Annotated in this window: 49 protein-coding genes, 1 tRNA gene and 1 riboswitch (1 of these 51 cut by a window edge); of the genes, 20 read left to right on the top strand and 30 right to left on the bottom strand. The window is 46.4% G+C overall.

Features of this window, described 5'->3' with window-relative positions; all coding sequences use genetic code 11:
* Positions 1–34 precede the first annotated feature (34 nt).
* A complete protein-coding gene (locus tag GO493_RS02170) occupies positions 35–3,346 on the bottom strand; it encodes a DEAD/DEAH box helicase (protein ID WP_157304417.1) in 3,312 nt (1,103 codons plus the stop codon).
* 48 nt (positions 3,347–3,394) lie between these two features.
* The gene (locus GO493_RS02165; protein ID WP_157304416.1) at positions 3,395–3,907 is read right to left on the bottom strand and encodes a thermonuclease family protein; all 513 of its coding nucleotides are present in this window, start codon (positions 3,905–3,907) and stop codon (positions 3,395–3,397) included.
* Positions 3,908–3,982: 75 nt separating this feature from the next.
* On the opposite strand from GO493_RS02165, the gene proC reads away from it, so the two are divergent.
* A complete protein-coding gene (gene proC, locus GO493_RS02160) occupies positions 3,983–4,783 on the top strand; it encodes a pyrroline-5-carboxylate reductase (RefSeq protein WP_157304415.1) in 801 nt (266 codons plus the stop codon).
* A gap of 2 nt (positions 4,784–4,785) precedes the next feature.
* Here the strand turns inward: proC and GO493_RS02155 are convergent, their stop codons facing one another.
* From GO493_RS02155 to GO493_RS02130, 6 genes are all read right to left on the bottom strand, one after another.
* A complete protein-coding gene (locus tag GO493_RS02155) occupies positions 4,786–5,286 on the bottom strand; it encodes a SixA phosphatase family protein (RefSeq protein WP_317165395.1) in 501 nt (166 codons plus the stop codon).
* Between the two features lie 157 nt (positions 5,287–5,443).
* On the bottom strand, positions 5,444–7,291 hold the full coding sequence (locus GO493_RS02150) for an amidophosphoribosyltransferase (protein WP_157304414.1): 1,848 nt from the start codon (positions 7,289–7,291) through the stop codon (positions 5,444–5,446).
* A 132-nt stretch (positions 7,292–7,423) separates the two neighbouring features.
* Positions 7,424–8,803: a peptidylprolyl isomerase gene (locus tag GO493_RS02145; protein ID WP_157304413.1), complete on the bottom strand. Its 1,380-nt coding sequence runs from the start codon at positions 8,801–8,803 to the stop codon at positions 7,424–7,426.
* Positions 8,804–8,891: 88 nt separating this feature from the next.
* The gene (gene infB / locus GO493_RS02140; RefSeq protein ID WP_157304412.1) at positions 8,892–12,431 is read right to left on the bottom strand and encodes a translation initiation factor IF-2; all 3,540 of its coding nucleotides are present in this window, start codon (positions 12,429–12,431) and stop codon (positions 8,892–8,894) included.
* 124 nt (positions 12,432–12,555) lie between these two features.
* Positions 12,556–13,803 (bottom strand): transcription termination factor NusA, encoded by a 1,248-nt coding sequence (gene nusA / locus GO493_RS02135; protein ID WP_157304411.1) that lies wholly within the window; start codon positions 13,801–13,803, stop codon positions 12,556–12,558.
* 18 nt (positions 13,804–13,821) lie between these two features.
* Entirely contained in the window at positions 13,822–14,289 is a 468-nt protein-coding gene (locus tag GO493_RS02130) for a ribosome maturation factor RimP (protein WP_157304410.1), read from the bottom strand.
* Between the two features lie 183 nt (positions 14,290–14,472).
* On the opposite strand from GO493_RS02130, the gene GO493_RS02125 reads away from it, so the two are divergent.
* The 3 genes from GO493_RS02125 to GO493_RS02115 all read left to right on the top strand — a co-directional run bounded on the left by GO493_RS02125 (position 14,473) and on the right by GO493_RS02115 (position 15,461).
* Entirely contained in the window at positions 14,473–14,772 is a 300-nt protein-coding gene (locus GO493_RS02125) for a DUF2752 domain-containing protein (protein WP_157304409.1), read from the top strand.
* On the top strand, positions 14,769–15,122 hold the full coding sequence (locus GO493_RS02120; RefSeq protein WP_157304408.1) for a TM2 domain-containing protein: 354 nt from the start codon (positions 14,769–14,771) through the stop codon (positions 15,120–15,122). Before GO493_RS02125 ends, GO493_RS02120 begins: the two co-directional genes overlap by 4 nt.
* A 90-nt stretch (positions 15,123–15,212) precedes the next feature.
* A complete protein-coding gene (locus GO493_RS02115) occupies positions 15,213–15,461 on the top strand; it encodes a DUF4834 family protein (RefSeq protein ID WP_157304407.1) in 249 nt (82 codons plus the stop codon).
* A 4-nt stretch (positions 15,462–15,465) separates the two neighbouring features.
* On the opposite strand, the gene GO493_RS02110 is transcribed toward GO493_RS02115, so the two are convergent.
* Positions 15,466–16,080: an HAD family hydrolase gene (locus GO493_RS02110; RefSeq protein WP_232538719.1), complete on the bottom strand. Its 615-nt coding sequence runs from the start codon at positions 16,078–16,080 to the stop codon at positions 15,466–15,468.
* 285 nt (positions 16,081–16,365) lie between these two features.
* On the opposite strand from GO493_RS02110, the gene GO493_RS02105 reads away from it, so the two are divergent.
* From GO493_RS02105 to tmk, 5 genes are all read left to right on the top strand, one after another.
* Positions 16,366–16,439 (top strand) — tRNA-Ile (locus tag GO493_RS02105).
* Positions 16,440–16,532: 93 nt separating this feature from the next.
* Positions 16,533–17,642 (top strand): helix-turn-helix domain-containing protein, encoded by a 1,110-nt coding sequence (locus tag GO493_RS02100; protein ID WP_157304405.1) that lies wholly within the window; start codon positions 16,533–16,535, stop codon positions 17,640–17,642.
* Positions 17,643–17,670: 28 nt separating this feature from the next.
* A complete protein-coding gene (locus GO493_RS02095; RefSeq protein ID WP_157304404.1) occupies positions 17,671–20,577 on the top strand; it encodes a M1 family aminopeptidase in 2,907 nt (968 codons plus the stop codon).
* A gap of 35 nt (positions 20,578–20,612) precedes the next feature.
* Positions 20,613–21,044 carry an HD domain-containing protein gene (locus GO493_RS02090; RefSeq protein WP_157304403.1) on the top strand — a complete coding sequence of 144 codons (432 nt, stop codon included), beginning with the start codon at positions 20,613–20,615 and terminating at the stop codon, positions 21,042–21,044.
* 95 nt (positions 21,045–21,139) lie between these two features.
* Positions 21,140–21,835 (top strand): dTMP kinase, encoded by a 696-nt coding sequence (gene tmk / locus GO493_RS02085; RefSeq protein ID WP_157304402.1) that lies wholly within the window; start codon positions 21,140–21,142, stop codon positions 21,833–21,835.
* A 54-nt stretch (positions 21,836–21,889) separates the two neighbouring features.
* Here the strand turns inward: tmk and GO493_RS02080 are convergent, their stop codons facing one another.
* The 4 genes from GO493_RS02080 to GO493_RS02065 all read right to left on the bottom strand — a co-directional run bounded on the left by GO493_RS02080 (position 21,890) and on the right by GO493_RS02065 (position 28,576).
* Positions 21,890–23,455 (bottom strand): RagB/SusD family nutrient uptake outer membrane protein, encoded by a 1,566-nt coding sequence (locus GO493_RS02080; RefSeq protein ID WP_157304401.1) that lies wholly within the window; start codon positions 23,453–23,455, stop codon positions 21,890–21,892.
* Positions 23,456–23,545: 90 nt separating this feature from the next.
* Positions 23,546–26,701 carry a SusC/RagA family TonB-linked outer membrane protein gene (locus GO493_RS02075; RefSeq protein ID WP_157304400.1) on the bottom strand — a complete coding sequence of 1,052 codons (3,156 nt, stop codon included), beginning with the start codon at positions 26,699–26,701 and terminating at the stop codon, positions 23,546–23,548.
* A 548-nt stretch (positions 26,702–27,249) separates the two neighbouring features.
* Entirely contained in the window at positions 27,250–28,368 is a 1,119-nt protein-coding gene (locus tag GO493_RS02070; RefSeq protein ID WP_157304399.1) for an esterase-like activity of phytase family protein, read from the bottom strand.
* A gap of 55 nt (positions 28,369–28,423) precedes the next feature.
* Positions 28,424–28,576, bottom strand: a complete 153-nt coding sequence (locus tag GO493_RS02065) for a lmo0937 family membrane protein (RefSeq protein WP_157304398.1) — start codon at positions 28,574–28,576, stop codon at positions 28,424–28,426.
* Between the two features lie 322 nt (positions 28,577–28,898).
* On the opposite strand from GO493_RS02065, the gene GO493_RS02060 reads away from it, so the two are divergent.
* Positions 28,899–29,360, top strand: coding sequence for a ferritin-like domain-containing protein (locus tag GO493_RS02060; protein WP_157304397.1), 462 nt, complete (start codon positions 28,899–28,901; stop codon positions 29,358–29,360).
* 178 nt (positions 29,361–29,538) lie between these two features.
* Here GO493_RS02060 and thiH read toward each other — a convergent pair whose 3' ends face one another.
* The 7 genes from thiH to thiS all read right to left on the bottom strand — a co-directional run bounded on the left by thiH (position 29,539) and on the right by thiS (position 35,584).
* Positions 29,539–30,648 (bottom strand): 2-iminoacetate synthase ThiH, encoded by a 1,110-nt coding sequence (gene thiH / locus GO493_RS02055; RefSeq protein WP_157304396.1) that lies wholly within the window; start codon positions 30,646–30,648, stop codon positions 29,539–29,541.
* An 11-nt stretch (positions 30,649–30,659) separates the two neighbouring features.
* Positions 30,660–31,433 (bottom strand): thiazole synthase, encoded by a 774-nt coding sequence (locus GO493_RS02050; protein WP_157304395.1) that lies wholly within the window; start codon positions 31,431–31,433, stop codon positions 30,660–30,662.
* The gene (locus tag GO493_RS02045) at positions 31,430–32,044 is read right to left on the bottom strand and encodes a thiamine phosphate synthase (RefSeq protein WP_157304394.1); all 615 of its coding nucleotides are present in this window, start codon (positions 32,042–32,044) and stop codon (positions 31,430–31,432) included. Before GO493_RS02045 ends, GO493_RS02050 begins: the two co-directional genes overlap by 4 nt.
* Positions 32,041–32,805, bottom strand: coding sequence for a hydroxymethylpyrimidine/phosphomethylpyrimidine kinase (locus GO493_RS02040; protein WP_157304393.1), 765 nt, complete (start codon positions 32,803–32,805; stop codon positions 32,041–32,043). Before GO493_RS02040 ends, GO493_RS02045 begins: the two co-directional genes overlap by 4 nt.
* Positions 32,766–33,392: a thiamine phosphate synthase gene (locus GO493_RS02035; RefSeq protein WP_157304392.1), complete on the bottom strand. Its 627-nt coding sequence runs from the start codon at positions 33,390–33,392 to the stop codon at positions 32,766–32,768. Before GO493_RS02035 ends, GO493_RS02040 begins: the two co-directional genes overlap by 40 nt.
* Positions 33,393–33,397: 5 nt before the next feature.
* Positions 33,398–35,233: a phosphomethylpyrimidine synthase ThiC gene (thiC, locus tag GO493_RS02030; protein WP_157304391.1), complete on the bottom strand. Its 1,836-nt coding sequence runs from the start codon at positions 35,231–35,233 to the stop codon at positions 33,398–33,400.
* Positions 35,234–35,380: 147 nt separating this feature from the next.
* Positions 35,381–35,584, bottom strand: a complete 204-nt coding sequence (gene thiS / locus GO493_RS02025) for a sulfur carrier protein ThiS (RefSeq protein WP_157304390.1) — start codon at positions 35,582–35,584, stop codon at positions 35,381–35,383.
* Between the two features lie 53 nt (positions 35,585–35,637).
* Positions 35,638–35,745: riboswitch (TPP riboswitch) on the bottom strand.
* A gap of 23 nt (positions 35,746–35,768) precedes the next feature.
* Here thiS and GO493_RS02020 point away from each other — a divergent pair.
* A complete protein-coding gene (locus GO493_RS02020) occupies positions 35,769–36,257 on the top strand; it encodes a lipocalin-like domain-containing protein (RefSeq protein ID WP_157304389.1) in 489 nt (162 codons plus the stop codon).
* Positions 36,258–36,329: 72 nt separating this feature from the next.
* Here the strand turns inward: GO493_RS02020 and GO493_RS02015 are convergent, their stop codons facing one another.
* The 3 genes from GO493_RS02015 to dnaN all read right to left on the bottom strand — a co-directional run bounded on the left by GO493_RS02015 (position 36,330) and on the right by dnaN (position 38,810).
* The gene (locus tag GO493_RS02015; protein WP_157304388.1) at positions 36,330–36,590 is read right to left on the bottom strand and encodes a hypothetical protein; all 261 of its coding nucleotides are present in this window, start codon (positions 36,588–36,590) and stop codon (positions 36,330–36,332) included.
* A 12-nt stretch (positions 36,591–36,602) separates the two neighbouring features.
* Positions 36,603–37,433, bottom strand: coding sequence for a sterol desaturase family protein (locus GO493_RS02010; RefSeq protein WP_157304387.1), 831 nt, complete (start codon positions 37,431–37,433; stop codon positions 36,603–36,605).
* A 258-nt stretch (positions 37,434–37,691) separates the two neighbouring features.
* Positions 37,692–38,810 carry a DNA polymerase III subunit beta gene (dnaN, locus tag GO493_RS02005; protein WP_157304386.1) on the bottom strand — a complete coding sequence of 373 codons (1,119 nt, stop codon included), beginning with the start codon at positions 38,808–38,810 and terminating at the stop codon, positions 37,692–37,694.
* Positions 38,811–39,198: 388 nt separating this feature from the next.
* Between dnaN and GO493_RS02000 the strand changes: the two genes are divergently transcribed.
* Positions 39,199–40,458 carry a pyridoxal phosphate-dependent aminotransferase gene (locus GO493_RS02000; RefSeq protein ID WP_157304385.1) on the top strand — a complete coding sequence of 420 codons (1,260 nt, stop codon included), beginning with the start codon at positions 39,199–39,201 and terminating at the stop codon, positions 40,456–40,458.
* An 88-nt stretch (positions 40,459–40,546) separates the two neighbouring features.
* Here GO493_RS02000 and GO493_RS01995 read toward each other — a convergent pair whose 3' ends face one another.
* Positions 40,547–41,041, bottom strand: a complete 495-nt coding sequence (locus tag GO493_RS01995) for a hypothetical protein (protein ID WP_157304384.1) — start codon at positions 41,039–41,041, stop codon at positions 40,547–40,549.
* 329 nt (positions 41,042–41,370) lie between these two features.
* Between GO493_RS01995 and GO493_RS01990 the strand changes: the two genes are divergently transcribed.
* The 6 genes from GO493_RS01990 to GO493_RS01965 all read left to right on the top strand — a co-directional run bounded on the left by GO493_RS01990 (position 41,371) and on the right by GO493_RS01965 (position 49,465).
* Positions 41,371–41,982, top strand: a complete 612-nt coding sequence (locus GO493_RS01990; protein ID WP_157304383.1) for a TetR/AcrR family transcriptional regulator — start codon at positions 41,371–41,373, stop codon at positions 41,980–41,982.
* A 9-nt stretch (positions 41,983–41,991) separates the two neighbouring features.
* Complete coding sequence (locus GO493_RS01985) at positions 41,992–42,603, top strand: TetR/AcrR family transcriptional regulator (RefSeq protein WP_157304382.1); 612 nt, start codon at positions 41,992–41,994, stop codon at positions 42,601–42,603.
* 93 nt (positions 42,604–42,696) lie between these two features.
* Positions 42,697–44,058, top strand: coding sequence for a TolC family protein (locus GO493_RS01980; RefSeq protein WP_157304381.1), 1,362 nt, complete (start codon positions 42,697–42,699; stop codon positions 44,056–44,058).
* A gap of 83 nt (positions 44,059–44,141) precedes the next feature.
* A complete protein-coding gene (locus tag GO493_RS01975) occupies positions 44,142–45,203 on the top strand; it encodes an efflux RND transporter periplasmic adaptor subunit (RefSeq protein WP_157304380.1) in 1,062 nt (353 codons plus the stop codon).
* A 6-nt stretch (positions 45,204–45,209) separates the two neighbouring features.
* A complete protein-coding gene (locus GO493_RS01970; RefSeq protein ID WP_157304379.1) occupies positions 45,210–48,389 on the top strand; it encodes an efflux RND transporter permease subunit in 3,180 nt (1,059 codons plus the stop codon).
* A 155-nt stretch (positions 48,390–48,544) separates the two neighbouring features.
* The gene (locus GO493_RS01965; RefSeq protein WP_157304378.1) at positions 48,545–49,465 is read left to right on the top strand and encodes a hypothetical protein; all 921 of its coding nucleotides are present in this window, start codon (positions 48,545–48,547) and stop codon (positions 49,463–49,465) included.
* A 127-nt stretch (positions 49,466–49,592) separates the two neighbouring features.
* Here GO493_RS01965 and GO493_RS01960 read toward each other — a convergent pair whose 3' ends face one another.
* The 6 genes from GO493_RS01960 to GO493_RS01935 form a co-directional block, all read right to left on the bottom strand.
* Complete coding sequence (locus tag GO493_RS01960) at positions 49,593–51,008, bottom strand: nicotinate phosphoribosyltransferase (RefSeq protein WP_157304377.1); 1,416 nt, start codon at positions 51,006–51,008, stop codon at positions 49,593–49,595.
* A gap of 11 nt (positions 51,009–51,019) precedes the next feature.
* Positions 51,020–51,931 (bottom strand): NUDIX domain-containing protein, encoded by a 912-nt coding sequence (locus GO493_RS01955; RefSeq protein ID WP_157304376.1) that lies wholly within the window; start codon positions 51,929–51,931, stop codon positions 51,020–51,022.
* A gap of 403 nt (positions 51,932–52,334) precedes the next feature.
* Positions 52,335–53,111, bottom strand: coding sequence for an alpha/beta fold hydrolase (locus GO493_RS01950; RefSeq protein WP_232538718.1), 777 nt, complete (start codon positions 53,109–53,111; stop codon positions 52,335–52,337).
* Positions 53,112–53,259: 148 nt separating this feature from the next.
* Entirely contained in the window at positions 53,260–53,946 is a 687-nt protein-coding gene (locus tag GO493_RS01945; RefSeq protein ID WP_157304374.1) for an NUDIX hydrolase, read from the bottom strand.
* A 21-nt stretch (positions 53,947–53,967) separates the two neighbouring features.
* The gene (locus tag GO493_RS01940; protein WP_157304373.1) at positions 53,968–54,378 is read right to left on the bottom strand and encodes a hypothetical protein; all 411 of its coding nucleotides are present in this window, start codon (positions 54,376–54,378) and stop codon (positions 53,968–53,970) included.
* Between the two features lie 38 nt (positions 54,379–54,416).
* Positions 54,417–56,033 (bottom strand): M20/M25/M40 family metallo-hydrolase, encoded by a 1,617-nt coding sequence (locus GO493_RS01935; protein WP_232538759.1) that lies wholly within the window; start codon positions 56,031–56,033, stop codon positions 54,417–54,419.
* 207 nt (positions 56,034–56,240) lie between these two features.
* Between GO493_RS01935 and gcvT the strand changes: the two genes are divergently transcribed.
* A complete protein-coding gene (gene gcvT / locus GO493_RS01930) occupies positions 56,241–57,329 on the top strand; it encodes a glycine cleavage system aminomethyltransferase GcvT (RefSeq protein ID WP_157304371.1) in 1,089 nt (362 codons plus the stop codon).
* Between the two features lie 35 nt (positions 57,330–57,364).
* Positions 57,365–57,671, top strand: partial view of an SRPBCC family protein gene (locus tag GO493_RS01925; RefSeq protein ID WP_157304370.1) — the 5' portion only. The gene runs 167 nt beyond the window's last position; 307 of the gene's 474 nt are visible here — the first part of the coding sequence; the start codon lies at positions 57,365–57,367; its stop codon lies off the right edge, out of view.

Here is a 57,671-nt window from a genome sequence, read left to right as displayed (position 1 = left end):
GCCATCTGCCGTAAAGCAGATGGCTTTTTTTATTTCAGCAGCAGATCATACCATCCAGTATTCCGGCATAATGCGGGCTTGCCCTTAATGCCGGCTCATACCCCATAATGATCAGCTGCTGCCTGGCCCGGGACAGTGTAACCAGCAACTTACGGTCTACCTCTACCGTGTGTGCATTCCAGTGGAAAATACCCAGGTTCTGCAACATGCCCAGCTGCACGGGATGGTAAATAGCAAGAGATACGATAATAATATCATTTTCGGCACCCTGGAAGCGTTCTGCGGTGTCAATATTCACTTCCTGCAGCTGCTCATCATTCCCTATCAGTTCCCTGATCAGGCTTATCTGGGTACGCCAGGGCGTTACCACTCCTACGGTTTCGCTGCTGAACTGTTCTCTATATTTTTCTTTCAGGTATTGCAACAGGGATACTACCTGTTGAGCCTCTGTCCTGTTCATTTTGGAGGTTGGCTCATGGGGGCTGGGTATGAACAGCGTGCGGCCTTTGGATAAGAGGTAATCCCATTTGTCGGGTCCTGTACCGGCATGCCTGCTGAAGGGGGCTGACTGGCTGGAATGTCCTGCAGATAATTGTCCGGCATAGTAGGGATTGACCAGTGCTGCAATATCGTTATGCATACGGAAATGCGTTTTCAGCATGCCCCAGGCATGCTGCCAGTTCATGGTCTTGCAACGCTGCAGGAGCCGTTCAAAAAGGGTATACCGCAGGTCGGTAATACCTGCTTTTTCCAGGAGCGGGTGTTGTATCCGGCAGAAATGATCGTCCTGCGCCACAACAGGAGGCAGCTGGTTCTGGTCTCCTATCAGGATAAATTTGCGGAAAGGCACCAGTAACCCCAGCAACTGAGGTTCTGTGAGCTGGGAGGCCTCGTCAGCAATGAGGGTATCTGCCTTAATGCCCAGTTGCAGCAGGAGCTGCAGGCGGGTAGCCATTGTTGCCACTGTGGCCACAAATACTTTCTGGCTGGCAATGAAGTTGCGGGCGGACAGAATATCTCCTTCCATACAGTATTTACGCAGTCGGCTCTCTGCCGCAGAATGACGTCCGCCCAGGCGTAAATAGCCTATCTGCTTATCATCCAGCTTCCTGCATATTTCATCTACTGCCCGGTTGGTAAAAGCCACTATCACTGTTTGTGTATCACCTTTGGTCAGGGTGTCTACCAGGGCTGTCAGCAATGCAGAGGTTTTGCCGGTGCCGGGAGGGCCCTGGATGAGATAGTAATCCTCTGCTTCCAGTGCTGCGTGCAGTATTTCCTGCTGGTTGCTGTTGAACATCTGCGGACAGGGAAACGTAAGTGGTGTAGCAGATGGTTTCCTGTGTCCCAGCAACAACTCCATCCTTTCGGAGAAACGGGGCGATAATACGTGAAAGAGCGTAGTGGCCGCTATCCAGTAATTGGCTTCATAAATATCATGTTCAATTACCCAGAGGTTTTTCTGTGCAAAGAAATCGTGTGTGATCTGGCGGTTGTTGAGGGAGAAGGTGAGCCTGTCTTTTTTCAGCAGGTCTATCCTTCCTTTCAGTATCTGGTCGCTCAACGGGGCCAGGCTGTCATCGACAGAGCGGGAATAGATAATAGCGGTATCCCCTACCCTGAAGTTATGATTGAAGGGCCGTTGAATATCGAAGACCACGGTACTGTTTTCTGCATCAAAATGGCGGAACTGCAGGCCGGGTATAATATTGAACCGCGCCAGCTTTTCGGCTTCGGGCAATTGCCAGAGGGCGGCGAATCCGTCGGCATCTTCTTCTCTTTCTGCTGTAGCATACATGCCGCATTTGGCCAGCAGGTATTCACGGAGCAGGAAGGAAAGAAACTGTTGGTAGTAGGCCCTGTACAAAGGAGGCGCCTGCTGCCAGGCTTTTTCAAATGTGCTGAAATGTACAGCGCTGAACGCCGGCAAGCCTTCTGCGGCAGCTTCTGTGATCCTGTCAAGAACATCATACTCGCCCGCCGCCAGCCGGAGTAACTGGGATACTACTTCGTTGCGAAGGGCTAACAGGTCACTCTCTGCTGAAGGGGTACTGTTAACGTTCCTCAGCGGGATATTGTCGGCTGCAGAGTAGAGAATGGCCGAGCTGCCGCGGCGCTCATCGCCGAAGGCAGATCTGAGCAGCAGGTTATAACCCACTACCTGCATTTCATGATTACGCCAGGTACCATAGTCCGGCGATTTTCCGCTTTTCAGCTCAAAGATCTCTTTACGCAGCGGGTCCTGTTCGTCTTCTGCCATTATATCCAGGCGTCCCTGCAGTCCGTAGCGGGCAGAAAAGAAGGTAGGCTCTATCCTTACCGGCCGGTGTTTCAGCTCTCCTGCCGCTTCCTGCAGGTTAGGCCAGTGTTTTGTACGGATATCCCCGAACATGCTGTTCAGTTCTTCCCTGCTGTATGCTGCCGCCTGTAAGACGTTCTCCGCCACTGCTTCAACAAAGGAGCTGCGGAGGTCCATGTCCGGATTGCGCAGCATATTGTCCAGCAGGGCGTTCACAACATGTCCTTTAAAGGCGGCAATACCGGTTGACTGAGGCACCAGTTTTTTTACAAGGAAGAGGTATTTGCCTGCGCCGTGGCGGCCAAAGCATTCTGCCAGGTCGCTGATATCTATCAGGAGATCCGGTTCAAGCACTACCTGTGTGTTGGGAACGGCCTCATACAGGCCAGGCGCTTCACTTTTACTGCAGTGCAGCACATGGATAGTATCATATGCCCTTAACTGTTCATGCAGTGCTGTTGCTGATGGCATAACAGCCGCAGAGACCAGCAGCTGGAAATTGCCAAGATCATCATTGCGGCAATCAAGGATAAAGAGAGGCGTTTGCTCTGATCTTTGTTGTAAGGGCCCTACAGCCGTAACCAGGCATTTCAGCAGGGGAATGAGTGCGGGCGATAACTGCGGAGGATGAGTGAGCTGCATATCCTTTACGGGACCGCATAGTTCCTTTATTGTTGAAAGAACAGGAACTTTAAAAAAGTATTGTATGGCGATGGCCAGTGTATGGATACAGATGAGTACCAGTTCGCGGTTAGCTTCCAGTTCTCCGTTCACTGCCTTGTGAGTGACAATGCGCAGCGTGGTAAGCTGTGCCTGCAATGCTGCCGGAACAGGATGTTTGTCAAAGAAGAACTGCATGCGCGCAAACAGGTTACTGAAACTGCGTGCCTCACCTTTTGTGAGATGGTGAAAGAGCTGTTCCAGTAAAGAACGGAGTTGCCGCATGGCAGCTGCCGGCGCAAGATCATTGCCTGCTTCCTGCAGACGTATATAGAACGCCTGCGCTGTAAGCGTCTGGCTGTTAATGTTGGATGTATTCACTGACATATTTCAACCGGGAGGTTAACGATGGCAGCAAATTAAATAAATTATGACTTAAGCTGCTTTGCGTTGTTTTGTTTTAGCGGGAGATTTTCTGTATTCCCATGGCGCTACAGGTTTGCCCTGTGCCCATAAGCCCAGTTTCTTCCGCTTTGCTGTGCTTTCTGCAGCAGCCAGTGGCGCACTTTTGGAATATTTTGTATAGTGCCATGCATAACCATCGGAGATCATTCTACCATTGATGTACTGGCCATCAGCGCTGTACACCTCCCCTATCCATCTTCCATATCTGTCTTTCTTCAGCAATTCTACCGTTACGGTTTTGCTGAAACACAGACTGACCAGGGCCTGTTTACTTTTCTGGTAAAAGTCCTGTCCTTTTTCCGGTGCGTCGATCGCATTTAAACGGACCTTGTAAGTTGTTTTGTTTACCAGTAGTTCGAAGGTGTCTCCATCAATGACGCGAACTACTTTTCCTTTTACTTTCTCTGTAGCGTTGGCTGTTGATATAAGTGTACACAGGCATAGGATAAGGTAAGCAACCACTCTTAAAAAAACTTTCGGCATTACACGGTGGGTTTAGGGATGCGAAGTAACAAATTTTTGTTCTACCTTCCGAGTGATTTAAAGTAATAAGTGAACATGTCTAACAAGAAAATAGCCATCATAGGCGGTGGCAACCTGGGAAGTGCTATAGCACAGGGATTGTTGAAAAGCGGGTTTTCACAACCGTCAGATCTTATCATTACCAAACGTAATACTGCTTCACTTGGAGAGTTGCAGGCATTGGGCGTGCATACAACGTCTGATAATAATGCTGCTATCCGTCAGGCAGAGATCATTGTTGTGGCGCTGAAGCCATACAATGTAAAAGAGGTGCTGACGCAGGTAAAAGATGCATTTGATGCAACAAGGCAGGTATTGATCAGTGTAATAACAGGTGTGTCCATGCATGACCTGGAGCAGATAGCAGGCCCCGGTATGCCTGTTGTACGGGCTATGCCTAATACTGCTATTGCTATACAGGAATCTATGACATGTATCTGTTACAAGAATGTATCAGAACAGCAGATCAATTACATAAAAGACATGTTTGACCAGCTGGGTATCAGCGTGATCATAGATGAAAAACTGATGGATGCAGCAACGGTGCTGGGAGCATGTGGTATTGCATATGCGTTGAGGTTTATCCGCGCCAATATACAGGGCGGTATTGAAATAGGGTTTGATGTAAAGACTGCCAACCTGATAGCGGCTCAGACGGTGAAAGGTGCAGCAGAGCTGTTAATACGGGAAAAGCGTCATCCGGAGGAAGAGATAGATAAAGTAACTACTCCTAAGGGATGTACGATTGCCGGTCTTAATGAAATGGAGCATCAGGGATTCAGTTCTTCACTGATCAAGGGTATAACAGTTTCATACGATAAGATTGTGAAAGATTAGGGTTAAACAACTTCCTGTTTGGGATAATCGAAGAACAGGAATGTTTTCCGGGCGCGGTCAAAGTCCGACCAGGAGGAAATATCTGTCTGTACTGCAAAAATGCCTGATGTAGGTATATTATCTATCCGGATCTCCTGGGTGAGGTAGTTGGCAAAGTCAGTGATTCCCGGATTGTGCGCAAAGATGGCTACGGTGTCTATGTCTGAATCTATTTTTGTGATCACCTTCAGGAAGGTGGAGGCATAGCAGAGATACAGTTCATCTTCCAGCAGTATAGCATCTTTATCATAATGCCATTCTTTGGCCATGATCCTGGCGGTGCTGCGGGTGCGTTTGGCCGGGCTGGCAATGAGCAGTTCCGGTGTAATACCCCGGTGAGTGAGACGGTGGGCCATTTCGGGGGCATTTTGTTTTCCCCGTTTGTTTAAAGGCCGGTCAAAGTCGTCCATATCAGGATCGTTCCAGCTGGATTTTGCGTGGCGGATGAGAAGTAGTGTTTTCACGCGTGTACTTAGTATTTAATACTAACTAATTTACGGATTTTACTGAAAGTAAGAGTGGTAGGGGGCGCTTCGGGCAGGTGGGAATACAGGATTTAAAGGAAATTTAACCTTCATAAAAAAAGCGGACCGCCTCAGGCGGTCCGCTTTTTTCTATTTTTTAGTAACCTCTTTCGTTTTTGCCTTCCATAAAGTTCATGAAGGCCTTATTTACTACACGGTTACCACCTGGAGTGGGATAGTTACCGGTGAAGTACCAGTCGCCCAGGTTGTTTGGGCAGGCCTGGTGCAGGCTTTCGATGGACTGATAGATCACGTCTACTTTGGCATTGATGCCGGCAGGAGTGATGATCTCAGCTATTTTGGCAGATATTTCTTCTGTGGTGAAAGGTTTGTAGATGTTGCGCACTACGTTCTGAGCATGTAGTGTATTGGTACGCTGCAGCTCGTTGCAGAGGCCGTAGGCTTCCTGCAGGATGTGTTCCTTGCCGTGGTCTTTGAGCAGGGCAATGGCGGCCTGGAAGGCAACAAAATCGCCCATTTTGCTCATGTCAATACCATAGCAATCAGGATAGCGGATCTGCGGAGCGGAGGAAACGATAATGATACGTTTGGGGCCCAGGCGGTCCAGCATTTTGATGATGCTTTCACGGAGGGTGGTACCTCTTACGATAGAGTCGTCTATTACTACCAGGGTATCGATGCCGGGGCGTACGGTACCGTAGGTGATGTCATATACGTGCTGTACCATTTCATTACGGCTGGTATCTGCAGTAATGAAGGTGCGCATTTTAACGTCTTTGATGGCTATCTTATCTATGCGGATACGGCGGTTCACCATTTCCGTCAGTTTCTCTTCATCAAAGTCTTTACCCCAGGAGAGGATGCGTTCTACCTTGATCTTATTGAGATAGTCTTCCAGTCCTTTCAGCATGCCGTAAAAGGCGATCTCTGCTGTATTGGGAATGAAAGAGAAGATGGTATTGCGCAGGTCATTATCGATATTGGCCAGTACTCTTTCTGAGAGATTGTAACCAAGGGCAGAACGTTCTTTATAGATCTTCTCATCGTTACCACGGGAGAAGTAGATACGTTCAAAGCTGCAGGCGCGGCGTTCTTTAGGTTCCAGTATCTGTTCTATGCTGTAGTCGCCGTTCTCTTTTACGATGAGGGCGTTTCCCGGCATGAGTTCCAGTACTTCATTCTCTCCTACGTTGAAGGCGGTGCGGATAGCGGCGCGTTCTGATGCTGCCACGATCACATCTTCATTAATATAGTAGTAGGAAGGGCGGATGCCGTATGCGTCGCGGATCACGAAGGAGTCGCCGCTGCCGATGAGGCCGCAAACATGATAACCTCCGTCAAACATAGAGAAAGCCTTCTGAAGGATGCTTTTAACATCCAGGCCGTTCCTTCTTTCTTCGTCTTCTTTGCAGAGGAAGTGGTGTACAACTTCCAGCATGGCGGCCAGGTCACTGTTACGGTGAGTTTCTCCCGGGTCTACGTTCACGAATTTGAACAGTTCGTCAGCGTTTACCAGGTTAAAGTTACCGGCTATAGACAGGTTGCGTGCGGGAATTGTATTGTAACGAACGAAGGGGTGGCAGAGTTCTACGTTATTTTTACCCTGGGTGGCGTAGCGGAGGTGGCCCATCATGAGTTCTCCCAGGAAACGTACGTGGCCTTTCATCAGGCCGGGATATTTGGTGATTTCGGGTTGGTATTTTTCGATCTCATCTATTTCATCTCTCACTTTTCCGAAAATATCACCTATTGCTTGTGGTGCGCTGCTTCGGAGACGGTGCATGAACGGCACTCCTGGCTCTGTATTCAGCTTTACTGTGGCTATACCTGCACCGTCTTGTCCGCGGTTATGCTGTTTTTCCATCAGCAGGTACAGCTTGTTGAGCCCGTAGAAAACCGATCCGTATTTCTGTTGGTAATATGAAAAAGGTCTCCTAAGTCTTATGAATGCTAATCCGCACTCATGTTTTATAGCTTCACTCATCCCGATTAGAATTGAAGGCGCAAAGTTACAGCTAAAAAGCGGAATGCCCAACGCTGATTGATATAAGGTAGGTTTCAAAAAAGGAAGCCCGGTATTATTAATACCGGGCTTCCTTTTTATATCTGTATAATGTTATTGTTTGGCTACGCTTCCCATCCATTGGGAGATGCGGTTGCATCTTTTGAACTCGTCTTCTACATGGATGTAATATGTAGGGATCTTTTCCCTCAGCCATTTATCGCGGGCTTCCATTTGTTTTTGCTGGAGAGTGCGTTGCTGAATGCGGGCATAATCGTCTGTCATATTCTCACGGTGAGGCTGGGTGCGTGTTTTCAGGTAAACGATACGCAGGCCTGTGCCTTTCTGTTCGTCGGTAAACTGTACTGGTTTGGATATTCCGCCTGGTTTCAGGGTATCCAGCATCAATACGATATCTCTTTCGGAAGGATCATCCAGCTGGTCGATAGTGATCAGGGTACCGCCGTTCACTTTGTTCTGCAGCATACCTCCGTCAAATTTGGCCATTGGCGCGTCGCTGTATTTGGCAACAGATTCTGCGAAGGTGGCTTTTCCGGCAAGGATATTGGCGCGGATGGTATCCAGTTTATTGGTGGCCTCGGTAATATCGGTGCGTGTAACATTTGGTTTCAGCAGGATATGCTGTACGGTGATGTTATCTCCCTGGCGTTTGAGGCATTGGATCAGGTGGTAGCCGAACTGGCTTTTTACCGGAGAGGAGATCTCGTTCTCTTTCAGGCGGAATGAGGCTGCCAGGAAGTCGGGATCGTAGTTTTTATCTCCACGGTTCAGGATATATACCCCTTTGTTCACTTTAGCGCCTGGATCATCTGAATAGAGGATGGCAAGACGGCCAAAGTCGCTGGTTTTTTCCTGTACCTGTTTTTTGAATTCGAGCAGGCGGTCAATGGCATATTGCTCCATTTCTTTGGTAGGCTTCGGGAATAAGATCAGCTGGCCTATTTCCAGTTCTGATTCATAGAATTGAAGACTGTCTTTAGGAATGGCGTCGAAGTATTTCTTCACTTCGGAAGGAGTTACTTTTACTGCGCTGGTTATTTTATCCTGCATGGCTTTAGCCTGCAGGCCTTCTTTGATAGGCTGGCGGAAGCGTTCGCGGAGCTGGTAGATGGAATAACCGGTTACTTCTTTCATTTTTTCGCGGCTGCCGTAGAGGTCTTCGAAGTAGCGGATACGGTTTTCTATCTGTCCGTCCACATCTGCGTCACTTACGGGCAAGCTGTCTCTTTCTGCCTGCATAACCATTACTTTCTGGGCAATGATCTGTTCCATTATCATGCAATCGGCGTTTGCAGGGATGCGGCCATCAGGTGCAGAGCGTTCCAGGTTGGCCAGTTCCCCTTCCACATCTGATTTCAGGATAATTTTATCGCCTACGATTGCGGCAATCTTATCAGCGACCAATTTCTGCTGAGCAGAAGCTACCTGGCAAAGGAGTAATGCACCTGCAGAAAGTGTCAGAAGTCTATTCATATAATAAAGCAGTGAAATTCAAAAATAACCAATAAAAAATAAGCCGCAGGATAGCGGCTTATTTTTTTAACAAAAGTTTATACGGTAATTATAATGTTCTCTTTACTTCTACTTCTTCGAAGCCTTCTACGATGTCGCCAACTTTCAGGTCGCTGTAGTTCTTGATACTCAGACCGCACTCCATGTTGGAAGCAACTTCCTTCACGTCGTCTTTGTATCGTTTCAGAGAGGCGAGTTCGCCGGTGTAGATCACGATACCTTCGCGCACCAGGTTTACACGGGTGTTGCGGGTAATCTTTCCGTCCAGTACGAAGCAACCTGCAACGGTTACCTTGTCGAAGCGGTAAGTTTCGCGGATCTCTACGTTGGCCACTACTTTCTTCTCTATTTTGGGTTCCAGCATACCTTCCATGGCGCTCTTCAGTTCGTCGATAGCGTCGTAGATGATGGAGTAGGTACGGATCTCGATGTTTTCTTTCTCTGCCAGTCTTGATGCCTGAGAAGAAGGACGTACCTGGAAACCTACGATGATGGCGTCTGAAGCGGTAGCCAGCAATACGTCGGATTCTGTGATCTGACCTACGGCTTTGTGTACCACGCTTACCACGATCTCTTCTGTAGAGAGTTTCTGCAGGGAGTCACTGAGTGCTTCTACGGAACCGTCAAAGTCACCTTTGATGATCAGGTTCAATTGTTTGAAGTTACCCAGGGCAAGGCGGCGGCCAATTTCATCCAGTGTGATATGTTTCTTGGTACGGATACCCTGTTCACGGATGATCTGGGCGCGGCGGTTGGCCACTTCTTTTGCTTCGGATTCGTCTTCATACATGCGGAACTTCTCACCTGCCTGTGGGGCGCCGTTCAGACCCAGTACCTGTACAGGTGCGGATGGTCCGGCAGATTCCACGCGCTGGCCGCGTTCGTTGAACATGGCTTTGATCTTACCGAAGTGAGAGCCGGAGGCGATGGTATCTCCCTGGCGGAGGGTACCGTTCTGTACCAGCAGGGTGGCTACATAACCACGGCCTTTATCGAGGGATGCTTCGATCACGCTACCGGAAGCTTCCCTGTCAGGGTTGGCTTTCAGTTCGAGTAATTCAGCTTCCAGCAGTATTTTTTCGAGTAGTACGTCTATGTTCAGGCCGCTTTTGGCAGAGATCTCCTGGCTTTGGTATTTACCGCCCCAGTCTTCTACCAGGAGGTTCATGCCGGCCAGTTGTTCTTTGATCTTTTCCGGGTTAGCGCCTTCTTTATCCACCTTGTTGATGGCAAAGACCATTGGCAGGCCTGCTGCCTGGGAGTGAGAGATAGCTTCCCTTGTCTGAGGCATGATAGCGTCATCTGCAGCAATTACGATGATGGCGATATCCGCTACTTTAGCACCACGGGCACGCATTGCGGTGAATGCTTCGTGACCGGGGGTATCGAGGAAGGTAAGTCTTTTTCCGGCGGTGGTAGTTACCTGGTAGGCACCGATGTGCTGGGTAATACCTCCTGCTTCACCGGATACTACGTTTGCGTTACGGATATAGTCGAGCAGGGAGGTTTTACCGTGGTCTACGTGACCCATGATGGTCACGATAGGCGCTCTTGGGATCAGATCTTCCTCGTTATCAACGATTTCTTCTTCCTCCATTTCGTCGGCGTCGTCTACCCCGATAAATTCTACTTCGTAGCCAAATTCTCCGGCTACCAGTTCTATTACTTCTGCATCAAGGCGCTGGTTGATAGACACCATGATACCGAGGCCCATACATTTTGAGATCACTTCAGCGAAGCTAACGTCCATGAGGTTGGCCAGTTCGCTTACAGACACGAACTCAGTAACCTGGAGTTTGTTGTTTCCAGCGCCCTGGTTGGCCATTTGTTCTGCGAGCTCGTGGCGTTTTTCGCGGCGTTGTTTCGCTTTAACGTTTTTACCACGGTTACCACCGCCCATTTTGGCCATGGTTTCCTTGATCTTATTCTGGATCTCGTTTTTATCGATTTCTTTCTCTTCAGGTTTCCTGTCGCGGTTATGACCATAGTTTCCGCCGCCGTGGTGACCACCACCGCCGGGACGATTGCCGAATCCACCTTGCCTGTTACCGTGCTGGTTGCCGCCTGGTCTGTTACCACCAGGGCCTCCGGGGCGGTTACCGCCTCCGTGCTGGCCACCACCAGGTCTGTTACCACCGGGGCCTCCGGGGCGTCCGTCACGATTGGGAGCCGCATGAGGTCTGCTGGGACCTGAAGGTCTGTTAGTGTTGTTATTATTATTGTCGCGATTATCGCGGTTGTCGCGGTGTCCACCGGGACGGTTGTCCCTGTTGAAATCTCCACGGTTACCAGGACCGCGGTTTTCGGTGTTACCGCTTTTGATATCCCCAGGCTGTATGGGTTCAGGTTTCTTTTCCACGATGATACGTTTGCGCTTACGGTTATTGTCAGCGTTGCCACCACCACGGTTGAAATTGCTGTTCCCTTTATTGTCACGTCTTTCTGTGTGTACAGGCAGGTCTATTTTGCCTATCACTTTAGGACCGGTGAGTTTTTCTGCCTGTATATTTTCGATAACGGCATTGCTGCTATTATCGTCCTGGTCTGATGCAATTGCTGCTGCAACTTCGTCCATATGCTGTGCGGCCGGTTTAACTGTAGATGGTTCTTTCGCTTCTGCCGGTTCTTTTGTTTTTTCCTGAGTTTCTGCCGGTTTTTCAGCTGCCGGTGTCTGTTTCTCTTCTACAGCGGTGACAGCAGGTTTTTCAGCAGCAGGTGGTGCCTTGAATTTTTCTTCTTGTGCTTTTGGTTCTGTTGGCTGCACAGGTTTAGCTTCCGGTTCTGCCGGTTTGGTAGGTTGTACCGGTGGCTGTTGCTGTGCTACAGGCTGCTGCGGCTGAGGGGCAGGTTCTTTAACCGGCTCTTTCTCTTTTGCAACAGGTTCCGGTTGCCTCGAGACAGCCGGTTTATCTTCCTGTTCCGGTTTTTTGGCAACCGGAGGTTTCTTATGTTTGTTTAATGCGTCCAGGTCTATAGTGGCCACAACTTTAGGGGCATTAATGATCCTGGGGGGAACATCTGCTTTTGGCGTTTCCGGTTCTGCTGGTTTGACAGGTTGTACCGGTGGCGCTTTTTCAGCAACAGGCTGTTGAGGAGCAACTGGTTCCTGCTTCACTTCTTCAGTTTTAGCAGCAGGTTTTACTTCCACTACTGGTTCCGGTTTCGGTTCAGGCTTAGGCTCCGGTTTTGGTTCGGGCTTAGGCTCTGCTTTGGGTTCCTGCCTTGGTTCGGGTTTGGGCTCTTGCTTAGGTTCCTCAACTGTTACCGTGGGTGTGGGCTCCTCTTTCTGAGTTGCTTCTTTCTTTTTGGCTGCTGCCTCTGCTTCTTCCTTCTCCTTCTTCTTCATGGCATCTAACACGCTTCCTTTAGGCAGGGCTATCTGATCGCTTTTGCGTTTGTTAGCCTTGTCCTGCTGGAACTCGGACTGCAGAGCTGCATACATCTGGGACGTTAAGCGGGCATTGGGAGAGCCAAAGCCTCCCATATCATAGCCCTTATTGGCAAGGTATTCGACCAGCGTATCCTTTCCAATATTGAACTCCTTGGCTGCAGCCAGCAATCGTGGCGTGTTGTTTGTTACTTCAGGCATATTGTAATCTCGGGCCTCCCCATTTTTCCCGTTAGCTAACGGGACTCCTTTTTAACAATTAACAATAACTAATTAAATACTTTCGGCAAGCAAGCCCACATCCCGGGGAAGTTGTGGTGTGAACTTACTCTTTATCAAATTCTTCCTGTAGTATTCTTCTTACATCTTTTACAGTCTCTTCTTCCAGGTCTGAACGGCGGACCAGTTCTTCAACTGTCAGGTCCAGTACGCTACGGGCTGTATCACAACCAATGCGTTTGAGTTCGTCCAGGATCCATTCTTCGATCTCATCTGAGAATTCTCCGAGGTCGATATCAAATTCTGCCTGTTCCTGTTCTTCATCACGGAACACATCTATTTCATAACCGGTCAATTCGCAGGCCAGTTTAATATTGACGCCTTTTTTACCAATTGCCAGAGATACCTGATCTGCCTTCAGAAAAACAGAAGCATATTTATTATCATTATCTACCTCCATACGACTGATCCTGGCGGGTGTAAGTGCACGCTGGATAAGCAGCTGGATGTTGGCGGTATAGTTGATAATATCAATGTTTTCGTTTCGTAATTCACGTACAATGCCATGTATACGGCTACCTTTCATACCTACGCAGGCGCCAACCGGGTCTATACGATCGTCATAGGATTCTACTGCCACTTTAGCTCTTTCACCAGGTTCACGTACGATTTTCTTTATTACGATAAGGCCGTCAAAGATCTCAGGAACTTCAATTTCCAGCAATTTTGCCAGGAAGGTAGGATGGGTGCGGGAGAGGATGATCAGCGGAGCGTTATTTTTCATCTCCACTTTTTTCACTACTGCCCTTACATTTTCCCCTTTCTTGAAATAATCGGTAGGAATTTGTTCAGATTTAGGTAAAATTAACTCATTCCTTTCATCATCAAGCAATAAAACTTCTTTTTTCCATACCTGGTACACTTCACCTGTTACAATTTCACCTACGCGGTCTGCATATTTTTTAACCAGGATGTTCTTTTTAAGGTCGCCGATACGGGCAGAGAGCGTCTGTTTTGCGGCCAGGATAGCCCTGCGGCCAAAATCGAGTATTTCTACTTCCTCATAGAGGTCTTCCCCTACCTGGTAGTCCGGTTCAACTAAAATGGCTTCAGAATAAGCGATCTGTGCATTATCATCTTCCACCTCACCATCATTTACGATGGTACGGCGGCGCAAGATTTCCAGGTCACCTTTCTCAGTATTTACAATCACGTCAAAATTCTCATCAGAGCCATACTTTTTACGGAGAAGAGTTTTGAACACATCTTCCAACACTTTCATCAACGTAGGGCGGTCAATGTTCTCCGCTTCTTTAAACTCCGTGAATGACTCAATCAGGTTAATACTAGCCATGTTCGGTTATATTATATTTTAAAACACGATGCACACTTTTGTGTGCTTTATTTCATTTAATGTTATATCTGTGGTTTTTTTCTCTTTCTTTTTTCCCACGGTCTCTTCAATTGTCACCTTTTCTTCAGTTATAGCCAGCAGGATACCTTCCTTTTCAGAATTGTCCAGCAGGGTAACAGCTACTTTCCGTCCGATATTTTTGACATATTGCCGGTGAAGTTTCAACGGTTCGTCTAATCCGGGAGAAGAGACTTCAAGGGAGAAATCATTATCAGGGGGAAACAGGTTTGCACCTTCCAGCCTGGCGTAGAGGTTGCGGTTAAAGGCCACCAGCTTCTCCACAGGTACGCCGTTGTCCCCGTCTACAAAGAGTTTTATGTTGTTAGTGGGTTTTATCCGCACATCTACTACAAAATATTCCGGATATGGGGCCAACATTTCAGTGGCCAGGTCCCGGATGCTTGATATCACTTGTTCATTTGCCATAAAAAAACGAGAAGGGGACTTCCGCAGTCCCCTTCGTTTGAATCATTTTCCTATGCAAAATTAGGATTTTATTTTAATCCAAGCGCATTTTCTTTAACTTGTAGGAAATAATTCCACATAATCAAACATGCGCCCTGTACAGATTCTAAAATAATTTAATAATATTGCCGCTCTATAAAATACATGCAAATTAAACCATACATACAACGCATTAATATAGAGTTGTTCATATGGCCAGCAGCGTTAGTCGCCCTGTTTTTTATGAACCCCGGTGAACAGCTGAGCTTTTGTGTTTTAAAATGGCTGGGAGCGCCATGGTGCCCCGGCTGCGGATTGGGACATTCTATTAACGCTACATTGCATGGAGAATGGCAGGCGGCTTTTAAGCATCATCCTGCCGGGCCACTTGCGGTGACCATTCTTCTTTACCGTACTTTTCAACTTGGACGCGCCTTATTCTACACCCAAAAATACCTTACATGACGAATAACTCTTTTGCATTACTGCCCGGAGCAGACCAGGAAGAAGTACTCTGGCTGGAAGAACTTTCCAAAAATTATGATGAAGCTACCCGCCAGCGTTTCCTGAGTATATATATGGCCCGCCGCAAGGAACCGCAGACAATCCTCATCTGCTGCCTGATCGGTTTCTGCGCTGTGGCAGGAATACACCGCTTCATACTGAATGATATAGGATTGGGAATACTTTATCTCCTGACCGGTGGGTTGTGCGGAATAGGTACTATTATTGACGCTATCAATTATCGCAGGCTGACCTGGGATTATAATAAAAAAATGGCGTTGGAGAGCGCTGCGCTTGTGGGAGTAAGATAGTTGGCCTGGTTGCTTCGCGGGCTGTTAAAGAAAACTTAAAGAACCGTCTTTAGCCGTCCGCGAAGCAGATTAACTGCTAAATTTGTGCGTATGATAAGATACCTTATACTGTTTTTTGTACTCTGGCTACTATACAAACTGGTATTTAACTTCATAATACCGGTTTACCAGTCAACAAAACAGGTACGCCGTCAGATGAGCGATATCCAGGAACACATGCGGCAGCAGTTCCAGCAACAGCAGCAGGCGCAGCAACAAGCTGCTCATGCAGAAGAACAGCGTACTGCCAATAAAAAAGTAGATAAAGGAGATTACCTGGACTTTGAAGAGATCAAATAATAACCTACCTGAAAATATCAGACAGTTTTTTTGGAGGTAACAGGTGAATTGTTTGTATACCTGTAACCTTTGCTCCCTCAACATTAGGCAGGGTGTCATCTATGAACAGGGTTTCTGCCGGCTCTAACCCATTCTCGTCCAGTACAAACTGATACGCCTCTTTCTCCGGTTTCCGCAAACCTATTTCATGAGAATAATATGCTTTGTCAAAAAATGCAGCAAGAGAAGGGATACCTCTGCTGTCCTGTAATATTTTATTAAAGGCTTCCAGGTGGATAATATTGGTATTACTTAACAGGTACAGGTTGTAATGCTGACGCAGTTGCTGCAATATCTGCAGATTGCGAAGCGGAAAATCAAGCAGCATGGCATTCCAGGCATCTGTAATCTGCTGATGGGTTGTACCTGCCGGGGTGTGTTGCAGCATGGCCTCCAGGAAATCAGCCTTTCCTATTTTACCGATCTCCAGGTCGCCAAACAGGCTGGAAACCGTAAACTGATTATATAAGGAAGTGAAATCTTTCACCCCCAGGTCTTCAAAAGCTTTATAGGTAAGCTGGTAATTGATATTAATAATAACCCCGCCCAGGTCAAAAATGATGTTCTTAATGCCTTTCATAGTGGTGCAAAGGTATGGCAGGATTTTTTTAATCATAAAGTGAATAAACAACTGCTGTAGAAAGTGAAGGAACTCACTTTATATTTGATTGATCAACAGAAACAGCTCAGATCACAGCAGGAGCAGATATCAGTGTTACAAAAACAGCATGAACTGGTCCTAAAAAAATAGAGAAATAAAAATTCTACAATGATTTTGGTTTATTGAATAAAAAATAATTAATTTTGCCCTCCCCGAAAGGGAACCCACGAGAAAGTTTCATAATATTTTGTTCTGCAAAGAACAGGTCCTATAGCTCAGTTGGTTAGAGCACCTGACTCATAATCAGGGGGTCCCAGGATCATGCCCTGGTGGGACCACAGAAAAGCGCTGGATTTCCGGCGCTTTTTTTTATAACTTAGTTCCACAGCTCCAACCCAATGACTTTCGCCGGAATTTTCAATACCCTTCTTTTGCTAGGCACCTTACAGGGGTTTATCGTATGCGGCATGCTTTTCTTTTCGAAGGTTAACATTCGTCAAAATAAGATACTGGCAGTGCTGATCCTGTTAATGACCCTGGCATGCCTTAACCTGTACCTGTATGGAGCTACCTGGATCTCTCGCACATCTATTATCAGGGCTGTTCTGAATCTGAACCTTATCCCACTGGTCATTGTCATGCCATTCGGACCGCTGTTATATTTTTATGTGAAGAGTGTATCATCACCAGAATTCAGGCTCACTAAGAAAGAACGCTGGCATTTCTATCCCGTCATTATTGATATAGGATCTCAATTAGCTGCAGTAGTATTTATAACAGGTATACTGACCGGAACCCTTAAAAACAGGCCCGGGCCCTGGGGAATGTTTATTGATACATATAATGTATATGCGGATATTCCCCGCTGGTTGTCTGTAACTATTTACCTGTGGATGGCATCCCGTTATCTGACCAAAGTAAAGATACGGCAGGAAAGCTATCTGAAATGGCTGCACCAGTTTGTCAGGGTATTTCTCATTTTTCAGGCTATCTGGTTTATTTACCTGGTGCCATATGTGATCCCGCAGCTGACAGACTGGGTACTGAATACCGTAGACTGGTACCCGGTATATATACCCCTGGTTATCCTGATCTACTATCTTGGCATAAAAGGGCTTCTCATGCCGGCACGCGAAGAAATGCCTGCTGTCAAGACAACACCCATTTCTGCAGATGTGATCACAACGGCCTTGCCCCTGCTGGAAAAAGCAATGAAAGAAGATAAACTTTACCTGGACCCTGCCCTGAACCTGGCATTAATGTCACAACATACAGGGCTGCCACAGAAAACTATCTCTTCAGTATTGAACCAGCATCTACAGAAAAGTTTCAACGACTTTGTAAACGGATACCGAATTGAAACATTTAAAGAGAAGACAGCAGATTCCCGGTTTGACCATCTTACTATTATGGGACTGGCCCTGGAATCCGGGTTTAATTCACTGCCTACTTTTCAGCGGGTGTTCAAAAATACAATGGGCATCTCGCCACGGGAGTATATCAGCAGTCAACAGAAAAAACGGGTAATTGACTCAGAATGAGCCTGTTTAATACTGCTCAAATCCGGATTTGAGTAGATACAACGGAACAGAAGAACGTGGTTTGCAGTTAAAAAAATCCATGAAGTTCTGTTTGCCGATATTCACATTAATATTACTCCTGCGTTTTTATACCCCAGGGAATTGTCAGCAGTCATTTACCACAATATCAGGAAAGATCACTGATGCCACAACCGGAAAGCCGGTTGCCTATGCCAATATCCAGTTGAAAAAAGGCAGTTCGGGCACCGTCTCCAATGCGATGGGGTTCTTTGTTTATAATATTAAAGGTATTCAGACTACAGATTCTGTATTAATATCCTGTATCGGGTATAAACCATTAGCGTTGGATATGCATGCTGCCGGTGTGCAGGAGCTAAATATTAAGTTGCATCCGGCCATCATTGACCTGCCGGTAGTGTCTGTGTCGGCTCCCAATGCCCTGGAGATATTAAAAGCTGCAATAAAAAAGATCCCGGAAAATTATGATACCTCAGATGCAAGGTTAACAGCCTTTTACAGGGAAAATATACAACTGGGTAAAGACACACTTAATTTTAATGAATCCATTCTTGATATTTATAAGACTTTCCATCATGAAAAGAATAACAATGATCAACTCCGGATCATCAAAGGAAGGAGGAAAAAAGTAGACCTGTCTAAAGACCCGCAACTTTATGGATGGCTTACAGGTATTACAAATACAGCTTACAGTGCGTTGCTGGACGATATTGCCAAGTATACAGATGCAAAGACCACATTTCTTAACCCCCGCAATTTCCGGTATTATACATACAGTCTTCAGAACCCTGTTGTTGATGATAACCGGAAACTGCTGGTCCTGTCCATAAGACCTAAAGTGAATAACAGGAAAGGATTTGTAAACGCAACGTTATTCATAGACGAAGCAAGCCTGGCAATTGTACGATGTGAGTATGCCACATCACCGGCAGGTACCAGGTATTTAAACCATCATGGAAAAGGAGGGCTCAGGTATACTATAATGTCTAAGGTCATTAAGGCCACCTTCGATTTTACTCATATTGCAGGAGTAGTATCCTATAAAAAATACAAAGACAAATATTACCTCAATACTGTACAGCGTAATTGGGATATTATTGTTAATAGTAAGAAAAGAGGAATTACAGATATGCCCTGGAAAGCGGATTTCACGCTGCTGATCACTGATGTGAGTAAAGACAGTGTACAACGTTTTACTACAGGGGTCAGCGATAGCAGGGGAACTATCTCATCCCAGATAGGAAGTAATTATGACGCGGCATTCTGGGAGAACTATAATATTCTGCAGCCGGCATTACCGGATTCCTTAAGAAAGACCGAACCTGTAAGTAAAGCTGCGCCGGCAGAACGGGTTTCCAACAGGAAGAATGGTTTTACTCATGCGGATACCCTGAGAGGCTACCTCTCCCCTCTCCGCTCCTGTTATGATGTTACTTTCTATGACCTTGATGCAGATGTGGATATGACCGGCCATGCTATTAAGGGCAGTAATAAGATCCGTTTTAAGGTCACTTTACCATTTGATGTGATGCAAATAGACCTGTATGCAAACATGAAAATAGAGAAGATACTGTTTAACGGAACGTCTCTTAACTGGCAGCGGGAGGCAAATGCCGTGTTTGTTCACTTTCCCGGAATGCAACCTGCCGGAAGCGAGCAGGAAATAACAGTTTTTTATGAAGGAATACCACAGGTGCCGGACCGGAAAGTACCCATGAAAGGGGGAGTATTATGGGATAAGGACGATCTGGGAAATCCCTGGGCGCAGGTTGTCTGCCAGGGTTCCGGCGCCAGTCTGTGGTGGCCCTGTAAGGATCATTTATCGGACGAGCCAGACAGTATGATGATCCGTATTACCGTACCGGAAGAATTTACTGAAATCTCTAACGGGCAGTTATTACGTAAAGTACCGGTAGCCGGTAATAAGACCCGTTATGAATGGAGGATAAGCTATCCTGTCAATAATTACAATGCTACTTTCAGTATCGGGAAATATGCCCATTATACCGACAATTATAATGGCCTGAAGATAGATTATTATGTAATGCCTTATAACCTTGAGCGGGCCAAAACAGTATTCGAACCGGTAAAGCCTATGCTGGCCTGTTTTGAAAAATATTTCGGTCCTTACCCATTTAAACAGGACGGATTGATGCTGGTGGAAAGCTTATACCCAATGGAACATCAGAGCGGTGTATGTATAGGAAGAATAAAGCAGGACGTTCCGCCCGATAATAATCCCCTCTTATGGCATGAAACAGCACATGAGTGGTGGGGAAATGCCATTACCTGTAAGGACATAGCAGATATGTGGATGCACGAGGCCTTTGCCACATACGCAGAAGCCATGTTTATTGAAGATAAGTACGGAAAGGAGGAAGCCGGGCAATTTCTGAATGCACAGAAAGAGCAGGTAAAAAATACAGAACCGGTTACTGGCGTATACAATGTAAATCATATTTTTTATGACATAGGCGATATGTATACAAAAGGTAGTCTGATGCTGAACACCCTCCGCCATGTCATAGATAATGATACCCTGTGGTTTGGATTGTTAAAAGGCATACAACAACACTTTTGCTATCAGACTCTCAGTGCTGCTGAGCTGATCGGTTATATTAACCAACATACAGGGAAGGACTACCGTTATTTTTTTGATCAGTACCTGAATTATACAGCTATACCCAAACTGCAGTATTCCATAAAGGAGCAGGGACATGACCTGGTGCTTAAATACCGCTGGCGGGCTGATGCAGAAGGATTTATTATGCCGGTGAAAGTAGCGGTTGCGGCAGATAAGTTCAGGGTTATTTATCCATCCACGGAATGGAAGACGACCGTCCTGAAAAATGTGGCGGCAGATAACTTTGAAGTAGATGAAGAACATTTTTATATAGAAACAGAGGAGGTGGAATAGGTCTATTCCTATCTTTATATACAGAAACGACTGATATGACACTGGAAAGAGCCATTGAAATAGCCGTGGCTGCTCATCATGGGCAGAAAGATAAATACGGCGCCCCCTATATAGGCCATGTTATGAGAGTAATGAACATGGGTATTACAGAAGAAGAAAAGATCTGCGGCGTACTACATGACGTAGTGGAAGATACAGACTGGACTTTTGAAAAGCTGGAAGCAGAGGGATTTTCTCCTCTTATACTGGATGCACTACGAGGTGTGACCAAACTTTCAGAAGACGAGGATTATGATCATTTCATACAACGCACATTGCAAAATCCTTTGTCATGCGCTGTAAAACTGCATGACCTGACAGATAATATGGATGTACGCCGTATTCCTGAAGTAACAGAAAAAGATGTACCGAGGCTGAATAAATACCTGAGGGCTTATAAGATCATTTCTGCAAAGCTGATAAGATAAAACTACCTGTTGGTCACTCAATTACATTACCTTACTTTTAGTAAGTAAATGGTGGCATAGTATTTTATCTTTGCCAGGACTTATAAAAGAAACAGATGTATAATAACAGCAGGTTTATTGCTATTGAAGGATTGGACGGGGCCGGAAAATCCACCCAGATAGAACTACTGAAAGAGTATTTTCATAAACAGGGGATTGAAACCCGGTTCGTACATTTCCCCCGGCACCAGGATGGTGTATTCGGGGAGCTCGTAGCCAAATTCCTGCGGGGGGAATTCGGGGATGTGAAGAGTGTTCATCCCCAGCTGGTAGCTTTGCTCTTTGCGGAAGACAGGAAAGCATTTGCCGGCACCATTAATAGCTGGCAGAAAGACGGGTATGTTGTACTGGTAGACAGGTATGTATTATCCAACATAGCATTCCAGTGTGCCAAGCTGCATACGGAAGCAGAGAAGAAAGAACTGCGTGAATGGATCAACATGTTTGAATATGAATACAACCAGATACCTAAACCAGATCTTTCCGTATACCTGGACGTGCCTTTTTCATTTACTGAAAAAGCGCTTACAAAACGCCTGGCTGTTGCAGAAAGACAATACCTGAACGGGAAGGATGATATTCATGAGAAGGATTTTTCCCTGCAACGTGCAGTAAAGGAGGAATACGAAGTACTGGCAGATACGGATACTTCTATCACGAAGATTGTTTGTTATACTGAAGATAACAGGATGAAGTCTATAGAAGACATTCATTCTGTGATTGTGCAGCGAATAGAGAGCATTATTAAATAATCATATCAATGGTAATAAAAAAGCGGTTTGGCCAACAGCCAAACCGCTTTTTTATTATGAACCGTAACCAGGGTTCTGCGGCGTCAGGTTTTCATTATTTCTCATTTCCTGTATAGGCAACGGGAATAATAAATGCTTTTCCTGTAAGGTCTGGCTGGAATTCTTATTGACATGTCCTACAAATTCATCAAAGCCATTGGTATCTTCATTATATACCTTTTTGAGCCTTACCATATCAAACCAGGTAATGCCTTCATAACAGAACTCATGCCAGCGTTCCCGCCATACTGCCAGTTCAAAATCTGCCTGACTTAATCCAGCAAGCGCCGGTAGTCCTGCTCTTGCACGTATACGGTTCAGGCCTGTATAAGCGACGGCATCAGGTCCGCCTTCTGCCTGGTTCTGAGCTTCTGCATAGATGAGCAATACTTCTGCATAACGTATCTGTGGAATATTCAGATCGCTCCTGCCGGTACCGGTAACACCCGGCGCCCCGTGCCCGGCCACATCGAAATGTTTGAAGATGTAAGGCCCTCCCAGTGGGAACGGATCGCCATTGCCATTTACATAATAACTGGTAAAGAAGAACTGTTGTTCATCTGTGCGTTTATCGCCCGGTTCATACTTCTTGAAAGAATCGTAGAAGGATTGGGTGGGAACGGAGCTGCCAACACCGCTGCCATAGGCAGAGATGTTCTTTGCCAGGGAGTTGTTGGGCAACATAATAGATTGTAACGGATTACCTTCTATATCTGCCAGGTACTGTACTTCAAAAAGATGCTCCAGCCTGTTTCGCTGGCTGAGCTGATGAAGGGAGGCATAATTGGAAAAAAGATCAATGCTGCCTGGGTTGGCATTGGCATAATCAATCACTTCTTTGGCCTTGGCCGCTGCCAGCTGATAATATTCCCTTTTGTTCAGCGGATATCCGGCCATGGTAAGATATACTTTTGCCAGCTGTGCCTTGATGGCGGCAGTACCTACCCTGCCGGATGCGTCTATCCAGGGAAGGCCTGCTTCTTCTGCTACTTTAAGGTCATTCACTATTGCATTGTATACTTCTTCCACCGGCGTACGCGAAGGAAAGAAGTTGGCTGAATCAGGCGTTTGTGATGTCAATACCAGCGGTACATCGCCCCACAACCGCACTGCATAGAAATGCGCCCATGCACGCAGGAAGCGGGCTTCTCCCAGTATCCTCTTTCTTTGCGCTTCGTCCATCAGGGGAATGCCGGGTACTCTTTCCAGCACGAGGTTGGTCTGTGCGATCTCCCTGTAAATTCCTGTCCACCACTGGCGGATATGGAGGTTGTCTCCATCATATACAAGTCCCAGAAGGTTATTCAGATCGGAGTTCTGTGCCGTTGCTGTGGTGATAGTGCCTGTAGGCGCATCCAGCAACTGGAAATTGTTGGAGAAGATGCCGGCGCCTGAACCAATAAAGCGGGTACGTGCATATGCTGCGAAGATAGCCGCTTCGGCATGTTCAGGAATGGTGTAGTAGTTGTCTGGCGAGAGGTTGGACGGATCGCCCTCTTCGTCGAGGAATTTGGTACAGCCGCCAAGAAGCATGCTGCTGCCAAGTATTAAGCTCAGAATAATTTTCAGGTAATTTTTCATAACATCTCTTTTTGGTGTTGATAATGTCCCCGGTTTGAGAATAGTTCCGCCACCGGCGGATAAACCAGGACAGTATCTGTTATTGATAATTTAGAACTCAGCATTTATCCCTACCTGGTAAGTAGTGGGTTTGGGATAGTCAAAGAAAGTCTGCCCCTGTGCAAATGGCTGTGAGTAAGTAGTTACTTCAGGATCGTTGCCACTGAACTTAGTGGAAAGGAAGAAGTTCTGTACTGAGCCGGTTATCCGGAGTTTGCTGAGATGCAGGCGCTCTACGGCTGTTTTCGGGAAAGTGTATCCCAGCAGCAGGTTTTTGCCACGGAGGAAAGAGCCGTCTTCTATCCAGCGTGTATCCACGTTGGTTACATAACCGGCGGCAGGATCTCTGGGAGCAGCTATATCTGTGTTCTGGTGATCTGCTGTCCAGTAGTTCAGCACTGATCTGAAGCTGTTAGCAAGGCCGGTACGGTCTTCGCCGGAGTGGTGCGTCATATTCAGTATATCATTGCCGTATGTGTATTGCAGCTCTACTGTCAGGTCCAGGTTTTTATAGCGGAAGGTATTGGAGAAAGCGCCCCAGCCTTTAGGGTTACCATTGCCGATAATCATACGGTCGGCGTCATTGATAGCATAATCTCCGTTTACATCAAGGTACTTTATATCGCCCGGGAGGATGGGCTTACCTCCGCGGTAATCTTTGAATTTGGCAGCTTCTGCAGCTTCTGCGGTACTCCAGGTACCTAAACGTACCAGTCCCCAGAAGGAGCCTACAGGTTCACCAATACGGATGATATTTGTCTGGTTGGTGAAGTTGGGACCGCCAACGGCAAAGATATCTGCCGGGGTTGCCAGGCTCAGCACCTTGTTCTTGTTGAAAGAGATGTTGAAAGAGCTGCTCCAGGTAAAGTCTTTAGTATCTACGTTGACAGAGTTAATGCCTATTTCAAGACCTTTATTTTCCATGGAGCCTATGTTACGGCGTATGGTAGTATAACCGCTGGTGTTAGGCACAGGAGCATCCAGTAGCATGTCTGTGGTTTTCCTGTAGTACAGGTCTGTTTCCAGTGAGATGCGGTTTTTGATCAGCCCCAGTTCCATACCAAAATCATACTGTGCTGTTTTTTCCCATTTCAGGTCTTTGTTGGGCAACCTGTTGGTGCCTACCCCCTGTACTTTCAGTCCGTTGATGGCGGCTGCGTAGTCGTTGCTGGCAGCCAGTGTAGCCAGTGAGCTGTATGGATCTATTTCGGAGTTACCTGTAATGCCGAAGCTGGTACGTAGTTTTAATGTGGAGATCACCGGGTTTCCTTTCAGCCAGGGTTCTTCTGATACACGCCATGCCAGGGCTGCGGAGGGGAAGAAGGCGTATTTGTGGTTAGCTCCGAATTTAGAGGAACCGTCAACACGGCCTGTGAAGGTTACCAGGTATTTATCTTTGAATCCGTAATTGACGCGGCCAAAGTAAGAGTTGAAGGCAAACCTGCTGCGGCGGGAACCTGCGCCGGAAGATGGGATGAGGGCGCCTGCACCAAGGTTGTTGTTTTCAAAGTAATCGGTGGAGTAATTTTCGCCGCGAACGTTGAAGCCAAAGATATTATCCTCCTGCCATGAAACGCCTGCCAGTGCGTTGATGGAATGTATGTTGCTGAAGCGTTTGTTATAGGTCAGATAGTTTTCGAACGACCAGTATGTTTCCCTGTTGTTGTCAATGACGGCTATACCTTTTTGTGTTGCCGAGATATCGATCAATGTACGGCCATTCCATTCGTTCCTGCCGCGGGTTACGATGTTGGCGCCCAGTACGCTGCGCAGCTCCAGGCCTTTTGCCAGGGCAATGGTAGCATGTGCGTTACCAAGTACATTCTGTGTCTGCATCTCATATTTACGGTCTGTCATAATATGTACCGGGTTGGAACCTCCTTCTGCACCGGGATACAGCTTGTTGTTGCTCCATGTCCCGTCCTGCATTTTTACAGGAAGGAATGGCAATGCTTCGGTGATCATACGTACGGAGTTAAGGCCGCCGGTGCCTATATCTACCAGGTTTTCGATCTGGTTGGTATAGCTGAGGGTACCACCTACTTTCATCCAGGATTTGATCTGGCTGTCAAAAGTAAACCTGGCGGAATAACGTTTCAGATAGGAGTTAAGCAAGAGGCCATTGTCATCACGATAGCCCAGGAAGAGACCATACTGGCTGTCTTCGTTACCACCTGTAAAACCCAGCTGATGGCTGTGAGATATCTTATGCTGAACGGATTCTTTCAGCCAGTCTGTATCGTATAAAGGGTTGCCGTTAGCATCAAACAGTTGTGGATTGGTCCTCTTCAGTTTGGGCTCTTTGGATATATAGTTGCCTTTATTCCAGCCTTCGGGATCATAGATCTGTGCATTTTTCCATGCAAGGTCTTCTACGGCCATGTACTCGCGTGCGTTGAGCATGTCAACACGACGGGGCCCTATGGTGTTTGTCCACAGATTGGTGTCGTACGTAATACGGCTGCCGATGCTACCTCTTTTAGTAGTAACGAGGATCACGCCGTTAGCGCCTCTGGCGCCGTAGATAGCTGTGGCAGAAGCGTCTTTCAGCACTTCGACAGATTCTATGTCATTCGGGTTCAAAAAATCGATTGCATTACTGTTCTGCGTTTGTGTACCTACGGGAATGATAATACCATCAATGACGTACAGTGGGTTGTTGGTGGTATTGATGGAACTGAAACCGCGGATGCGGATGTTTGTTTGTCCGCCGGGCCTGCCGGAGTTGGTGTTTACCTGTACACCGGGAATTCTGCCTGCCAGCGCCTGGTTTACAGAGGCGGCGGGCCTTTCCTGCAGGGTAGCAGATTTTACTGAGGCTACGGCGCCTGTAAGATCCGAGCGGCGTTGAGTGCCATAACCTACAACTACAACGTCCTGGAGTGATTTTACGTCGGCAGACATGCTTACGTTGACAGAGCCGTCGTTACCTACTGGTTTTTCCTGTGTGAGATAACCGATGAAGGAGAATACCAGCGTAGTGCTGGCTGATGGAACATCCAGGCTGTAAGTGCCGTCTGCTTTTGTTTGTGTACCGCTGGATGTGCCTTTTACCTGTACAGATACACCAGGTAAAGGAGAATTGTCCCTGCTGTCAAGGACCTTTCCGGTAATTTTCCGGGCCTGAGAGAATGCCTGTAATGCCAGTAACAGTGCGAGAGTTACGGGCACAGTCATCCGCATGAGAAGTGTGGAAGTTGCTTTCATACGTTCGTGGTTTTTTAGATAATAAAAATGACTGCCGCAGATCTTAATCGGCAGCGAATATGGATGTTTGGATGGTTGATATTAACAGGTGTTTTTTTACGTGGTCCCCTGTAATACTTCAATAACGGGTTTGATGGTTAATGTTAAAAAGTGAAAAATGCTCAGACGGTTTCCATCCTTCTGCAGGACAAAAACTACTACAGTCAATAACGATTCTGATAAAAAATTAACGCTCGGAATTTAGTTCAATAGCAAAAACTCAATTATCGCCATAACGGGTTTAAAGAGTATGGTAATACAGTAAAAATAAAATTATTTTCAGGAAACTAAAACGTTTTTGCAAAAAACTTTAAAAGGGGCTCTAACACGTTGAAATAGAATAAAAAAGAGAGGGAAAAGAAGGGTTTTCGGATAGAAAAAAGTGGCATAGGTTATTCTGAGATCTCAAATGCTAAAACAAATTACAGGAAAGCGGTTGTTTAGCCAACTTTCCTGTAAATGCTATCACTTATGGAGAAAATAGTATCTGAGGTATTTTTGTGTAATTTCTATTGAATTTTGAAGATATAGAACTGTGTTTCTTCCTTTTTTTCGAAGTTGTTATCTGCTACAAATATCAGGCTTCTGCTGCCATCCGGAAAACGGGGGCCGAATGTTACACCTTCTATATTATCAATATAAGTATGCAGTGTTTCAAAGTTGAACAGCAGTTTCTTTTGTGCGGGTGTAAATTTTTTAGTGGCCTGCAATGAACTGTACCGGCTTACATTGGAAGCTGGTGAAAGATCGGTAATATAAACACGTATGGTACAGTCTTTCACACCTGTGGAGAAAGAACGTTCCATTACCAGCAACTGTGTTTCAGAAAGTACCAGTATATCTGATATACCATTAATTAAAAATTCACCTGCAGGAACTGCAGGATGCGCTACAGGGTCAAGTTTATATGCGTATTGAGCGATGGCCTGGCGTGTATGCAGGTCATATTTCAGGATGCGCACATAGGCTGTAGTGTCTGTCAGTCCTGCCCGCGGACCATCCTCATAACGGGGCTCTTCCAGGCTTACGAAAAGATAACGGCCATCTGGTGTGAGTCCAAGTCCTTCGAAACCTCCATTACGTCTCGGGCCGTTTTCCGTAGCCTTCATGTGAAAAAATGAAGGAACGGGGAAGCTGCCAGCGAACCGGCCATCCTTATTTATTTCAGTGATGTTCGGATCATTGAGGATGGTATCTTTTTTATTGACGATCCTTTCTCCTTCCCCGCTCCAAATAAGTGTACCGCTATGTGGATTATAACGCATGGCTTCCGGATCGGGCGCCTGTGTTTTTATTTTCGGATAGACGTTACCATCAGGCATTCGTAGCGATGTAACGTCAGTGAAAATAACACTGTCTGCTGCGTTACCTGTTACTGGTACTTTTGCTGTATAAAAACGGGCTGGCTGCCTTTCTGAACGATCATCACAGATGAGATAGAAAACCTTTCCTGCCGAGTCATAATCAATACCAGAAAGACCTCCCACAGTGGTGCCGTTAAAGGGCATGTTGTGCGGGACTATGTATTTCTGTACAAATTGCAATGAACTAACAGCAGGTGTTTTTACCGCTCTGTGGGTTGTGCCGCAGCCGGCAAGAAGAAAGCCGGCCAGGATTAATTTTCTCATGCAAGTAAGGTTACTTTCCTTGCAAAAGTAGCAGTAAAAGAGTATTTTCCATTAGTTATACTGCCCTGCCGCGTATAATGTTTATAAGAATGGCAATGATAGCCAGTACCAGTAATGCATGAATCAGCCCGCCTGCAGAATAAACAAACGCACCAAGGATCCATCCTATGATCAGGATAACTGCTATGATATAAAGTAAGCTGCTCATATCAAAAAGATTTAGTTAAAATAGATAGTTGAAATTTTATGCCAGATAAAAGTGGTATCTTGTTATTGCTTGTCAGATAGGCTGTTACAAAGAACAGAGAGGCGAAAAACACCCTGAAAAAGTTAAGTTTTATTGTGGAGTACATTCCCCAAAAGCGGGCTGATTCAACGCAGTAAAAGGTCTGTGCCGGGCGGTAAATGATACCAGGTAAGGCCGCTATAATTGGTTATATTTTTGAAACTATAGGTATAAGGTAGCAACGTTTATTGCAGTTAACCCGGCAGATAGCCGCACATTCATCACAATTAAAAAACAAGTCAACATGCAACTCGATGAAAAGTTAGTGGAAGCCCTGCATGATCTGGTAAAGATCAATAATGACAGGATTGAAGGCTACCGCAAAGCGATAGCCAGCACAGAAGATGCAGACCTGAAAGCATTATTCCTGCGGATGGCAGATGAAAGCCGTATGTATATAGAGCAATTGAATGAAGTGTTATTACAGGCCGGTTCAGATGCAGAGAATGGTACCAGTATATATGGCAGGATATACAGGGCCTGGATAGACGTAAAGGCTACCTTTACCGGGCATGACCGCCATTCTATACTTGCCGCATGTGAATATGGGGAGGATGCTGCACAAAGAACATATGAAGATATTCTCCGTTCAGCCATTTCTATGCCTTACAGCGTAAGAGAACTGATTGCAAATCAGAAGGGAGCGCTGAGAAGTTCACATGACACCGTAAAGACTTACCGTAACCTGGAAAAAGCTGTTCATTAATTGTTCATTATAATGAACGCTGTTCTTTTTGTTCATAATGGGAGGTCACAGGTATTGTTCACTATGAGCTGCTTAAATTTGAAATGTAAGATTAAGCGGCTACTTATCTTTATAAGTAACAAATTTCAGTAATGGATTTAGGTAATAACAGCCCCGTGGCAACGGGGCTGTTCCTATTTCAGAAGCTTTCGTCCCAGTCTTTCCATACCGGTTCATACCCCTGAGAGCGCAGCATTCCTGCTATTACTGCCGGGCTGCGTTCGTCAGAGATCTCAAACTGCTCCAGAGAGCCTGTATCTGTTGCGTAGCCGCCGGGGTTAGTCCTGGACCCGGCACTAAGCGCTGTAATGCCCAGTTTGATCACATTATCCCTGAACCGGGCTGTTTCCCGGGTGGAAAGGCTCAGTTCCACTTCCTGGTCAAGCAGGCGGTAGGCACAGATCAGCTGTACCAGTTCACGGTCATTCATATTCACTTTGGGCGGCAGGCCTCCTGAACAGGGGCGCAGACGGGGAAAAGAAAGGCTATAACGGGTTTGCCAGTAGGTCTTTTCCAGGTACTGAAGGTGAAGGGCGGTAAAGAAGCTGTCTGTACGCCAGTCTTCCAGTCCTATAAGCACACCCAGCCCGATCTTATGAATGCCTGCCCTGCCCAGCCTGTCTGGCGTATCCAGGCGGTAATTGAAGTTGGATTTTTTGCCTTTGGGATGATGCAGTTTATAGTCTGCCCGGTGATAGGTTTCCTGGTATACCAATACAGAATGCAGCCCATATGGAATGAGGGCTTTGTAATCGGCTTCATCCATAGGTTGTACTTCCATGGATATATTGGCAAAATGCGGACGGATCAGTTCCAGGGCTTCCCTGAAGTAATCCAGTCCCACAGTCTGGTTGGCCTCTCCTGTTACCAGTAATACGTGTTCATATCCCATAGCTTTAATAGCCTCCACTTCACGTAATATTTCCTCTTTCTGCAGTGTTTTGCGGGTTATCTTATTGTCAAGGCTGAACCCGCAATAGGTACATATATTCTGGCACTCATTGCTGAGATAGAGAGGAATGTACAGCTGCATGGTATTGCCGAAGCGCTGCTGGGTAAGCTGACGGCTGAGCTGTGCCATCTGTTCCAGGTAGGGCATAGCCGCAGGAGAGATGAGCGCCTTGAAATCTTCCAGGGTACGTTTGCGGGCGCTCAGCGCTCTTTCCACATCTGTTGCGGTCTTAGCATAGATACCTGCCTTCACCTCATCCCAATCGTATTGATCAAAAAGTTGTTGAAAACCTGACATGGTGATTGTTTTTAAACTTCATCCAGAAAACCTATCAACGGACTGGAAGCAACGGCCTGTTGTCCTGTGGGGGGCAAGCCTGCTTCATAGGCCATTCTGCCGGCAATCACTGCCTGTCTGAAGGCCTGTGCCATAGCAACAGGGTCCTGTGCCACGGCAATGGCGGTATTTACCAGTACGGCATCTGCTCCCATTTCCATTGCTTTGGCGGCGTCTGAAGGGCTGCCAATACCGGCGTCTACTACAACAGGGATATTGCTTTGTTCTATGATGATCTCAAGAAAATCGGCCGTTTTCAGTCCTTTGTTACTGCCTATAGGAGAGCCGAGTGGCATTACTGCGGCAGTTCCTGCTTCCTCCAGGCGTTTACATAATACCGGATCTGCATGTACGTAGGGCAGCACGATGAAGCCCAGTTTTACCAGTTCCTCTGCTGCTTTGAGTGTTTCTATCGGGTCTGGCAGCAGGTAGCGGGGATCAGGGTGTATTTCCAGCTTTACCCAGTTGGTTTCCAGTGCCTCCCTTGCCAGCTGGGCGGCATAAACTGCTTCCCGGGCCGTTCGGACACCGGAAGTGTTGGGCAGCAGCTGCAATTGCGGATGCCGCAGGTGTTGCAGCATATCGTCTGCCTGGTTATGCATGTCTACCCGTTTAAGCGCTACCGTTACCAGCTCTGAGCCGGAGGCCAGCAGCGCGTCTTCCATCAGCTGTAAAGAAGAAAATTTACCGGTGCCGGTAAACAGCCGGGAAGAGAATGTATGGCCTGATATGATAAGAGGAGTCATGTTGTAATAGATAAGATGGTTTGCTTTTTATTTGCTGCATGAGTGATCAATCCGCTCACGGCAATACCATGAACACCGGTTTGCAATATAGCGGGAACATCCTCTTCAAGAATGCCGCCTATAGCAATGACGGGGATATTGATATTCCGTGCGCTGAGTTCCTGCATGATCTCTTTTATGCCTTCAAGTCCAAGTATGGGACTCAGCTTTTGCTTGGTAATGGTGAACCGGAATGGCCCCAGTCCTACATAATCAGCTCCGTCCTTTACATGCTGAAGTATATCTTCCAGTGTATTGGAGGTCCCTCCTACTATAAGTTCTTCTCCTACTATCTGCCGGGCGGCGGCTACGGTCATATCATTCTTACCTACGTGTACGCCATGTGCGCCTGTTGCTTTGGCGATATGCGGATGATCGTTGATGATAAGGGTTGCTCCATACCTGTCGCATATAGCCCTGGCGGCCAGTGCGGCGTTGGTGATAAGAGATTCCGGACCTTCCTTGATCCGGAGCTGTATCCAGCGGCAGCCGGCATCGCAGGCTGCGCGGATATTATCCACATGCGAGGCGGTTGCTGTCTGTTGTGAAATATAATGCAGTGTGCTGATCATAGTATGTGATAACCTAAAAGTGATGAATTGCTGGCCAGAAAGTTCTCTGTGTATTTTTTTGCAGTGATACAGGCCACAGGCAGGCTACTGCCTGCCGCCAGCTGTGCGGTAATGGCGGCGCTCAATACACAGCCTGAGCCATGTTTGGGAAAAACGCTCCTCCGGCCGGCGGGAATGTTCGTAATACTTCTGTTCGTGTAAAGTGTATCCAGTCCTTCAGCTCCGGGACGATGACCGCCTTTTAACAGGACCGCGCAATATTGCAGAAGTGTTGTTGCCGCCGCGGCGCCGTCTGACAGGCCGGTGAGCAGCAACGCTTCATTATAGTTGGGTGTGAGCAGGTAAACATGCTGTAATACTTCCTTCCAGGTATGCAGCTGTTCTGTATTATGAAAGGTAAATCCGGCACTGGCTTTCAATACAGGGTCCAATACCACTCTGATACCGGGGCGTATGGTGCTGAGTGTTGTAATAACCTGCAGCAGTGTATCTGCATCCTTTACTATACCTATTTTGCAATAGCTTACCGGATATGTTTCGAGCAACGGTTGTGCCTGTGCTATGATCTGTGTGGCAGACTGCCATTCCACTCCAATAAAGTGGTTGTCTGTCTGTACTGTCAATGCGGTACAGGCCCCCAGGCCATAGACGCCTAATGCCTCGAAGGTCTTGATGTCTGCCAGGAGCCCGGCTCCGCCGGAGGGATCAAGGCCGGCAAGGCTTAATACATATGGTCTGCCTGATGAATACTTTGTTTCCATACATCCTTTATCTGACAAAAGTTTTCTATTGCTTTTCCCGGTTGCAGCCAGATAGCTCCCAGCAGGGCTATCCCGTCAAACTGCATAGTGTGGGCTATGGCAGCTGTATGCTGATCAACGCCTCCCAATGCCAGTACCTGTCCTTTATAGCTGTTTTTATCAAGCCGGAAATCTTTGCTGAATATGCCGGGATATGCCTGCTTGGAAATGCTGTTAAACACGGGCGACAGGAATAATTGTGACCAGTCATCACTTATTATTTTCAATGTCTGAATGCTGTGAATACTGGTGCTGAGTATCCAGCCATTGCTTTGGTAACTGTGAAGCTGCTCAGCAGAGAGCATACTCCTGGCGGTTTCACTGAAATGTAGTCCCCGGAGGTTGTACCGTTCACAGAGTGAAGGAAGTCCGGCAATTATCAGCCTGTTATAGCAGGCAGGGTCTGCCTGTTGTAACAATGCTTCGTAATCAGCTTCCTGCCAGCCTGGTTTACGCAGCAGTATGCTGTCTGCCCCTGCGTTGAGCAGTTGCAGCCAGAGCGCTGTTTCTCCGGGAAAATGGCCGGGATATGTGATGATCCTGATCATAACTGTTACAGGTATACTTCTCCGCCCTGTTCTTTAAAAACATTAGCCTGTTCTGTCATGCCGGTTTCCAGCGCCAGTGATTCTTCAATGTTGTTGGCCGCGGCATAATCACGTACTTCCTGGGTGATCTTCATGGAACAGAAATGTGGTCCGCACATGGAACAGAAGTGAGCGATCTTGGCGCCTTCTGCCGGCAGCGTTTCATCGTGATAGGAACGGGCGGTTTCCGGATCGAGGGAGAGGTTGAACTGGTCTTCCCAGCGGAATTCGAAACGGGCTTTGCTGAGTGCATTATCACGGTGCTGTGCGCCGGGGTGGCCTTTGGCCAGGTCTGCAGCATGAGCGGCAATTTTATAGGTAATAACGCCCTGGCGAACGTCTTCTTTATCCGGCAGTCCGAGATGTTCTTTCGGTGTTACATAGCAGAGCATGGCTGTGCCGAACCAGCCTATCATGGCCGCTCCGATAGCGGAGGTGATGTGATCGTAGCCGGGAGCAATGTCTGTAGTTAATGGTCCGAGGGTATAGAAAGGCGCTTCCTGGCAGTGTTCCAGCTGTTTGTCCATGTTGGCCTTGATCAGGTGCATGGGCACATGGCCGGGGCCTTCTATCATGGTCTGTATATCATGTTTCCAGGCAATCTTTGTCAGTTCTCCCAGTGTTTCCAGTTCGGCAAACTGGGCGGCATCGTTAGCATCGGCGATGCTGCCGGGACGGAGGCCATCACCGAGGGAGAAGGCTACATCATATGCTTTCATGATTTCGCAGATCTCTTCAAAGTGTGTGTAGAGGAAGTTTTCCCGGTGGTGGGCCAGGCACCATTTAGCCATGATGGAACCGCCGCGGGATACAATGCCGGTAGTGCGTTTTGCGGTGAGCGGTACATAGCGCAGTAATACGCCCGCGTGAATGGTGAAATAATCCACACCCTGTTCTGCCTGTTCTATAAGGGTATCGCGGAAAATGTTCCAGGTAAGATCTTCTGCTTTGCCGTTCACTTTTTCCAGTGCCTGGTAAATGGGAACAGTACCAATGGGTACGGGAGAGTTGCGGATGATCCATTCCCGTGTTTCATGAATATGTTTGCCGGTGCTGAGGTCCATAATGGTATCTGCGCCCCAGCGGCAGGCCCATACGGCTTTTTCCACTTCTTCTTCAATGCTGGAGGTTACGGCGGAGTTGCCGATATTGGCATTGATCTTAACCAGGAAGTTGCGGCCAATGATCATAGGTTCGCTTTCCGGGTGATTGATGTTATTGGGAATAATGGCCCGGCCGGCGGCAATTTCCTGGCGTACAAATTCAGGTGTGATGAATTTTACGGGTGTGTTGGCGCCAAAGGAATGGCCTTTATGTTGCTGCCAGAGGTCATTATTTTCCTGGAAATATTTTTCAACGCATTGATTCTCACGGATGGCTATATATTCCATTTCCGGGGTGATAATGCCTTTACGGGCATAATGCAGTTGTGATACATTATGGCCTGGTTTGGCTCTTAATGGTGTGTGCTGATAGGAAAAGCGCAGGTGGTCCAGCTTTTTATCTGCCAATCTTTCCCTGCCATAAGCGGAGGAAACGGCAGGGAGTTGTTCTACATCATTCCTGTCTTTTATCCATGATTCGCGAAGCCTGGGCAGGCCTTTACGTACATCAATATCTATATCAGGATCGGTATACGGACCGCTGGTATCGTATACAACTACTGAAGGGTTAGGTGTTTCAGCCCCTTTTGTGCCATGCAGGCGTGTGGGAGTAAGCGTTATTTCTCTCATGGCAACGCCATTCACATAGATCTTTCTGGAGGCAGGAAATGGTGTGCGGGAGATGGATTGAGATTGCATAGTAATTTTTTAAAAACGAGAAATAGTGAATTTCCGGGCATAAGAATCCCTGCAGGAAGAACTGCGTGGCAAAACGATCCCGACCGTCGACTGAAGAGAGGTTTTACATGAAACAGCTGTTCCTGTTAAAAGAAGAAAGCAGATGAATTATCCTCCCTGTGTGGCGCGGATAATCGTGACCTTATCTGCAGTTTGCAGAACCTGATCCTGCCAGGAGGTTTTAGGTATGACCTGGCTGTTGATGGCGATGGCTACGCCTTTTTCTGATGATAGCTGAATAAACTGTAGGAGGGCAGCAAGGGTTGTTCCAGGCTGCACCGCATAAAGTTTATTGTTTACAAGCACTTCCATGTTTGCAGGAATTTGATGAACAATAAACTTTAAGGATGGTAAAAAGATGATAGAGAGGTTCAGTTACTTTTCCCTACGGCAGTATGAGCTGCGTCAGGTACTGAGGGTCTCATCTCAGCTTCCCGGCCTTGTTCAGGCGGGAAACACCCCTAAAGTGCAGTAAAGATAGTTTATCTTTGGCAATATGAAAAGATGCATTGTGCCGGCAGTCATATTTCTTCTGGTAGCTGCCGCCTGTCAACAACCTGCAGAAAGATCTGCTACTTCTGCTGCAGAGGACAGCAGTCTCATAGATGTGGATACAGTTCCTTCAGTGGTAGTGGATTCTGTTACAACAGTAAAGGCAGATACTATAACCTATGATGAATCCATGCTGGTGGGAAAATGGCTGCAGCCGGTACCGGGGGTGGAAAAGGAGATGCAGGGATTTCAGCTTAAAAAGAACGGAGGTATTACTTCTATCAACACATATTCTCTGGTATACAGCAAATGGAAACTGATGCATGACACGCTGTTATTGTGGAGCCGTACGGAAGGGGCCAAGCAAAAGGATTCTTCCCTGACCATAGATACTATTCTTATCAGGGCATTGACAGATTCTTCATTGATATTGTTTCCGATCAAAGCGGCGGAGGGATATACAGAGGAGTACCGGAAGGTAAAAAAGAAATAAAAGACACAGGCATAGTCCATAGAAAGTTCTCTATGGACTATGTTTTTTTTGAAATCATTATAGGCTGACCCACTAGTTATACATCTGCCATAGCGCTACAGCACAGGCAACAACGGCCATGAAAATACCTGCTGTAGCAACCTGCATATCATCAATATTTCTACGAGCCTTTAAAACGGACAACCCGCCCATTATAATTGCCGCAATGCCCAACACCAGGGCCGTACTGGGGGTTTTTGCCACGAAGGCATAAACAGCGGCAAAGATGCCTGCAAACATGGAAATGAAGCAGACAATTTTGGTGGACGTGGAAGAAGTGGTGTGCTGTTGCATAACGTTTACGATTTAATTTATAGTAATACTGTCCTTAACCGTTCTGTTACTATCTTCCCAGGGCACTTTCAACAACGTTCCTATTTCCTGGTAACGCGGCTCCCGGTATTCGTCCAGCCCATACTGAAGGGCAGTCACATCCTTTACTTTCACGAATGTGCCGAAGAGGCGGTCCCACAAGGAAAAGATATTAGCGTAATTAGAATCTGTTTCCGGCTGGTAATGGCTGTGATGCACCTTATGCATATCGGGCGATACGATAATCCAGCTAAGGGCATTGTCCAGCCATTTGGGCAGACGGATATTTGCATGATTGAACTGCGACATAAGAGCGGAAATGGTCTGGTAAAGCATTACCATCCAGATGGGAACTCCCATTGTCAGGATGGCCAGCAATAAGGCCACTACGCGGAAAACACTTTCTACAGGATGATGTCTTAATGCGGTGGTAGCATCTACAGCAGTGTCTATATGGTGGATCTTGTGAAAATGCCACATCCAGGCTATTTTATGCTGGATAAGATGCACAAGATAAGCGCCTATAAGATCCAGCATAAGCAGGGCCAGTATACAGTGAAGCCAGCCGGGGGCGTTAAGAAGGTATATAAGGCCAAACTGGTTACGGCTTGTCCATTCAGAAGCTGCCACTATCATGAAGGCGAAACCCAGGTTTACAATGGCTGTAGTAAGGGTAAAGAACAGGTTGGTACCGGCATGTTTATACCTGTTCCCCCTGAGAGCAAGGCGGGGAATAGCCCCTTCTGCTATCCAGAGAACAAGCAGGCCGCCTGCAAGTAATGCAGTGCGAAACCAGGAAGGAATATCATTAAAAAATTCTTCCATACGGGAATTGTTGAGTAACATGCAACATCATGATGCATGAGGGTATCACTGATCGTAAAACGTCGAATAATTCCTGGGGTAATAAAGCCGTTACTGTCCTGTCTTTCTGACTATTAATTTACGACTTTTTCAAATAATATTTCTTTGAAGTACGAGTTTCCTGTCAGCAAAATAACTGCTGAAAGTCATTGCTGGTAAAGAAAAAAGCAATCTCCTTGTGAGAGATTGCTTTATAAATAAGTATAAGTTTTTAGTTGTTTAATTGTTCAGCATGAGTGGCATGACCAGCATCAGCAGATCTTCATTTTCTTCCTTCTCGGAAGGTTTCAGGATGCCTGCTTTTGTGGGGGTAGACAGCTCGACAGTGATCTCATCTCCTTCTGCGGCATTGAGCATTTCAATGAGGAATTTGGCGTTGAAAGCGATCTGCATGTCATCGCCGGTATACTGGCAGCTCATGCGCTCGTTTCCTTCAAAAGAGAAGTCAACATCCTGTGCGGAGAGCTGAAGCTCGCTGCCGGTAATATTCAGGGCTACCTGATTCGTGCTTTTATTGGCAAATACGCCTACACGTTTCAGTGCGTTCTGGAAATCTCCTTTCACCAGTGTAAGGCGGTATGGGTTATCTTTAGGGATCACCACTTTATAGTCAGGGAACCTTGCGTCAATGAGGCGGCAGATCATCTGGGCGCCATCATGTGTTACAAAGAAGTGGTTCTGGCTGTAAGCTATTTTGATCTCGCTGTCATTATCAGGCAATGCAGATTTCAGCAGGTTCAAAGGTTTTTTAGGCACAATGAAGGAATCTGCTTTAGGGCATTCAATACCTGTCCTTACATATTTTACGAGGCGGTGAGCGTCTGTGGCAACGAAAGTGAGGCTGTTGGGCGTCATTTCGAAGAACACGCCTGTCATAGCCGGGCGGAGATCGTCATTGCTAACGGCAAACAGCGTTTTGTTGATAGCTGTTACCAGCGCTGTAGATGTAAGGGAGAAAGAAGTAGTATCGTCTGCTGCGGGTTCTTTGGGGAAATTCTCAGGATTTTCGCCCATTACCTTGTACTTCCCGTTATCGGAAGTAATTTCCACCGCATAAGAATTAAGATCTATATGAAAAGTGAGTGGCTGATCGGGCAGGTTCTTGAGAGAATCCATCAGGATCTTGGCCGGTATGCAGATACGTCCGCTTTCTTTGGCTTCCACCTCCAGCTTTACCTTCATTACAGTCTCGAGGTCTGTAGCAACTACAGTAAGTTCGTTTTTGTCGATGAGGAAAAGGAAATCTTCCAATATAGGCAATACCGTATTAGAGTTAATCACCCCGCTGATCTGCTGCAATTGTTTTAACAAAGTAGAGGAAGAAACGATAAATTTCATGTGATATATTGTATTTAACTTTTTCGTATTTGATGAAATGAGCGGCTGTAAAGGCCGTAAGGTGTTAACCCGGTTCAGTTCACAAAACTGCTTTTAAAAATAAGGCTTTTCAGAAAGCAAACAAAGATAGAAAGATTTGTCAATCTACGAACACAGGCGTAAAGCAGGTATGCGGTTTCATAAATTTATGGGGTGTTGCAAACATTACGGCAAAATGCAATGTTAGATGAATTGATGTTATTTGTTCTTATTATTGAACTAAATTCAATAATTCGTCTCTGAATTATAATGTTGTGAAAAAATTTGCCATTTGTTTTAAATGATGTTCATATCAGTTAGCTTTGCGGGCGCAAAAAAATAATTTTTAAAAACTAAAATCTTTTGGGTTATGAAACTGTCTCATTTAGCCGAAACGTTGATCGGGTCTGAAATTATTAAGCTGGCCGGTGAGATAAAGGAGAAGCAGGCCAAGGGCGAGAAGATCTACAATTTTACGATTGGGGATTTTGACCCCAAGGTATTCCCTATTCCGGCTGAATTTGAGGAAGAGATCATAAAAGCCTATAAAGAAGGACTGACCAACTACCCTCCTGCAGACGGTATTCTTGATCTGAGAAAAGCAGTGGGCGAGTTCATTTCAGAACATGAACAGCTCACCTACGACCCAACCAGGGAAATAGTTATCTCCTGCGGCGGCCGTCCTATTATCTATGCCACTTTCAGAACTATTGTAGACAGAGGTGAGAAGGTTGTATATGCCACACCATCCTGGAACAATAATCACTATACTCATTTTCTTGAGGCAGAGCACGTAGTGCTGGAAACAAAACCGGAAAATGACTTTATGCCTACTGCGGCTGAACTGAAGCCTTTACTGAAAGGAGCTACCCTGCTGGCGCTTTGCTCTCCGCAGAACCCAACAGGTACCACCTTTGGCAAGCAGCAGCTGGAAGAGATCTGCGACCTGGTAATTGCTGAAAACAAAAGCCGTGGCGCCGGAGAAAAACCACTGTATGTCCTGTTTGACCAGATGTACTGGGTGCTCACCTTCGGTAAAACACAGCACTATTCTCCTGTACACCTGCGTCCTGAGCTGAGGGATTATACCATCTTCATAGACGGTATGAGTAAAGCATTTGCCGCTACCGGTGTAAGAGTAGGCTGGGCACTGGGACCTGCACATGTAATTGGCAAAATGAAAGCTATCCTGTCTCACGTAGGCGCCTGGAGCCCTATGGCAGAACAGCATGCAGCTGCCCGTTACCTGCGCCGTAAAGACGAAGTGAACGCTTACCTGAAGAAATTCAAAGGAGAAGTAGAAGAGCGTCTGCAAAAGATCTACGAAGGATTTGACAGCCTGAAAAAAGCGGGTCATCCTGTAGATGCAGTTGCACCACAGGCGGCTATCTACCTGACATTGAAAATTGACCTGGTGGGTAAAACCACTGCAGATGGTAAAAAGCTGGAAGATCAGGCTGCTGTTACTTCCTATATCCTGGACGAAGCTAAACTGGGCCTGGTGCCTTTCTACGCTTTCGGTTCAGCCAAGAACTCTCCATGGTACCGCCTGAGCGTTGGTACCTGCGTGAAGGAAGAGATCCCTGCAATGATTGCACAATTGAAAGCTGCGCTGGAGAAACTGAAATAGATCTTAAATGGCAAGCTAGGATAAATAAAAGGAAGAAAGGCCGTCCCGGATGGGGCGGCCTTCTTTCTATAAGGTTTGTGTTGCGGTATTACCTATCCCTGTTTTTCTTTCCTCCCTTTCCTTTATTGCCGTGATTACCATTATTGCCATGGTCTTTTTTCCACTGGCCATGCTGGGGATGACCCCGGTTTACAAAGTACTTCTCTTCTTTACTGTCTCTGATAGATACCTGATCATGTTTACCCCTGAACCCTGAATATTCATTCATATACCTGTCATGATGGAGGTAAGGCCTGTCAACATTATTGATCACCACCTTATGACCGGTGTACACATTATAGCTGGCATAGCGGGAAGGTAAAGACCTGGACCTTTTCCAGGCATTGCCGTTCCTGTAGATGTATACACGCTCAGGAACGTAATAGTATGTCTGAATATCCGGCAGGTAATAATAATCTACATAATCATATCCGACAGGTCCCCACGCCGGCTGTGAACCTATATTGATACTTACACTTACCTGAGCCCTTGTTGTAACTGTAAAGCCTGTAATGGCAATCAGCATGAGCATTAACTTTTTCATATAGATTGATTTTGAACTAAGTAATGCAAATGGAATGCCTTATCCTGCCAAAGTCGTTTTTCCGGGATGTATACCGGAAATCTGTCTGCTAAGGGCCGAAAATAAGATATCAAAATATGTAACCGCCGGCAATGAAAATTCAGACTACTACGAGATATTCAGGACAAATAATTGTATAATCGATTGATTATCATTTATGGTAATTTGACTTTTCTACTTTCTGACTTTTAAGTTCAGAAAGTTAATGTATTGTTAAATGGTCAACTTGTTTCACTATTAATAGAAAAGTTCCTATTTTTGACCCAGAAACTTAAAAAGTCAAAAAGTTAATGCTTGCTGAGACCAAAGATGAAATGAGGGAGAAGATCCTTGACGCGGCTTTAAAGAGGTTCATGCATTATGGTGCGGGTAAAACCACCATGAATGAGATTGCAGACGATCTGCACTGCTCAAAGGCATCGTTATATTATTACTTCTCTGACAAGAAAGCGCTCCATAACGCAGTGCTGGTGAAGACAGGGATAGCTTTTTATGAAGAACAGGAGGCAGAAGCGGAGAATGGCTCTTCAGCCACGGACATTCTGCAGAACATCATTGAGATCAAAAAACAGTTCGTTGAGCGGTTCAGACGCCTGGAACTGTTCAAGATACTGACAGACAAATCTGAAGATATCCAGAAGATAATAGCAGAGTTGGCTGAGCGGGAATATAAGATGCTCACAAAGATATTTGAGAAAGGCATGGCTACGGGAGAGTTTGAAAAGAGAGATGCGCGTGAAATAGCAGAACTTTACCATCATGCCATGGAAGGACTGAGGTTTACAAGAATGGATTGTTTTACAGACAGGATACAGGACATAGACGAAGAACAATTTGGAAGAATAATAGCACAGCAGAAACTGCTGACGGAAATTTTCATGAGAGGACTTAGGAAACATTAAACAGGAAAGATGCCAGTTAAAGAACGGATATTGGAAACGGCGTTAAGGATGTTCAGAATGTATGGTATTAAGAGTGTAACGATGTTTGATATATCAAGGGAGAGCGGGGTGTCGAAGAAAACGGTATATGAACATTTTAAAGACAAAGAAGAACTGGTGCAGGAAGGGATGCGGTTTGTCCAGGATGGACATGAACAGCATCTGACAGATTTCCGTCAGCATTCTGCCAATGCTATTGAAGAATTGATGAAACAGGGAGAATACATGGTGATGTTGGGTAAAACGATAAACCCGGTCATGTTGTATGAGTTGCAGAAGTATCTCCCTAATGTCTGGAAACAGATAGAAACATTCCAGGAAGATTGCCTGCTACAGGCAATTACAGCAAACCTGCAGAGAGGAATAAAAGAAGAAATATACAGAAAGGACCTAAGACTGGATATAGTAGCGCGTATGCGCCAGCTACAACTGGAAACGGTGTTTGATCAGCATCAGTTTCCCGGCGCAAAGTTCAACATGCACGAAGTGATTGAACAGATCACCATGAACTTCGTACTTGGTATCAGCACAGAGAAAGGACGTAAGATTGCAGAGAAACATCTGCAGATACTTGAAAATTAAAGCCAACAACTAAAAAAACATCTGTTGCTCCGGCAGGAGCTCCCCTTCAGGTAAGAAGGACCGACAGGAACAAAAATCAAAGTACACATACGGATGAAAAGGATAATGTTAACGCTTATTCTCTTAATGGGAATAGGGGGCTATACTTCCTATGCGCAATCGGAACTGACGCTGCAGGAATGCCTGAAATATGCACTGGCAAATAACCAGCAACTGGCGCGCACCCGCATGGAAGAAGACATGGGCCGCTACAAGACCAGTGAAGTAAGAGCCAGAGCGCTGCCACAGGTAAGCGCACAGGGGCAGTATACCAACAACATCAAGCAACAGGTATTGGCTGTTCCGGGAGAATTCCTGGGAGGTGAACCGGGAACTACAGCATTGCTGAAAGCAGGTACGAAACATAACGTAGCCGTTTCAGGAGCGCTTACACAGACCATATTCGACCAGTCTGTATTTACCGGCCTGAAAGCAGCAAAAGCGGGTGAAGAATACTACGCTATGCAAACATACCAGAGTGAAGAAACTGTGATCTACAACGTAACACAATTGTATTATAACGCGCTGGTGTCCCGTGAGAAAATAACTGTACTGGACGCTAACATAGCACAGATGACCAAACTGGTGGAAACCACTGCTTCCCAGGTAGAGAACGGCCTTGCTAAAAAGATAGACCTGGACCGTATGCGTGTAAACCTGACCAACTATAAAACACAACGTACCCAGGCACAGAACCAGTTCCAGATCCAGTCCAACCAGCTGAAACAACAAATGGGCATGCCCGTGGCAACAAGCCTGGAACTGCCTAAAGCTTCTTTTAAAGAAATTGAAAGCAAAGCTACCGAAGTAGATTTTGGTGGCATGTCGCTCGATAACAGGATAGAATACAGACTGCTGAAGAAACAGGAAGAGCTGCAGCAGTATCAGAAGAAAGCATACCAGGCAGAATACTACCCTTCCCTTTCATTAGGAGGCAACTATTCCTACAACGGTATCAGTAACAAATTTGATCTTCTCAAGTCAAAATCAGGTGGCTCTACTGCCAGCTGGTATGATATGGCATCAGTGAACCTGACCCTGAAAATACCCATCTTCGATGGTTGGGCACGCCGCTCAAGGGTAAGGCAGTCAGAGGTAACACTGAGACAACTGTCAAAAGATGTTGAAGCCACTACCCTTCAGCTCAATACCCAGTATGAAAATGCAAAACTGCAGGTACAGAATAATCTGAATACCATCAAAGCGCAGAGAGAGAACGTAGATCTTGCCAATGAAGTATACAGTTCTACACAGAACAACTATAACCTTGGCCTGGCTAACCTGACAGACCTGCTGGATGCAGAAACATCTCTGGTATCAGCACAGAACAACTACAATGAAGCACTGCTTCAGTATAAGCTGGCAGAGCTGGATATCATCAAATCAAACGGCAATCTTAAAAGCCTGGTGAAATAATTAACATACTACCTTAAAACGGATAGTGTTTCAGTTCGGCCCGAAGGGCCAGACAACAACTTAAAACTGTATACTAGAATTATATGAAAAAGATCCTCATCTGGAGCATAGTGACCATAGCAGCGGTTGTATTGATTATGTGGAAGCTGGGCGCCAATAAAAAAGCCAACGAAGCTAAAACGGAGTTTGTAAAGCAGAGCAATGCGGGTGAAGTACCCGTACTGGTGGAGAAAGTAGCGAAATCCGATTTTTCACAGGGCTTTCAGTCCAATGGTAACTTCACGCCCGTTCGTGAACTGACCTACCTGGCAGAAACTGCCGGCCGTATCACCAAACTGCTGGTAGATGAAGGTAGTGTAGTACGTCAGGGGCAGATCATTGCACATGTAGATGGAGAAATACTGGGTACAGACCTGTCAGCCGCCAAAACCAACCTTGAACAGCTGAGGGTAGATAAAGAAAGATATGAAGCTGCATTTAAAACAGGTGGTGTAACTAAAAAGCAGGTGGACGACGCCGTGCTGCAATATGAACTGCAGAAAACAAAATATGAAGCAGCCAGCCGCCGTGTAAGCGATACCTATATCAAAGCCCCCATAGGTGGTGTGATCAACAAAAAATATATAGAACAGGGCGCTTACCTCTCTGTAGGAAATAAACTGTTTGATATTGTAGACGTATCCCGTCTGAAACTGGCAGTTTCTGTTCCGGAGTTCCAGGTAGTGAACCTGAAGGAAGGAGATAAAGTGAGAGTGACTTCCAGCGTATTCCCTGAAATGAATTATGAAGGCCGTGTAACCTTCATTGCCGCGAAAGGTGATAATACATTCAACTACCCGGTAGAAATGGAAGTGCTGAATAACACCGGTAAGCAGCTGAGAGCCGGTATGTACGGTACTGCTCATTTTGAAATGAAAGATGCATTACCTGCTATCCTGGTAGCACGCACCGCTTTTGTGGGTGGCGTAAACAGCAACCAGGTATATGTAATGGAAAACAATATTGCTAAACTGCGTAAAGTAGTAGCAGGACATATTTATGGAGACAAGGTGGAGATCAGGGAAGGATTGAATGAAGGAGAAACTGTTATTACCAGCGGACAGATCAACCTGGTAGACGGAGTTAAAGTAACGGTGCAAAAATAATCAACTATGAAGATCACAGAAGTATCCATAAAACGACCCACAATAGTGGTGGTGGTATTCACCATCCTTACATTGCTGGGTGTGATGAGTTACAAATCGCTCAGTTATGAGCTGCTGCCGAAGTTTGAATCGCCGGTGGTAACCATTGCAACCGTATATCCCGGTGCATCTCCGAAAGAGGTAGAGAGCACTATCACCAAAAAGATAGAAGATGCAGTAGCATCGATGGAGAAGATAAAGAAGATCATGTCAAAGTCTTCTGAAAGCTTATCTACCGTTACTGTAGAGCTGAATAATGACGCCAATGTTGATATTGCCATGCAGGATGCCCAGCGTAAAGTGAACGCTATCCTGTCAGACCTTCCTTCAGATGCAAAGGCGCCGTCTCTCACCAAATTCTCCCTGTCTGACCTGCCTATCATGACCCTGTCAGTTACTGCCAACATGGAAAGTAAACTGTTCTATGACCTGGTAGATAAAAAGCTGCAGCCGTTGTTATCCCGTTTGCCGGGGGTGGCGCAGATATCACTGATAGGTGGACAGGAACGCGAGATACAGGTGAATATAGACCCCAATAAACTTGAGGCATATAAACTTTCTATTAACCAGGTAAGGCAGACAGTTACCAATGCTAACATGGACTTCCCTACCGGTAAAGTGAAAACAACAGACCAGCAGATCCTGATCCGCCTGGCGGGTAAGTATAAAGATGTAGACCAGCTGCGTAACCTTGTTCTCACAACAACAGCAGATGGTACACAGATACGCCTGAGCGACGTGGCAGATGTGCAGGATGCACAGAAAGACGTAGAACGTATAGCCCGTGTGGATGGTGCAAACGCTATTGCCCTGCAGGTGCAGAAACAGACAGACGCCAACGCCGTGACTGTGAGCGAGGAGATGAAAAAAGCCATCACCCGTGTAGAAAAAGATTATGCAACCAGCAACCTGAAGATCTTCATTGCGAACGACTCTTCAGACTTTACACTGGAATCTGCAGACTCTGTGATCCATGACCTGATCATTGCGGTAATACTGGTGGCGGCAGTAATGCTGTTGTTCCTGCACAGTATCAGGAGCGCCGTTTTCGTGATGATCTCTATCCCAGCCTCCCTGGTAGCAACATTTATTGGTATGAAGCTGTTCGGTTTCTCACTGAACCTGATGTCCCTGCTGGGTCTGTCACTGGTGGTAGGTATCCTGGTAGATGACGCTATCGTGGTACTGGAAAACATTTACCGTCATATGGAGATGGGCAAGAACAGGGTACGTGCAGCATTTGACGGCGTGAAAGAAATAGGCTTTACCGTTACTTCAATTACCCTGGTGATAGTGGTTGTATTCCTGCCCATCTCATTAACGAGCGGGCTGGTATCAATGATCCTGAGGGAGTTCTGTGTGGTGGTAATGATCTCAACTATGCTGAGTTTGCTCTCATCCTTTATGATCGTGCCGCTGTTATCCTCCCGTTTTGGCAGGCTGGAACATATTACAGGTAAAAACCTCTTTGAGAAATTCATTCTCTGGTTTGAAAGGCAGTTGCAGAAGTTCACCGACTGGATGACCGGTATCCTGAAATGGGCGCTGAACCATAAAGCAATTACCCTGGTAGTGGCCATTGGCTTGCTGTTCCTGTCTTTTATGCTGCTTGGCAAAGGATATATTGGTGGCGAGTTTATTCCGAGAGGTGACCGTGGCCAGTTCATCCTGGTGCTGGAAATGCCGAAAGACGCATCGGTAGAACAAACTAACCAGGCTACACGCAAAGCGGAACAGTACCTGTCTAAAAAGCCTGAAGTAACCCGTCTGATCACCACTGTTGGTCAGACCAGTGAAGATGGCATGGGTACATCACAATCTACCGCTTACAAATCAGAGATCACGGTAATGCTGGTAGATCCTGAAAAACGTAAAGACGGTTCCGATATCTATGCGGCAAAAATGAAGGGAGAGATCAGGAATATCCTGCCTGGTGTGAAAGTGAAGACGATGAACGTAAGTATACTGGGTACTGCTGAGAATGCGCCGATAGAGCTGGTAGTAACAGGTACAGAGCTGGACAGTGTAATGGCATATGCAAAAGAAGCGAGAGCGGTGCTGGCTAAGATAGATGGTACCAGTGATGCGAAATTGTCTGTAGAGGAAGGTAACCCTGAGATCAACGTACAGGTAGACCGTGATAAAATGTCTGCCCTGGGCCTGACACTGGAAAATGTGGGCGGTACCATGCAAACAGCTTTCAGCGGAACTGCCGACGATTCCAAAATAAAATTCCGTCAGGGTGATTACGAGTACGCCATCAACCTTCGTTTCGATGACTTTAACCGTAAGAGCCTGCAGGACGTATCTAATATACAGTTTGTAAACAACCAGGGACAGCTGATACGCTTGTCGCAGTTTGCTACTGTAACCGAAGGTTCCGGCCCAAGCCGCCTGGAAAGAAGAGACAAGAATACCTCAGTATCTGTGAAAAGCCTGGTGATAGGTCGCCCTACAGGTACTGTACAAACGGAATTTGCTACAGCGCTGGAGAAACTGCGTAAGCCAACAGGTGTTTCTTTTGTATGGGCAGGTGATGCAGAGAACCAGGGAGATTCGTTTGGTACGCTGGGCGCTGCATTGCTGATCTCTATCGTAATGGTGTACCTGATCATGGTGGCGTTGTACGATAACTATATTTACCCGTTTGTGGTATTATTTTCTATCCCGCTGGCTATTATCGGAGCATTGCTGGCGCTGGCGCTTACCAATAATACCCTGAACATCTTCACCATCCTGGGTATAATCATGCTGATTGGTCTGGTGGCGAAGAACGCTATCATCCTGGTGGATTTCACCAACCAGATGAAAGAGCAGGGACAGAGCACCAATGAGGCGCTGATACATGCCAACAATGCGCGTCTCCGTCCTATCCTGATGACCACCATCGCGATGGTGATAGGTATGTTGCCTATAGCACTGGCAACCGGTGGTGTGTCCTCTATCAAGAATGGCCTGGCCTGGGTGATTATTGGTGGTCTGATCAGTTCTATGTTCCTGACACTGATAGTGGTGCCTGTAGTGTACAGAATAGTGGATAGCGCCATGAACCGCCTGGGAATGAACAAACCTTCCGCTAAACGCCTGATCCGTCAGCGCATGGTGGCACCTTATGCTGCGGAAGTTGAAGAAGCAACATTGAATTAGCAATAAAGATTTTAGTTACTAACAGTGTAACAGTTGTAGGTTTAGCTAATGGCCGGAGTAATCTTACTCCGGCCTTTTTTTAGTCATTAAGTTCAGATAATAGGAAAAGCACCGTAAATTGAGGGGTAATCACTTCATATCAACTCCCTTTTTCTATGAAAAGAGTACTTGTACTGTTGGCTTTCATCAGCCTCTCATTTGCTTCTCAGGCCCAGGAAACAACCTATACATTTACAAACGCTGTCAATCTTGTTAATCCTACCTGGATAAAACTAGGTACACTCAGTCTGCCACAACATGGTCATATGGCTAATATCCGGCTTTATGGCGGCCAGGGGTATAATGCCTGGTTAAATCAGCAGGCAGATATCGAGTTGCAGATTAAAACAGGCAACACTGCATCTACCGGTCCGGTTGGTCACGGTTTTGCTGCATATGCCTCCAGGTATGGCGGAACTGCAAACTTTCTTCCAAAGATCAGGATTGTACCTAATGAAGTGGGTGCTAACCCTACGGTATTTGTTGTCTACTTATTTGTACAGCCCTACATAGGAGGCGGCTATTATACTGTTTCCAAAGACGGTTCTACCACATGGACTAATGCTATGGAAGTTGCGGCTGAACCAACCACCGGAATTTATGAAGTACCCTTTTTCTTCAGGACACAGAATGATACATACCTGGCCGGTGACAACTTCTTTATTTCCAATACCACTGGAAACGTAGGCATCGGTACTATCAGCCCGCAGGAAAAACTGGCGGTGAACGGTACAATTCTTGCCCGGAAGTTAAAAATAACAACAACAGGCTGGCCTGACTATGTTTTTGCTCCCGGATATGAGCTGCCATCTGTTATGGAACTGGAGGAATACATTAAGGCTAACAAACACCTGCCCGAAGTACCTTCTGCAAAAGAAGTGGAAACTAACGGACAGGATATTGGAGAGATTAATAAACAATTGCTGAAAAAGCTGGAAGAACTCACGCTTTATATAATAGAGCTGAAGAAGGAGAACATCTCACAACAGGCTTCCATTAAAGCATTGGAGACAAAACTTACTTCACTGGAAAAATAAAAAAGACCGGAGTAACTTGAAGTGCCCCCTAAAAGTGTCTAACTTTTAGGGGGCCTTTTTTTATAAAAAAACGTTTGCCGGAAACTCCGGCAAACGGTATAATAGGGGGACAAATGATGGCGAACAATCAGATGGTTGCCTCTTGCTTAATATCCCTGAAGTCGTATGTTTTTACAATCTCTCCGTTTTCAAATACGGTGATCAGCTGGTCTGGCAGTTGAGGGGCTTCCTGTTCAGGCACTGTTTTATAAACGCCGTTCTCTTTCACCAGTTTCTGTTTACCGGATTTTGATTTTTTGAAAGATACCCTGGTGTTGCCGTTAGCATCCAGTTCCAGCGGATTTTTCTGAACATTGATTGCCTTACCATTCACCTGTGCAAAAGCACATTTCAGAGCGTATTCCTGCGTGTCACGGTTAACGCGTTGTAACAGGGCGCCTCCCATTCCCAATACCAGGTTTTCTGCACTGATACCGGCCTGTTTGAGGGCCTCATAGATGACAGGAATAGAAGAATAACTTATGCCATCACCCTGTATAACCCTTACCTGTGGCGGCAGTACTTTATATCCCTTTTCATTTACGGTATATCCGAAAGTTTCCATGAGGATCTCAAACACTTTGAGCAGGGTCTGAACGGCATCACCACTATCAGGGCGAATAACAAGGGTACCATCTCTTCCCAGTATCTGTTCTTTCAGTTCTGTGCCCCAGTATTCCCTACAGGCGCGGAGAATGTTGTAGGAGTCAGACACGCAGGCAATAGTACCGGTAGGGAATGTATTGAGGATGTGACGGAAGATATCTATCTCTCCTTCTTCACCCAATAAGGTAACGATAGAGTGTTCTGTTGCCGGTATAGATAATCCGGGTGCAGTTGGTGCGTTGTAATATCTTTTAGCGAAAGTGGAACCGATCAGGGTATCACTGCCGGCAAAGCTGATAAGGTGAGCGCTGCCGCCAAGACCGGCACTTTCAACAGAGCTGGCACCACGAAAACCAAAGTCGTTCAGTACAAAGTCTATACCTGCAAAAGAAGGTGCGCTGGCGGTTTCATTGTAGTAGCTGTTCACTACTTTTTTGATCTCGCGGGAAAGAGTGGCAACGGTACAGGGGTACCATACCTGCATGAGCAGTGTTTCCAGGAAGTTGGTGAGCCAGAAACATTCCGGATCTGTATTTTCTATAGTCATCAGTACATTGCGGACGGAGGTAACGGTACCTTCCGGAACGGCTTTGATACGTACCGGCAACCGGCCGCCATGTTTTTCAATGATGTACTCAAACCTGCTACGGTCAAAGACATCGTTACGGCCAAATACTTCCAGCAGGGTAGCTTCTGCTTCGTCAATTTTTTCTTTGGTGATAACCGGCCCCTGGAGATATTCCTTCAGCAGATATTGTAATCCGTAGAAAACGGTTTCTTCAAATTTACCACCGCGGCTTTCAAAATAGGAGTAGATATATTCTGTGCCGGGGATATAGAGTTTATGGTGAGAGTATTTGTAGGCGTCAGCTAATAAAATGAGGTTTTCCTTTGTCATGATTCTTAGGTTTAGTCGTTAGTAGAATATTTGTCAGCTAATTTTTCCAGGAGGGGGATGTGTGTGTATACGATCTCTCCTTTAGTGATAAGTTGTTTTATTTCGTTCACCTTTATCCAGCGCATAGCGGCCAGATCATCGTCAGCAACGGGCTCTCCGTAAATGAGGTCTGTACTGAAAAGGGTGGTGATAATTTTATCTGTTTCTGAGCGGTAACGCCAGTCGTCTACCAGCAGGGAGCATTCATATTGCATAGGCGTTGCTTCTACTGCTCCGCATTCTTCCTGTAATTCTCTTGCTGCAGCGGCTTCAAAGCTTGCGTCTGTAGGATCGGAAAAGCCACCAGGCAGTCTCCATGCCTGCTCTTCCGGTTTCCGGCCCAGCAGCAGTTCGCTGCGGTTATTGCGGAAAAGGGCTATATCAACAGTAGGATATACTTTCGGATAGAGATTGTAAGTATTATATATCACGCCTGCACGAAATTCTTCTGTATCAAATACTTTATCAGAGATAGCTTCCCGTTGGGCAGTGGCATTGAAATCCTGTACGGGAGGAAGCGCTTCTGTGGGGAAACGGCCGGAGTAAGAAGGTATGAAGCTGTCCCTGCTTCCGTATAATATAAATGTTTCGTTGGTGAAGTTGTTGCAGAGCAGTTCATCCAGTTTGCGGGACCATACTTTATCCTGCGCCTGATCACTTAACGGAAGGATGATCACATTGGGGAAGAGTTGTTTGAGCATCCGTTCGCGGGTGTAGTAATCCAGCGGATTTTTACGGCTGCCTTTTACGGGGCTGACACCAAGAACAATGATAAGCCTGTTATGTTTTTCCCTGACCTGTCTGATAAGTTCAAGGTGTCCCTGATGTAGGGTGGGTGTCTGAAACCGGGCGATAATTACTCCTGTGGGCTTTAGTGTTGTCATTGGTTTGTGTAATTATGACACAAATATATATGCGGCTCTACATATATCCAAAATAAATTTTGTAAAAAATACGCAAATGATGGTATTTAATTGATTATCAATTAAATGTTTTTTAATTTCCTTCAGAAAGAAATAGCTTTTGCCGAAGGCAAAAGCTATTTCTTTCTGAATATTTTAAGGGATTGAAAGTCAGCCCCATAATCCTGACCGTTTAGCATGCTGTTCCCCCGATGAAGGGTTCCTCCTCCTTTTCATCCTGGTTCAGGCACAATTGCTATATAGATCCTTCTACTTTCAGGTATCTTTCAAGCATGTTTAGAGTATGTTTAAAGCATGTTTAGTGTATGTATTGCGGGAGCTAAAGTGACCCACGTTACTTTCCAAAAGGAAGTACCCCCCTTCTCTATTTTCCGAGGAATGATTCTATCATATCTACCACGAACTCCGGCATCTTACTTCCTTTATCTACTGCACAGATCTCTCCTATATAGTCACCATGCCCGGAGGGGAGAATTGCCAGTCTGCCATGAGGCAGGGTGCGCGATAATTCCAGTGCATGTTCGGAAAGGATTGCCTCTGCATCACCGTTAATGACCAATGCGGGCGCCTGGATACTTTTAATAGCTGTATCCGGAATGTCTTTAAATGAGAGCATTCTGGCCACATCCCTGTTAAACATGGCCATTAACGCCTGGGGATCGGGGTTGATTTTCCGGTATGCGTCTTTCAATGGTCCGGGCATATTATCAAGTGTTGCCTGCTGCATACCTTCAAAGAAACCAGGCGCCAGGCCGTTACGTTTGCAGGTGGCAGAAGCAAGCACCAGTTTGTTGACCAGCTGCGGATGGCGGATAGCTATTTGCAATGCAGTAGTACCTCCGTTGCTGAAACCAAAGATGTCTGCCTGTTGAATATTGAGCTGTTTAAGCAGGGCGGCTACATCGTCAGCGTCCTGTTCGAAGCTCAGCGGGCGGTCAATATCGGCAGTATGGCCATGGGCCTGTAGCTCTACAGCTATTACCCGGTGGGTTTTAGCGAGTTGAGGAAGGATGTGTCCAAAAGTAGTTTCAATGGTAGAGCCTCCGCCATGTATCAGTACCAGCGGTTTTCCGCTACCGTGAACTTCATAGTACATCTTTAAGCCGTTTAAAGAGGCATAGTTTCCTGTCTGTGCGTTCATACGTAAAGAAGTTATTGTTAACAAAAGGAATATGATAAAGTGCCTGAGTTGCATTCTGTTTGTTTTAACAAAGCAAACTTACTCAGGATTACTGTGTATGCGGGGATGTGAACACGTCAATTTACAGGGGGAAATGCGTCAGATGCGGCTATATCTCAAAAGTGATACCTTCCTGTTTCAGCTGGAAGTAGCGTTCTTCATTGAAGCTGTACAGCTTTGCCGGCCTGCCTGCTGAAGGGTGTTTCTGTTTTTCATTATGCCCCATCAGTATGCCCAGGTGGTTGATCTTCTTCTGGAAATTGCGGCGGTCTATTGGTCTGTCCAATACTGTTTCATACAATTTCTCCAGGTCGGAAATTGGGAATTTCCTATCCAGCAGTTCGAAGCCTATAGGTTCATACCTGATCTTTGCCCTTAGTCTTTTTACAGCGGTGTTTACTATCCGGGCATGATCAAATGCCAGGTCCGGCAGGTTCTTCATATCGAACCAGCGGGCGTCTTCTGCGTCAGAGCTGGCTGCCAGCTTGAAGTTGGTAGGATTGACCAGTCCAAAGTAAGCCACGGAAACTACGCGGCCGCGGGGATCGCGTTCGGGTACGCCGAACGTATATAGTTGTTCAAGGTAGTTGATATGTACTCCGGCTTCGTCCTGCAATTCGCGTGTAACGGCATCTTCCAGGGTCTCGTCATCAAGTACAAAGCCTCCGGGCAGGGCCCAGCGATGCATGAAGGGAGGAATGGTGCGTTTGATGAGCAATACGGAAATGCTTTCCTTTGCGGTGTAGCCAAAAACTACCGCATCTACGCAGAGTCGTATATTTTGTTTTGGTTCCAAATCCAGTTAAAAGTTGCCCGGCTATTTTTTATTAATGTACTGTTCTATCTGTGTTGTGTCTTTATGCAGGTTAATGAACAGTGGGTTTTTCATTGGGTCAAAAGCTATGATCATGTTCTCCTGCCAGGCATCTTCCGGCTCAAAGAGCCCTATCATCACTTCCTGCCTGTTATTCCTTCTGAAGAGAAGGCTGTCTTTGGCCGCAATGTGTTTTTTGAAGCCATGACGTTCCAGGTAGTCTGTCAGCGTTTGCCTGCGCAGCAGTATTGAATCGGCGCCTGTCAGTGTATCTTTTACCGGCTGCGGCTCACGCACTACATAACTTTTCTCTGTAATGATATCAAAGGCATCGGTATTGGTACCGTCGTTACGTGTCTGATTACACGAAAAGAGCAGTGAAGCCCCGAGTGATATGATCAATACAGCTTTCATATTACAAGATTATGACGCTGCAAGATATTATAAAACGATTAGAATTGAACATTAAATACTTTTTCAGCCTCTCCCCTGATCACTTTCACTGTAGTTGTATCGCCTTTTTTAAATGAAGAGAGTGCCTGCATATAATCTTCCAGGTCTGTAATACTATGGTCTCCCAGTTGCATGATCACATCGTTGGTGAGTATGCCCGCTTTACTGGCCGGTTTGCCATCAGACACCCCATCTACCCTGATACCGGCTTTCTGCCAGGTATAATCCGGCATGATACCCAGGGTGACGGTGAACCGCGCGCTGGAGCCGGTTTGTTTGTCGCGCGTTTTAGTGAACATAAGCTTATCTGTATCGTTAGACTTTGCTACAACGTCATAGACTACTTTAATTACACGGAGCTCTCCGTCATAATTGATCTTTGCCGCTTCGTCCGATGGCTTGTGATAGTCGTTATGGGTGCCTGTAAAAAAGAACAGGACAGGAACATTTTTAAGATAGAACGAAGTATGATCTGAGGGACCAACACCTGATGAGTCATATGTAACGCGCATACCGTCCGGAATGGCATGTCTGAGCAATGCAGGCCAGGATGGCGAGGTGCCTATTCCTCCTACCTGCAGGCCTTTGGCTGTATCCAGCCGTCCTACCATATCCATATTGATCATATAGTTAAAGGTGCTGGCAGGGATGGTACTGTGCTCTGTGAAATATTTGGATCCAAAGAGCCCCAGCTCTTCGCCTGAGAAAGCGATAAAGAGGTAGTTGTATTTATGGAGGCGTGATTCTTTCAGCTGGCGGGCCAGTTCGAGAAGAGCCGCTGTACCGCTTGCATTATCGTCTGCGCCATGATGGATGGTTTTACTGCCGGGGGCCAGTGAATTGTGATCTTCCCCGTGTCCGAGGTGGTCAAAATGTGCGCCCAGTACAATAGTGCCGGGAGCTTTATTGTCAATATACCCTACCACATTGGTACCGGTACGTTTGCTGGCAGAAAAGCCCACCTGCAGGTCTATGTTGATAGTGGCGGCGTTCTCCAGGGTTTTGCTTCCGGAGTTATCCAGCCAGAGGGCGGGAATTGTGAGGGGCTCTGATGGCCGGTTAAGCCACCTGGACACGTCTGCAACATTTTCACTTCCATTGTAAAAGATCACGGCGGTAGCGCCGGATCTGGCAGCTTCCCGGGTCTGCTGCCGGTATACGTCCAGCGGATCGGCATGAGGGTTCAGCTCTACGTCTTCTTTTACATTTATCAACCAGATATTACCCGGTTCTTTTACTTCCGGGAGCACATCACCGGTCACAGTTTTCTCTGCGCTGAAGGGCAGGGGAATGAATTGCTGCCCGGCTTCCAGGTAGGTGGTGTTCACCTTCATGCGGGAAGAGCTGCTGATCTGTTTCCCTTCGCTGACAGGAAATACCTGCAGGTAGCCGCTGTCCCCCCTGGGATGGAGGCCGGCCTGTTTCATCTGGTCTGCTATATAGGCGGCAGCCAGTTGTTCTCCCGGGGTGCCGGTACGGCGGCCATCCAGCTTATCGCTGGCCAGGTAGGTAATGTGGGATTGAAGATTTCCCAGTGTTTTCCGGTCTGCCTTTTTCTGCGCGTTTACTAATATAAAGGGTAATAACAGTGTCAGTAGCGATGCAGTGTGCTTCATCACAAGTTGCTGGTTTTAAAAGTATAAGAGCATGGACGTTAACTTTGCAAATATAGAGATATCCATGATCTGCCCTGAGAAAGGCAATTATTGAACCAAAAACAGTATTTGTCCCCTGAATTTAGAAAATCAGCCTATTTTTGCGGGGCTTAAACAAAACCTAAACTAAAAACATACCCAAAACAAGAACCGATCATTTATTAAATTATGAAGAACACACCATTTACACACAAGCATATAGCGCTGGGCGCTAAGATGGCTGCTTTTGCGGGCTACAATATGCCGATCTCCTACAGTGGGATCAACGATGAACACCAGGCGGTACGTAATAACGCAGGGGTGTTTGATGTAAGTCATATGGGTGAGTTCATGCTGAAGGGAGAAAATGCACTGGACCTGATACAGCGGGTAACCAGCAATGACGCTTCCAAACTGACGGCCGGCAAGGCGCAATACAGCTGTTTGCCGAACGAACAGGGCGGTATCGTGGATGACCTGCTGGTATATTGTATCGAGGAAAATAAGGTGTATATGCTGGTGGTGAATGCCAGCAATATTGAAAAGGACTGGGAATGGATCAGTAAATTCAATACCAAAGGCGTGGAAATGCACAACATTTCCGATAAAACCTGCCTGCTGGCCATTCAGGGACCAAATGCGTCCAGCATGCTGCAGCCGCTGACAGAAATTGACCTGGTGAACCTGAAATACTACACTTTCGCCAAAGGTGAATTTGCAGGAGTGAAGAATGTGCTGGTGAGCGCTACCGGTTATACCGGAGCTGGTGGTATAGAGATCTATTTTGAAGATAAAGACGGCGCGGCAGATAAGATCTGGGACGCGATCTTTGCCGAAGGTGGCCCTAAAGGGCTGAAACCTATTGGTTTAGGCGCCCGTGACACCCTCCGCCTGGAAATGGGCTTCTGCCTGTACGGTAATGATATAGACGATACTACTTCCCCTATGGAAGCAGGATTGGGCTGGATCACCAAGTTTACCAAAGAATTTACATCCAGCAAGGTATTTGAACAGCAGAAAGCAGCTGGTGTTGAGCGTAAGCTGGTTGGTTTCGAAATGATAGACAAGGGCATTCCCCGTCACGATTATGAGATCAAAGACGCTTCCGGCCAGGTGATAGGTAAGGTAACCTCAGGAACACAGTCACCTTCCCTGCAGAAGGCAGTTGGCCTGGGATACGTAAAAACTGCATTTGCAACCCAGGATTCTGAGATATATATTGCAGTCAGGGACAAAGCGCTGAAGGCTAAAGTGGTGAAGGTGCCATTTTTAAGTTAAGTTCGCTTAAATTGCAAAAAAACCATATCTATTCTATGCCTACTATTCATATAACAACTGTCATTCATGCTCCTATGGACCGGGTATATGACCTGAGCCGGAGTATTACCCTGCATAAGCGCAGCATGGCGCACCTGCAGGAGGAAGCTATCAAGGGGCGTACCAACGGGTTGATAGAGCGTGAGGAAACAGTGACCTGGCAGGCTAAACACCTGGGTAAAATAAGAAGGCTCACCACCAGGATCACAGAAATGAATTATAAGGACTATTTCTGTGATGAGATGGTAGAGGGCGATTTTACTTATATGAAACATGAGCATCATTTTAAAGAGATAGGTAACG

This window comes from Chitinophaga tropicalis, assembly GCF_009758205.1.
In the GTDB taxonomy this organism is placed as follows: domain Bacteria; phylum Bacteroidota; class Bacteroidia; order Chitinophagales; family Chitinophagaceae; genus Chitinophaga; species Chitinophaga tropicalis.
The sequence above is the reverse complement of the archived record's forward strand: the minus strand, read 5'-3'. Positions and strand labels throughout refer to the sequence as shown.

What these genes read in the sequence shown, in the direction of transcription:
- GO493_RS02170 (WP_157304417.1), bottom strand. Translation starts at nt 3,346, where the DNA reads ATGTCAGTGAATACATCCAACATTAACAGCCAGACGCTTACAGCGCAG.
- GO493_RS02165 (WP_157304416.1), bottom strand. Translation starts at nt 3,907, where the DNA reads ATGCCGAAAGTTTTTTTAAGAGTGGTTGCTTACCTTATCCTATGCCTG.
- proC (WP_157304415.1), top strand. Translation starts at nt 3,983, where the DNA reads ATGTCTAACAAGAAAATAGCCATCATAGGCGGTGGCAACCTGGGAAGT.
- GO493_RS02150 (WP_157304414.1), bottom strand. Translation starts at nt 7,291, where the DNA reads ATGAGTGAAGCTATAAAACATGAGTGCGGATTAGCATTCATAAGACTT.
- GO493_RS02145 (WP_157304413.1), bottom strand. Translation starts at nt 8,803, where the DNA reads ATGAATAGACTTCTGACACTTTCTGCAGGTGCATTACTCCTTTGCCAG.
- infB (WP_157304412.1), bottom strand. Translation starts at nt 12,431, where the DNA reads ATGCCTGAAGTAACAAACAACACGCCACGATTGCTGGCTGCAGCCAAG.
- nusA (WP_157304411.1), bottom strand. Translation starts at nt 13,803, where the DNA reads ATGGCTAGTATTAACCTGATTGAGTCATTCACGGAGTTTAAAGAAGCG.
- GO493_RS02130 (WP_157304410.1), bottom strand. Translation starts at nt 14,289, where the DNA reads ATGGCAAATGAACAAGTGATATCAAGCATCCGGGACCTGGCCACTGAA.
- GO493_RS02125 (WP_157304409.1), top strand. Translation starts at nt 14,473, where the DNA reads ATGCAAATTAAACCATACATACAACGCATTAATATAGAGTTGTTCATA.
- GO493_RS02120 (WP_157304408.1), top strand. Translation starts at nt 14,769, where the DNA reads ATGACGAATAACTCTTTTGCATTACTGCCCGGAGCAGACCAGGAAGAA.
- GO493_RS02115 (WP_157304407.1), top strand. Translation starts at nt 15,213, where the DNA reads ATGATAAGATACCTTATACTGTTTTTTGTACTCTGGCTACTATACAAA.
- GO493_RS02110 (WP_232538719.1), bottom strand. Translation starts at nt 16,080, where the DNA reads ATGAAAGGCATTAAGAACATCATTTTTGACCTGGGCGGGGTTATTATT.
- GO493_RS02090 (WP_157304403.1), top strand. Translation starts at nt 20,613, where the DNA reads ATGACACTGGAAAGAGCCATTGAAATAGCCGTGGCTGCTCATCATGGG.
- tmk (WP_157304402.1), top strand. Translation starts at nt 21,140, where the DNA reads ATGTATAATAACAGCAGGTTTATTGCTATTGAAGGATTGGACGGGGCC.
- GO493_RS02080 (WP_157304401.1), bottom strand. Translation starts at nt 23,455, where the DNA reads ATGAAAAATTACCTGAAAATTATTCTGAGCTTAATACTTGGCAGCAGC.
- GO493_RS02075 (WP_157304400.1), bottom strand. Translation starts at nt 26,701, where the DNA reads ATGAAAGCAACTTCCACACTTCTCATGCGGATGACTGTGCCCGTAACT.
- GO493_RS02070 (WP_157304399.1), bottom strand. Translation starts at nt 28,368, where the DNA reads ATGAGAAAATTAATCCTGGCCGGCTTTCTTCTTGCCGGCTGCGGCACA.
- GO493_RS02065 (WP_157304398.1), bottom strand. Translation starts at nt 28,576, where the DNA reads ATGAGCAGCTTACTTTATATCATAGCAGTTATCCTGATCATAGGATGG.
- GO493_RS02060 (WP_157304397.1), top strand. Translation starts at nt 28,899, where the DNA reads ATGCAACTCGATGAAAAGTTAGTGGAAGCCCTGCATGATCTGGTAAAG.
- thiH (WP_157304396.1), bottom strand. Translation starts at nt 30,648, where the DNA reads ATGTCAGGTTTTCAACAACTTTTTGATCAATACGATTGGGATGAGGTG.
- GO493_RS02050 (WP_157304395.1), bottom strand. Translation starts at nt 31,433, where the DNA reads ATGACTCCTCTTATCATATCAGGCCATACATTCTCTTCCCGGCTGTTT.
- GO493_RS02045 (WP_157304394.1), bottom strand. Translation starts at nt 32,044, where the DNA reads ATGATCAGCACACTGCATTATATTTCACAACAGACAGCAACCGCCTCG.
- GO493_RS02040 (WP_157304393.1), bottom strand. Translation starts at nt 32,805, where the DNA reads ATGGAAACAAAGTATTCATCAGGCAGACCATATGTATTAAGCCTTGCC.
- GO493_RS02035 (WP_157304392.1), bottom strand. Translation starts at nt 33,392, where the DNA reads ATGATCAGGATCATCACATATCCCGGCCATTTTCCCGGAGAAACAGCG.
- thiC (WP_157304391.1), bottom strand. Translation starts at nt 35,233, where the DNA reads ATGCAATCTCAATCCATCTCCCGCACACCATTTCCTGCCTCCAGAAAG.
- thiS (WP_157304390.1), bottom strand. Translation starts at nt 35,584, where the DNA reads ATGGAAGTGCTTGTAAACAATAAACTTTATGCGGTGCAGCCTGGAACA.
- GO493_RS02020 (WP_157304389.1), top strand. Translation starts at nt 35,769, where the DNA reads ATGAAAAGATGCATTGTGCCGGCAGTCATATTTCTTCTGGTAGCTGCC.
- GO493_RS02015 (WP_157304388.1), bottom strand. Translation starts at nt 36,590, where the DNA reads ATGCAACAGCACACCACTTCTTCCACGTCCACCAAAATTGTCTGCTTC.
- GO493_RS02010 (WP_157304387.1), bottom strand. Translation starts at nt 37,433, where the DNA reads ATGGAAGAATTTTTTAATGATATTCCTTCCTGGTTTCGCACTGCATTA.
- dnaN (WP_157304386.1), bottom strand. Translation starts at nt 38,810, where the DNA reads ATGAAATTTATCGTTTCTTCCTCTACTTTGTTAAAACAATTGCAGCAG.
- GO493_RS02000 (WP_157304385.1), top strand. Translation starts at nt 39,199, where the DNA reads ATGAAACTGTCTCATTTAGCCGAAACGTTGATCGGGTCTGAAATTATT.
- GO493_RS01995 (WP_157304384.1), bottom strand. Translation starts at nt 41,041, where the DNA reads ATGAAAAAGTTAATGCTCATGCTGATTGCCATTACAGGCTTTACAGTT.
- GO493_RS01990 (WP_157304383.1), top strand. Translation starts at nt 41,371, where the DNA reads ATGCTTGCTGAGACCAAAGATGAAATGAGGGAGAAGATCCTTGACGCG.
- GO493_RS01985 (WP_157304382.1), top strand. Translation starts at nt 41,992, where the DNA reads ATGCCAGTTAAAGAACGGATATTGGAAACGGCGTTAAGGATGTTCAGA.
- GO493_RS01980 (WP_157304381.1), top strand. Translation starts at nt 42,697, where the DNA reads ATGAAAAGGATAATGTTAACGCTTATTCTCTTAATGGGAATAGGGGGC.
- GO493_RS01975 (WP_157304380.1), top strand. Translation starts at nt 44,142, where the DNA reads ATGAAAAAGATCCTCATCTGGAGCATAGTGACCATAGCAGCGGTTGTA.
- GO493_RS01970 (WP_157304379.1), top strand. Translation starts at nt 45,210, where the DNA reads ATGAAGATCACAGAAGTATCCATAAAACGACCCACAATAGTGGTGGTG.
- GO493_RS01965 (WP_157304378.1), top strand. Translation starts at nt 48,545, where the DNA reads ATGAAAAGAGTACTTGTACTGTTGGCTTTCATCAGCCTCTCATTTGCT.
- GO493_RS01960 (WP_157304377.1), bottom strand. Translation starts at nt 51,008, where the DNA reads ATGACAAAGGAAAACCTCATTTTATTAGCTGACGCCTACAAATACTCT.
- GO493_RS01955 (WP_157304376.1), bottom strand. Translation starts at nt 51,931, where the DNA reads ATGACAACACTAAAGCCCACAGGAGTAATTATCGCCCGGTTTCAGACA.
- GO493_RS01950 (WP_232538718.1), bottom strand. Translation starts at nt 53,111, where the DNA reads ATGAACGCACAGACAGGAAACTATGCCTCTTTAAACGGCTTAAAGATG.
- GO493_RS01940 (WP_157304373.1), bottom strand. Translation starts at nt 54,378, where the DNA reads ATGAAAGCTGTATTGATCATATCACTCGGGGCTTCACTGCTCTTTTCG.
- GO493_RS01935 (WP_232538759.1), bottom strand. Translation starts at nt 56,033, where the DNA reads ATGAAGCACACTGCATCGCTACTGACACTGTTATTACCCTTTATATTA.
- gcvT (WP_157304371.1), top strand. Translation starts at nt 56,241, where the DNA reads ATGAAGAACACACCATTTACACACAAGCATATAGCGCTGGGCGCTAAG.